Genomic DNA, 55,139 nt, shown 5'->3' with positions numbered 1-55,139 from the left:
CCGCATCGAGGATGTGCTGAAGCAGCAGAAGGTGATGGAAGGCAACATCGCCGACCTGATCATCGGTCTGGAGGACGCCACCAATGTCTTCGGCACCGAATTCGAAAGCATGAAGAACTACACCGGCTGGGAAAGCTTTGTCGGCGTCTTCTCCGCGCAGCGCAAGCAGCGCATGCGCACCGACCGCGTCCGCAACATGTCGCTGGCCGGCAATCTGCAGGAGCTTCTGGTCAAATCCGACACCATCGTCGGCATCCTGAAGGCGCAGAAAGAGGTCCTCGACCAGCGCTACAAGACCTCCGAAAACAGCCTGTCGCAGGTGATTGAGCGCCGCAAGGTGACCATGACCAACCTCGAAGCGGTGCAGAAACGCATCGAGGAGGTCAACCCGCTGCTGCTCGACATCGAGAACAAGATCGCGGCGTCGACCAGCCAGAAGGAGCGCACGCAGCTTGAGGGCGAGCGCTCGAAACTGGCCACCGAGTACAATGAAAAGCAGGCCAAGGAGCAGGAATTGCTGGCCGAGAGCCAGACCCTGGAGCGCTACACCTCGATGTTCCAGACCTTTGTCGATTCGCTTAACAACCAGATCGCCGCGCAGTCGACGCTGATCAACAAGCTGACCATCGATACCGAGCAGCGGATCGTGCTCTACAAGGCGCTGGAAGATTCGCTGAAGACCGCCGCCCAACAGGATGTCGCCCACAAGATCAACACGCTGGGCAGCCAGGTCGACAACACCGCCGAAGAGACCATGGCCGGCATCGGCGCCGCCTCGCAAAAGCACATTGGCGATCTCCTCGAAATGCACGAGAAGAACATGGTCGCCAGCTCCGACATCCAGCGCCGCAAGAAGCTCGCCGACGACGCCTTCGCCCGCCGTTTCGACGACGTGATGAAGAAGCACAATTCGGCCAACTACGTGCAGTCGTAAGGAGCGGCTGCACGCGAGCACACCCGGCATGACTCCCGAAAACGAAGCGGCGGCGCGCTATTTTTCCGCCATCACGGCCGCACTCAGCGGCCTTGAAGTGTTCATGCGCGACGACCGCTCGCCGCTCTACCGGCACGGCATCGTCGCCAAGATCGTGGCCGAATACATTGCCCGGCTGGACAAGTCGTTCTCCTGCTGGCGCAACCGGCTCGGCTTCATGGACACGTTTCGCATTTCGCGCGCCGACAGCGGTTATCCCGTCTTCCAGAACCTGCTCGAACTGGAAAACGATCGCCGCCAGGCCGACGCGCGGCTGGCCAACATCCCGCTGGCCGGAGAATTGCGTGAGGAAATGGCCGACTTCATCCTGCGCCACAAGGAATTCCCCGAGGCGCTGCAGAAGTCGATGGCCGAGCGGCTCTATCTCGAAGACGTCAAGAGCGAGCAGACTTTTGGCCCGTTCTCGCTGGCGCAGACGGCCAAAGTCTCGGTCAATCCCAAGACCTTTCGCCCTTATTACCTCGTGCACTGGGCGACATTCGACGGCAGCGCCAACCTGCCGCTGGTCTACATGGTGACGGTGGAGGATTCCTCCGAAGCCATGATCCGCCAGCTTGTCGACAGCAACGGCAAACTCAACGAACAGGTCGACATCCCGTTGCCCGTCGATGGCCTGCTCAACCCAGAGCTTGCCCACCGCTTCGACGATTTCACCGAAAAGAATTCCGCCTACACGCTGTCGCCGGCGACGATTGCGGTCAATCTCGACAAGGATTTCGAGCCGCTGCACCCCAAGCAGTTGCGCCGCGTCGTGCTTGGCCCCTTCTATTCCGCGGGCATTACCGACAACAATTCGACGGTGACCGAAGTGCTGGCCAAGGTTCGCAAGCCTGAAAATGCCTGGCTGCTCACCTGGACCATCCAGGAGGTTTACTCCAAAGGCGAGAAACCCGGCCGCAAGGGCCTGTTTTCCAGCGAGAAGACGACGCAGGAATTCTTCATCAACACCGACGATCTCGAGGCCGCGCGCCAGGGCGTGTCGAGCTACGAGAACCACGCCCTGATCCCGCACGAGGCCTACCAGGCACTCTACGCCGCCGGCGAGGCACAGAAGATCTTTTCCGGCTACAAGGTCCACATCCTGTCCAACGGGCAGGTCATCTCAGACGTCTGACCGTAACACCACGGAGCATCCTTCATGGACACCGGCCTGACCACCATCCCGGAAGCGGCGATCGAAAAGCACCGCGCCACCGCGCAGAGCTTCATCACCCGCGTCGTCGTTCTCGAAGACCCTTCGCGCGAATCCGGTACCGCACTTGCCGGCACCAACCGCCGCTTCGTCTCGACCGTCTCGGTCGGCTCGGTGCGCCGCACGCGCGAGGTCGAGCTGACCAAGACCGTCGCCGCCATCCATCCCGACGACCAGCTGATGAGCATCCCGCAGCACACGCTGTTGTTTCGCGCCCGCCGCGGCTTGGCGATTGCGCTCGCCATTTCCGACGTCTTCGCCGAGGGCTCCGACCTCGAAAGCCTGCAGGCCAAGAACACCCGCGCGCCGCTTGAAGGCGACGAAGCCGCCACCTTCAAGAAGCTTCTGTCAGCCTCGGCTTACGTTTCAGCCTTCAGCCTTGCCTCCTATCTGTTCCAGCTGATCGACAGCGACGGCGAGGCGCCCAACGATATTCCCGAGCCGGACTTCCTGTTCGACACGCCGCAGGATGCCGTGAAGTCGATCGTCGCCGGTCTCGACAAGGCGATTGCAGGATCGAAGGATGATGGCGACCTGACAACCCGGGCGCGTGCCTTCGCGCGCGTCGCGATCGACGGGCTGCTGGCGCGCAAAGGCCGGTTCGACGGCATCGGCCCGTTCGAGAACGCCCATATCCGCATCGACGCAGACGATTTTACACTCGACGGCTTCGACGTCGCGCCCGGCAAGCGCTCGAAACCGCTGGTGATGACCTTCAAGAAGCCGGAAGAGGTCGTCGGCAACCACATCGCCAAATACCAGTCGGTCAAGCTCGCCAAGATGCTGATGGCCTATGATTTCGAGCGCGAGCTGAACCCGTTCGTCGAGCTCGGCGGTTTCCTCTTCACCTTCATCGGCGATGGCGCGCCCGGCACCGGCAAGACGACGCTGATCCAGATGATCGCCGGCCTCGTCAACGGCTATTGCCAGGTCGCCGGCTATCCCTTCGCCTATGAGAATTTCGGCGTCGACCAGATTTCGTCCTACCAGGGCAAATCGGGTCAGAACTGCCGTCAGTTCATCAACAATGTCTTGAACCCGCGCGTCATCGGCTTCGGCACCGTCGACGATATCGATCAGGTGGCTGCACGCCGCTCCGACGACCGCGCTTCGGCCGGCCAGCAGGAAATCACCGGTGTCTTGATGGATGCCTTTGCCGGCGCCGGCACGGTGGTGCGCGGCAACTGCTCGTTCGGCATGTTCTCCAACTATCCAGAAAATGTCGACGACGCGCTGCGCCAGCGCGCCGGCGCCCGCTGGCTGGTCGATGGTCCGCAGAGCCGCGACGACTATATCGACATCTTCGTGCTGCTCGCCGGCAAGAACCACAAGATCCCGCTCGGCGACCACAAGCTTTACGCCGCGCAGGAAATCGAGCGCGCCGTGACCGAGGCCTATGAGGAGCATGAGAAGCCGCAGGAAGACGGGCTGATGAAGGTCTATGAGCGCTACATGAAGGAGAATGGCGCGCCGAAATCGATGGCCGACATCGGCACCTATCTGCACCTGATCAAGGACGCCGAACCGCGCTTCACCGGCCGCGCCATCAAGAACGTCACCGACGCCATCAAGATGCGCGCCATGGACATCGAGCTTCCCGACGACTGGTTCGAGAAACCGGAAGCCTTCATGCACAAGGGCTACGACGAGAAGAAAGCCATGATCGAGGAACTGCGCGGACCGTTCTCGATGGACATGGTCATGCAGGAGATCAACCGCTACGCCGACAGCGAATTCCGCTATTCCGACAAATCCGACGACGCCGCGGTGGAGAAACTGCTGCGCGACGCCCGGCTGCGTGAACGCGCGGGTCGTGAGATGGAGGAGATGAAGAAGAAGGGGCTTTGGAATGCGTGAAGCACGCCGACGCCCCCTTCTCCCCTTGTGGGAGAAGGTGTCGCCGAAGGCGACGGATGAGGGGTGTTCCAGCTTGGCAAGGACGGCGATCCTTCCAACACCCCTCAACCGTCTCGGCGCTGCGCGCCGATCCACCTTCTCCCACAAGGGGAGAAGGAAGGCTCGCGCCCCTCATCCGCCCTTCGGGCACCTTCTCCCCGTGAACGGGGAGAAGGCAGGATGAGCGCCCATAAAAAACCCGACCTTCTGCGCGACAACGAGCTCATCTACGGCCGGCTGCTCACTGTCGACGAGTCGCATCTCATCCAGCGCTACAACAAGGCGCTTGTTGCCTTCGGCCTCAAGCCGACCAAGCTGAAGAGCTTCCAGATCGACCGCACCGGCTTCTCGCCTGAAGTGGCCGAGGAATGCGGCGATTACGACTATCTCGATCCCAATGAGGTCAACCGCCGCTTCATCATCCTGACGCCGTCGCAGATCGAGCTGCCGGTGGTGCACACCGCCTTTTCCAACACCTCGCAGCTGATGTTCGAGTTCATGTCCAAGAACCAGCGCGCTATCGATGCGCTGACCATCAAGGACGTCATCTACGGCGAGATCGAGGATTCCGTTCCGCTGGTCAACGACATCGAGGACCTGCTGTCTATCAGCCAGGTCGAGTTCAAGGTGCTGTCGGCCGAGGACGTGCTGGGCAAGGCCGCCGAGCTCGGCAAGCTGGTCGACCGGCTGAAGCAGGAGCCGCACGCCTGGCGCGACAACGCCATGCTGACCCGCATGGTGGAGCTGGCGAAGGTGTGCGGCGACATCCGCGAGAACGCGCTGGTGCCCGACCAGGTGATCTTCCGCCACAACGCCTATTGGACCAGCCATTTCGGCGGGCTCTACGTCTTCGTCGACCCCGACATGACGACGGTCATCAGCGATCCGGCCGCACCAGGCTTTCGCCGTTCGCGTCCCTGGCAGGTCAGCTATCTCTCGATCAACGATGCCGACAAGGTGTTCAAGTTCCTCGCCAGCACCGGCCGTATCGAACTGCCGCGGGCGTCATGGGTCGAAAGCTCGGGTTATCTCGAGCATCGCGCCGAGATGGTCGTGCGCTCCCTCATCCGCGACACCGAGCCGAACCGCAATCTGACCGACGTCGACAAGGTTTGGCTGCAGACCTGGATCCACGGCCATGCCGACCTGATCACCAGCGACGGCAATTTTCCTTTCCTCAACGCCGCCAAGCGCGAGATCGCCCAGCTCGGCCATCTCAAAATCGAGGATGTCCCGCCGCGCCAGCGCTTCCTCGTCGTGCGCGGCAAGCCCGACCATCCCGACGCCTGGCTGACCAACCAGCTGATCTCGGATTTCGTGCCGCAGGACTTCGTCTCGCGCTACGTCTTCAACAAGCCCGGCTTCTACAAGGACTATGACGGCTTCAGCGACGCCTGGCGATCGCATGTTGTGGACGTTCTGAAAACCACATATTTGAAGGACAAGGTGGCGTTTCGCACGCGCCTTTACGGCCTGACTGACTAGAACGAAATGAGCCGTCATTTCGTTCTAACTTATTGTTTTGGCGCATGATGTTGTCCAAAAAGTCTGCAACTTTTTGGCATCATGCTGAGGGGTGACGTGAGCCATGCTTGATCCGATCGTGAATTTCTTCACCCGCATCTTCCAGTGGATAGGCCGCGGCATCGGCCTGGTCATCGGCGTGATCCTGTGGCCGTTCATGTGGGCCGGGCGCTGGTACACGCAGCGCGGCTGGATCCTGAAGGCGGTGGTCGGCCTGGCTCTGCTGGTGCTGATCGGCCTCTACGCCAACTTCTTCTACGCCACCCAGTGGTGGAACAAGTTCGACCCCAACTACGTCGACAAATACACCTTCGAGAACCGCAACATTTCGGCCGGCGAACAGGTCGCGGCAGGCGCCGGCACCGAGACCGCCAAAACCTGCGGCAATTCGGGCATCGCCCAGGTAGCGGCCGACCTGACCGACTTCAACGTCAACCAGAATGCCTGGATCTCGTCGATGATCCTCTACAAGCTCGGCCTGTTCGGCGTCGACTGGGATCATACGCCGTTCATGGACAACAAGGCCTCGTTCCAGCGCGGTATCAACCAGGCGGTGCGCCGCACCGCGACCGAGCTTGCCGACAATCTCGGCCGTGTGCGCACGACCTCGCAGATCGACGCCGACCTGCAGGACGCGCGCGGCAATCTGCAGTTCGACGAATACACTTGGTATTTCGGCCTGAACCCGTTCGGGCCCAAGACGCCGACGCCGAGCTATTATCGCGATGCCGTCAACAAGCTGCGCTCCTTCAACGCCCGCCTTGCCACCTGCCAGGCGACGTTCGACGCCCGCGCCGACAATCTGAAGCAGTATATCGACCGCATCTCCTCCGACATCGGCTCGACCTCGGCCATCCTCAAGGAGCGGGCCGAGAACCACAACGATGGCTGGTTCGACTTCCGCGCCGATGACCGTTTCTGGTTCGCCTATGGCCAGCTCTACGCCTATTACGGCCTGATGAAGGGCGCCCAGGCCGATTTCGAGGACGTCATCAAGGAAAAGCATCTCGGCAATCTATGGGACACGATGGATGCGCAATTCGTCTCGGCGCTGCGCATCCAGCCCTTCATCATCGCCAATGGCCGCGAGGACGGCTGGATCATGCCGACCCACCTGACGACGATGGGTTTCTATGTGCTTCGGGTGCGCTCCAACATGGTCGAGATCAGCAACGTCCTGACGCAGTAACGTCAGTCGCTCGATGCATGTCGCCCAAAGTGGTCCCGGTTTTGGGATAACGACATGCACAAGAATAATTGCCTAAAGCGCATTGCGCTTTAGGCATAGCGATGGCGAATTTGCGCCGTCGCCTCTGTCGCATTCCGTGCATTGCGCGGCTGTTTTGAGACGGCGCAATGTCGCATCCTCTGGCTTCTATACGGCGCGGCAACGGAGCCAGGAAGAACCGACGGCAGGTCGGCCCGGCCGCGGAGACACTTTCTTCATAGGAAACATAGTTGCATGCAAGTTGACGCCGCGGCAGCGACAGGGTTAGAACATGCCCGCGCGCCTAACGGCCGTTTCGAATTGCCTGCGACGACCACAGTCATCAACCCCGTCCCGTCCACCGTCCAATCCGAAGGAAAGCCGTCATGGCCGAAGTGAAGTCCGACATCGAGATCGCGCGCGGCGCCAAGAAAAAGCAGATTCAGGAGATCGGCGCCAAGATCGGCATCCCGACCGAGCACCTTCTGCCTTATGGCCACGACAAGGCGAAAATATCTGCCGAGTTCATCAAGTCGGTGAAGGGCAACAAGGACGGCAAGCTGATCCTCGTCACCGCAATCAACCCGACGCCGGCAGGCGAAGGCAAGACGACGACGACGGTTGGCCTCGGCGACGGTCTCAACCGCATCGGCAAGAAGGCGATCGTCTGCATCCGCGAAGCTTCGCTCGGCCCGAATTTCGGCGTCAAGGGCGGTGCCGCCGGCGGCGGCTATGCGCAGGTCGTGCCGATGGAGGACATGAACCTCCACTTCACCGGCGACTTCCACGCCATCACCACGGCGCATAATCTGCTTTCGGCGCTGATCGACAACCACATCTACTGGGGCAACGAGCTCGGCATCGACACCCGCCGCGTCGTCTGGCGCCGTGTCATGGACATGAACGACCGGGCGCTGCGCGAGATGATCTGCTCGCTCGGCGGCGTCGCCAACGGTTTCCCGCGCGAAGGCGGCTTCGACATCACCGTCGCCTCGGAAGTCATGGCGATCCTGTGCCTTTCCACCGACCTGAAGGACCTGGAAAAGCGCCTCGGCGACATCATCGTCGCTTATCGCCGCGACAAGTCGGCCGTCTATGCCCGCGACCTCAAGGCCGACGGCGCCATGGCCGTGCTGCTGAAGGACGCCATGCAGCCCAATTTGGTGCAAACGCTGGAAAACAACCCGGCCTTCGTCCATGGCGGCCCGTTCGCCAACATCGCCCATGGCTGCAACTCGGTCGTCGCCACCACGACGGCGCTGAAGCTCGCCGACTATGTCGTCACCGAAGCCGGTTTCGGCGCTGATCTCGGCGCCGAAAAATTCTTCGACATCAAGTGCCGCAAGGCGGGCCTGAAGCCAGCGGCCGCGGTCATCGTCGCCACCGTGCGCGCCATGAAGATGAATGGCGGCGTCAAGAAGGAAGACCTCGGCAAGGAAAACATCGAGGCGGTGAAGAAGGGCTGCGCCAATCTTGGCCGTCACATCGAGAACATCCGCCAGTTCGGCGTGCCGGCGGTGGTTGCCATCAACCACTTCTATTCCGACACCGACGCTGAAATCCAGACGATGAAGGACTACGTCGCCTCGATGGGCGAAGAAGCGATCCTGTGCAAGCATTGGGCCAAGGGATCGGCCGGCATCGAGGACCTCGCCAACAAGGTGGTGGCGCTGGCCGAATCCGGGGCGTCACAGTTTGCGCCGCTCTATCCCGACGCCATGCCGCTGTTCGAGAAGATCAACACCATCGTCCAGCGCATCTATCGCGGCTCCGAGGCGATCGCCGACAAGTCGGTGCGCGACCAGTTGCACGCCTGGGAACAGGCCGGCTACGGCAAGCTGCCGGTCTGCATGGCCAAGACCCAGTATTCCTTCTCGACCGACCCGAACCTGCGCGGCGCGCCGACCGGCCACACCGTGCCGGTGCGCGAGGTCCGGCTGTCGGCGGGCGCCGGCTTCGTCGTCGTGATCTGCGGCGAGGTCATGACCATGCCGGGCCTGCCCAAGGCGCCGTCCTCGGAAAAGATCTTCCTCAACGAAGCAGGTCAGATCGAAGGCCTGTTCTAGGACCTTACAGTCTCAACGAAAAAAGGCGCCGCAGCGATGCGGCGCCTTTTTTTGTTTCCAGGGCGTTACGCCGCGTTGCGCGCCAGCGCCTGCTGGTTGGAGGCATAGATCGTGTCGCGCTTGGGCAGGGCGCCCGTCTTCAGGCCATCGATCCATTCGGCGGTGTCGAGCACGGCTGCAAAGCGCGACTGCAGGATGACCGTCACCACCCGGTGGATCTCCTCGGCCGAGGCGTAACCGGCGCTGTTGGCGTAAGGCAGCGAGCCGGTGGCGTCGGACAGGAATTCGACCGCAAAGCCGACATGCGCGGCGTGGATGATGGTCGACAGATCGCAATTATGCGTCATGTAGCCGATCACCGTGATCGTATCGATGGCGTTGGCGCGCAGCCATTCCTCAAGATCGGTGCCGGCGAAGGCGCTAGGTAGCGACTTTTCGACATAGTGGTCGCGCTCTCGCCTGGCGATCTCGGGATGCAGTTCTCCGCCATGGCTGCCCTTGGCGAAGATCGGCGACGTCTCCGGCGCCATCTGCTTGACGACAACCACCTTCACGCCTTCGGCAGCGGCGGCATCCATGGCGCGCGCCACATTGACCACGCTGTCGCGGAACGGCGGATGCTGGATGGCGAGGTTGCCGCCGTCATAATCATTCTGGACATCGATGACGATAAGTGCGCGGCGCGGCGTGGTGTTGGCGGACATGGAGTTTCCTTTCGGGCTTGAATGGGACGGGCTGAAAATAGGCGGATCGCCCGGTTGCCAAAAGTGGCCCGATTGACATCGTTCGAAAGAATTGGGACAATCCGCTCTCTTGCTGGAACCGACCATGACCGACCCCATCATCGCCGTCCTCGCTTTTGACGGCATCAGCCCGTTCCACCTCTCGGTCCCATGCGTGGTGTTCGGCACCGACCGCACCAAGCTCGGTCTGCCGCGTTTCGACTTTCGCGTCTGCGCGCTCGACGATGGACCCATCCACACCGATGCCGGGCTGACGATCGCTGTTCCGCATGGGCTCTCGGCGTTCGACGCTGCCGACATCATCATCATTCCCAGCTGGAAAGATCTCGACGCCCCGCTTCCCACCTCGCTCCTCGAAGCGCTTTCGCGCGCGCACCGGCGCGGCGCGCTGATCGTCGGCCTCTGCCTCGGCACATTTGCCATTGCCGCCGCCGGGCTGCTTGCCGGCCGGCGGGCGGCCACGCATTGGTCCTCCACCGACCGGTTACAGGCGCTGCATCCCGACATCGAAGTCGACGCCGACGTGCTCTATGTCGATGATGGCGACATCGTCACCTCGGCCGGTGTCGCCGCTGGGCTCGACTGCTGCCTGCACATCGTGCGCGCCCGCTATGGCGCCGAAGTAGCGTTGCGGCTGGCCAGGCACATTGTGCTCTCGCCGCACCGCCAAGGCGGCCAAGCGCAATTCATCGAGCGCCCGCTGGCGAAAACCCCGGCAACCGACCGCTTCACCCAGGCGCTCGACACGGTGCGGGCAACATTAGGTGAAACGCACAGCCTCGACCGCGTGGCCGAGGCCGCCGGCCTGACCCGGCGCACCTTCACCCGCCGTTTCCAAAAATCGATCGGCACCAGCTTTGGCGAATGGCTGGCCGGCCAGCGCATCGAGTTCGCGCAACGTCTGCTGGAGGCGACCGAGAAATCGATGGACATGGTGGCCTTCGAAGCCGGCTTCGGCAGCGCCACCTCGCTGCGCCAGCATTTCGCCGCACGACTCAGAACCTCGCCGGCCCAATACCGGCGCGAATTCTCCAGGCGGACCGGCGAGCAGGCGATGTCCGCCCTGTCTCATTGATCATCGGCGGACGCGCATTCAGCCGCGCTTGACCGCTCGGGCAGGATTGCCGACCACCGTCGTGTTGTCAGGCACGTCGCGCGTCACCACCGCGCCGGCGCCGACGATGGCGCCATCGCCGATGCTGATGCCGCCGAGGATGATGGCGCTGCCGCCGATCCAGGCGCTGTCGCCGATGGTGACCGCCCTGGCGATCTCCAACCCCGCCTGGCGACCTGCGGCCTCCTTATGGTGCTCGGCGCAGTAGATCTGCACATTGGGACCAAGCAACGTCCGCTGGCCGATGCGCACCGGAGCGGTGTCGAGGATGGTGCAGCCGGCATTGAGGAAGGCGCCCTCGCCGAGATGGATGTTGAAACCGTAGGCGCAATGGAACGGCGCCTCGATGCGGGCACGCTCGCCAGCGCTGCCGAGCAGCGCCGATAACGCCGGACCGATATTGCCGCGCTGCCGGGGCGACAGCGTATTGTGCTCGAACACCGCATCGCGCGCGATCACCCGCAGCGCTTCCAGATCGTTGTCGATGCAGGTGTACCACTCGCCTGCAATCATTTTCGTGCGTTCGCTTGCGGACATGGCCACGCCTCCAATCTGATCTCCTGCCAAAGCATAATCCTCCGCCGGGGAAAACCCCGCTGGCCAAATGCCCGGCCTATGCTAGCTTGCCGCGCGGGCCGTCCGAGGTTCTGAGGGGATCTACATGCTTTACCTGCTTGCACTTCTGATCGGCATCATCGCCGGTCTTCGCGCCATGACCGCGCCGGCCGCGGTCGCCTGGGGCGCTTATCTCGGCTGGCTGCCTGTCGCCGGCACCTGGGCAAGTTTCATGGGCCATTGGGCCGCCGTCGGCATCTTCACCATCCTGGCCATCGTTGAACTCATCACCGACCAGCTGCCCTCGACGCCGAGCCGCAAGGTGCCGCAGCAGTTCGGCGCTCGCATCCTCATGGGCGCCTTCAGCGGTGCGGTGATCGGCGCCACCGCCGGTTCCACCATTGGCAGCCTGATCGCCGGCGCCATCGGCGCGGTCATCGGCACGTATGGCGGCGCCGAAGCGCGCGGCCGGCTGGCAGCCGCCTTCGGCAAGGATTTGCCTGCCGCTCTCATCGAGGACGCGGTAGCGATCATCGGCGGCCTGCTGATCGTGGCGGCGGTGGCATGACGGCAAGGACATTCGACGCCATCGTCATCGGCGCCGGACAGGCCGGCCCATCGCTCGCCGGTCGGCTGACCTCAGCCGGCATGAGCGTGGCGCTGATCGAGCGCAAGCTGATCGGCGGCACCTGCGTCAACACCGGCTGCATGCCGACCAAGACCATGGTTGCCAGCGCCTATGCCGCGCATCTGGCGCGGCGCGCGGCGGACTATGGGGTGACGCTCTCCGGCCCTGTCGGGGTTGACTACAAGGTGATCAAGGCGCGCAAGGACAAGGTCACGAATGACTCCCGCACCAATCTGGAGACCTGGATCGCCGGCATGAAGGGCTGCACCCTCTATCGCGGCCATGCGCGCTTCGAATCCGCCAACACGGTCCGCGTCGGCGACGACCTTTTGACCGCTGAAAAAATCTTCCTCAACACCGGCGGCCGCGCTTCGGTGCCCGACCTGCCCGGCATCCACGACATCGACTACCTCACCAATTCCTCGATGATGGATCTCGAAATTTTGCCGCGCCATCTCATCGTCGTCGGCGGCAGCTACATCTCACTCGAATTCGCCCAGATGTTCCGCCGCTTCGGTAGCGAAGTCACCGTCATCGAGAAGAGCCCGCGGCTGACCGGCCGCGAGGACGAGGACGTTTCGGCTGCCATCCTGTCGATCCTCGAAAACGAAGACATAGCGGTCCATGTCGGCGCCGACGACATCCGCTTTGCCAAGCAGGGCAACGACATCGACGTGAGCTTCTCAGCCGGCAAGCCTCCGGTGGTCGGCTCGCATGTGCTTCTGGCGCTCGGCCGCACCCCCAACACCGACGATCTCGGCCTCGACAAGGCTGGCGTCGCGGTCGATCTGCGCGGCTTCGTCACCGTCGACGATCAGCTGCGCACCAGCGTGCCTGGCATCTGGGCGATGGGCGACTGCAACGGCAAGGGCGCCTTCACCCACACCTCGTATAATGACTTTGAGATCGTCGCTGCCAACCTGCTCGACAACGATCCACGCAAGGTCAGTGACCGCATCGAGGCCTATGCGCTCTATATCGATCCGCCGCTCGGCCGCTGCGGCATGACCGAGGCGGCGGTGAGAAAGTCCGGGCGCAAGGCGCTGGTCGGCCAGCGGCCGATGACCCGCGTCGGCCGCGCCGTCGAAAAAGGCGAGACGCAAGGTTTCATGAAGATCCTGGTCGATGCCGACACCAGGGAGATCCTCGGCTGTTCCGTGCTCGGCCCTGGTGGCGACGAAGCCGTGCACTGCGTGCTCGACCTGATGTACGCCAAGGCGCCGGTCGACACGCTGGCGCGCGCTGTGCATATCCATCCCAACGTCTCGGAACTGCTGCCGACCATCGCGCAGGAGCTGAAGCCGCTCGCCTGACGTAACTCTACGTCAAGCTCCGCGCTTTCTGCATTGGTGCATTGCAGCAATGTGCATTGCGCGCGGCACGGCTTCTCGTTCAGTCTGAATTGAACCGATTCAGTCTGGACTTTCCATGCCTTTGCCGATCCTTGCGCTTGCCATTGCATCCTTCTGTATCGGCACCACCGAATTCGTCATTATGGGCCTGCTGCCGGAGGTTGCCGCCGATCTCGGCGTGTCGATCCCCTCGGCCGGTCTGCTGGTCACCGGCTATGCGCTGGGCGTCGTCTTCGGCGCGCCGATCGTCGCCATGGCCACCGCGCATTTGCCGCGCAAGCCGGTGCTGGTCGCGCTGACGGCGATGTTCGTCGTCGGCAATCTCCTCTGCGCCATCGCGCCCAACTACTGGCTCCTGATGGCGGCACGTGTCTTCACCGCTTTCGGCCACGGCGCCTTCTTCGGCATCGGTTCTGTGGTTGCCGCGAGCCTTGTGCCGCGCAACAAGCGCGCCAGCGCCATGGCGATGATGTTCGCGGGATTGACGCTCTCCAACATTCTCGGCGTTCCGGCCGGCACCGCGCTTGGCGAGGCGTTCGGCTGGCGCTCCACCTTCTTCGCAGTGGTCGGCATCGGCCTGATCTCGGTCGCCGCCATCGCCTGGCTGGTGCCCTCCAACGTCGCTGAACCGAGCGGTGGCGGCCTGCGCGGCGAACTGCGCGTGTTGGGCAAGCTGCAGGTCTGGCTCGCCATGCTGATCGCCTCGCTGGCCTCGGCCAGCCTGTTTGCCGTCTTCACCTACATCAAGCCCTATCTCACCGAGGTCTCCGGCTTGTCGACCTCCGCGGTCACCTGGGTGCTGCTGCTGTTCGGCGCGGGCATGACCATAGGCAACATCATCGGCGGCCGGCTGGCCGACTGGAAATTGATGCCGACGGTGATCGGCACGCTGCTTTTGATGGCGGTGCTGTTTGTCGGCTTCATGCAGTTCGGCGCCATCGCCAGCGTCGCCATCGGCGTCGTCTTCCTGTGGGGTCTGCTGATCTTCGTCGTCGTGCCGCCGCTGCAGATCCGTGTCGTCGAGGCGGCGTCCGAAGGACCGAACCTTGCCGCCACGCTCAACCAGGGCGCCTTCAATGTCGGCAATGCCAGCGGCGCCTGGATCGGCGGCGTGGCCCTTTCCGCTGGCGTCTCCTATGCCCATCTGCCGTTGGTAGGCGCGGTACTCGCGCTGCTGGCCGTTAGCGTGGCCGTTGTCTCGCAGGCGCTCGAACGATCAGCGCCGGTGGCTGTTCAGGCTGCCGCCGAATAATTCCATTGCGCCCATGGCGGCGCGAACTGGACCAATCGACAGCCCTACGGCAAACGTGCATGTGTTCTGCCTCTTTTCCTGGAGGCATCCCATGCAGAAATCGATCGAACGCATTGCCGGCGACAGCGAAGGCGTTTTCTACGAATTCCCGGCATTCCACTTCACCGGCGCCGACAAGGCAGCGCCCTCTGCCTATCTGCAGTCGGCACTCCATGCCGGCGAATTGCCGGGCGTCGTCGCCATCGACGCATTGATGCCGGCGTTGAACAGGGCCGAGGCCGAGGGGCGCATCAGGGGCAACATCACGGTCGTGCCCTGGGCCAACCCGATCGGCCGCGCGCAATATCATTTCGGCGAACATCAGGGCCGCTTTCATCTCGGCACCCGCACCAACTTCAACCGTGCCTTTCCGCTGCTTGCCGCGCCTGATGCCGCACTGTTGCCGGACACCACGTTCGGCACCGCCGACCAGCAGTTGAAGACGCGGCTGCTGCAACTTTCCATCGGCCACGACATCGTGCTTGATCTGCATTGTGACGATGAAGGGCTGGCCTATCTCTACGTCCACACCAGCCTGTGGCCGGCAATGGCCGATTGCGCCGCCGCCATGGGCATCGATGCGGTGGTGCTGTGGAGCGAAGACAGCGCCGGCACCTTCGAGGGCGCCACGATCATGCCCTACCAGAACGTCCCCGCCGACGTGGCGAAGTTCGAGCGGCGCGTCGCCACCACGGTCGAATATCGCGGCATGCTCGATGTCGACGGCGAGCTGGCCGCATCCGATGCCGAAGGGCTCTACCGGCTTTTGGTGGCGCGCGGCGTGATCGCCGACCCGGCCCTGGCCGCACCCGGTCCTTTCACTGGTTTCGTCGCGCCGTTGGAAAACATCGACATGATGCCGGCACCCCGGGCGGGTGCCGTGCTCTACGACGTGAAGCCCAGCGACCGCGTTTCCAAAGGCGCACGCCTCGCCACAATCGTCCATACACCTGGCGAGGCCGGCGGCCGTACGGAGGTAATGGCGCCGCAGGACGGCGTCATCCTGACCCGCCGCTCGCGCCGCATCATCCGCGCCGGCGAGGACCTCTTGAAGCTGGTCGGCGACAAGAAAAGCGCCGACGCGAGGTCAGGCACGCTGGAGGACTAAGGAAACTTCGTCATTCTAGGGCTGAGCAAGGAGCGAAGCGACGCAGCGCAGACCCTGGAATCCATGCCGTTACATCTGAGCCCCGCAGCGGTACGGAATTCTGCTTCGCTGCACTCCACGGCTAAAGTCCCGGCATGGATCCCAGGGTCTCCGCGACGGAGCTGCGCTCCTGCTTCGCCCTGGGATGACGAAGTCGGGGCTTCCGCCCTATCCCCAAACGGCTGCCCTATGCAGCACCACTATCCCGAAATGGCCAACCGCGCCTTGGCCTCCAGCCATTCGGCCATCTGCCGGTAAGGCACAGGCCCGTGGCTGATGCGTGAGACGCCGAGTTCGGCCAGCCGCTGGCGTGGCGGCACATGCGCCAGCGCGATGATGTTGACCGGTAGCGCAGTCGCGCTGCAGAGTGCCTCGATCAGCCCCTCGTCGCCAAGACCCGGCGCAAAGAAGCCGCTCGCGCCGGCCTTTTCATAGGCCTTCGCGCGCTCGATCGTCTGGTCGAGCAGCGCCTTGTCATGCGCATCCGGCTTGGCCTTGAGGAAGATGTCGGTGCGGGCGTTGAGATAAGCGGGAATGCCGGAAGCCTTCATCGCCGCCGCTGCCGCCTCGATCCGCTTCACCTGTACGGCGATGTCGTGCAGGCCGGCGCCGCCGACGATCTGGTCCTCGAAATTGAAGCCGATGGCGCCGGCCTGCAAGGCACGCGTCACTGTCTGAGCGACGACCTCTGGTTCGACGCCGTAGCCGCCTTCGAGGTCCATGGTCACCGGCAGGTCGACCGCCGCGACGACGCGCCTGATGTTGTCCAGCGCCAATTCCAGAGGAATCTTCTCGCCATCGGCATAGCCGAAGGCGGCTGCCACCGGCCAGCTTCCAGTGGCGATGGCCTTGGCCCCCGCTTTCTCGACGATCTTGGCCGAGCCCGGATCCCAGGCATTGTAGAGAACGATCGGGTTGCCCTTGACGTGAAGGGCGTGGAATGTGCGTGCGCGCTCGATCTGGTCGGTCATTTGCTATCTTTCCCGTCTTTCTCGGTGTTGGACGGGTAGTCTAGGCACGCCCTCCGGCCTTGGCGATGTGCCATGGGCCGCGGAAGCGGCGGCCACAAACAGGCCTTTCAAACCTGTTGCGCATCCGGCTTTTCGCCGCTATGGATTTCGCCCATGAACATGCGTTCGATCAAGACCATTTGGTGGTGGGCTCGCTGACAGCGGCCTGTTCGAACGCGTGCGCGTGAAAATAGAAGGTGGCCGCAACGGAATGTCCGGGCGGCCATTTGTTTTTTCAAAGCCAGTCCCGGGTCCGTTGCCCAACAAGCCAGATGGAGACGGCAATGACGACGATAAAGGTTCTGGAAAACGGCGCGGAACGCTTCGTGACCGCGGGTGGCGTCACCATCACCCGCGATCGTCACGACAAGCCCTATGCCGGAGCCATCGACGCCTATGTCGACGGGCTGAATTCGCGCCGGGGTGCGGTGTTTTCCTCGAATTATGAATATCCCGGCCGCTACACGCGCTGGGATACGGCCATCATCGATCCGCCGCTGGTGATTTCCGCGCGCGGCCGCGCCATGCGCATCGAGGCTCTGAACGGGCGCGGCGAGGTGCTGCTGTCGGTTATCGGTAAGACGCTTGCCGGCCTTGCCGAGGTGACGATCACCGAGACCTCGAAGACCCTCATTCGCCTCGACGTCGCCAAGCCCGGCCGCGTCTTCACCGAGGAAGAGCGCAGCCGCGTTCCCTCTGTCTTCACTGTGCTGCGCGCCATCACCGCTTTGTTCAAGACCGAAGAAGACGCCAATCTCGGCCTGTACGGCGCCTTCGGCTACGACCTCGCGTTCCAGTTCGATCCGGTCGACTACACGCTCGAACGCAAGCAGAGCCAGCGCGACTTGGTGCTGTTCCTGCCCGACGAGATCCTGGTCGTCGACCATTACTCGACCAAGGCCTGGACCGACCGCTACGACTATTCCGGCGAAGGGTTTTCGACCGAGGGCCTGGCGCGCGACGAAATCGCCGAGCCGTTCAAGACCGCCGACCGCATCCCGCCGCGCGGCGACCATGAGCCGGGCGAATATGCCAATCTGGTGCGCAAGGCGATGGACTCCTTCAAGCGCGGCGACCTGTTTGAGGTCGTGCCCGGCCAGATGTTCTACGAGCGCTGCGAGACGCAACCTTCCGAAATCTCGCGCAAGCTGAAATCGATCAACCCCTCGCCCTATTCCTTCTTCATCAATCTCGGCGAAAACGAGTATCTGATCGGTGCCTCGCCGGAAATGTTCGTGCGCGTCAATGGCCGCCGGGTCGAGACCTGCCCGATCTCCGGCACCATCAAGCGCGGCGACGACGCCATTTCCGACTCCGAGCAGATCCTGAAGCTGCTCAACTCCAAGAAGGACGAATCCGAGCTGACCATGTGCTCGGATGTCGACCGCAACGACAAATCCAGGGTCTGTGATCCGGGTTCGGTGCGTGTCATCGGCCGCCGCCAGATCGAAATGTATTCGCGCCTGATCCACACTGTTGATCACATCGAAGGGCGCTTGCGCGAAGGCATGGATGCCTTCGACGCCTTCTTGTCCCATGCCTGGGCGGTCACCGTGACTGGCGCGCCGAAACTCTGGGCCATGCGCTTTATCGAACAGAACGAGAAGAGCCCGCGCGCCTGGTATGGCGGCGCCATCGGCATGGTCAATTTCAACGGCGACATAAACACCGGCCTGACCTTGCGCACCATCCGCATCAAGGACGGCATCGCCGAGGTGCGCGCCGGCGCCACGCTGCTCTTCGACAGCATCCCCGAGGAAGAAGAAGCCGAAACCGAACTGAAGGCATCCGCCATGCTCTCCGCCATTCGCGACGCCAAATTAGGCAACGCCGCCGGCACCGAACGCACCACCGCGCGCGTCGGCGACGGCGTCAACATCCTGCTCGTCGACCACGAGGACTCGTTCGTGCACACGCTGGCCAACTATTTCCGCCAGACCGGCGCCAATGTCTCGACCGTCCGCACGCCGGTGCCGGAGGAAGTGTTCGAACGGCTGAAACCTGACCTCGTCGTGCTGTCACCCGGACCGGGTACGCCAAAGGATTTCGACTGCGCCGCCACCATCAAGAAGGCCAGGGCTCGCGACCTGCCTATCTTCGGCGTTTGCCTTGGCCTGCAGGCGCTGGCCGAAGCCTATGGCGGTGAACTCCGGCAGTTGCACGTGCCGATGCACGGCAAGCCGTCGCGCATCCGCGTCTCCAAGCCCGGCATCATCTTCTCCGGCCTGCCCAAGGAAGTCACCGTCGGCCGCTACCACTCGATCTTTGCCGATCCGGTACGGCTGCCCGACGGCTTCATCGTCACCGCCGAGACCGAGGACGGCATCATCATGGCCTTCGAGCACCGCAAGGAGCCTATCGCCGCGGTGCAGTTCCATCCGGAATCGATCATGACGCTCGGCCACAATGCCGGCATGCGCATCATCGAGAACATCGTTGCGCATCTGCCGCGCAAGGCCAAGGAAAAGGCCGCTTAGCGACTATGGCGGCAACCGAGAACATGGCGGCGATCGCAGCAAAGGCAGCGGCCAGGCAAAGGATCGCCAGCCTTGCCTTCTGGTCGATCGTCGTTGCCTTCGTCGTGCTCGCGCTCAAGCTTGCCGCCTGGTACGTCACCGGCTCCGTCGCGCTCTATTCGGATGCGCTGGAATCGATCGTCAACGTCATCGCCTCGGCTGCCGCCTACTGGGCGATCCAGGTCAGCTACAAGCCGGCCGACCAGGATCATCCGTTCGGCCACCACAAGGCGGAGTACTTCTCGGCAGTGCTGGAAGGCGTGCTGATCGTACTCGCCGCGCTTTTGATCCTCAACGAGGTCTGGCGCTCATGGCAAACGCCGACGCCGCTCGAACAGCCCTGGGAAGGCCTCGCTGTCAACGGCGTCGCCACCGTCATCAACGCCTTCTGGGCCTGGACGCTGATCCGCGCCGGCCGCGCCGCGAAATCACCGGCGCTGGTTGCCGATGGCAATCACATCATGACCGATGTGGTGACCTCGATCGGCGTGTTTGGCGGCCTCGTCGGCGCGATCCTGACCGGCTGGCAGATCCTCGATCCGGCACTTGCCGTCATCGTTGCGCTCAACATCCTGTGGCAGGGCTGGCACGTCATCGGTTCGTCGATGAACGGCCTGATGGACCGCGCCGTCGACACGACCGAACACATGCACATCCGCGACATCATCTCGGCCAATTGCAAGGGCGCGCTGGAGGTTCACGACCTCAAGACCCGCATCGCCGGCCGCGCCACCTTTATCGAATTCCACCTGGTCGTCGACGCCGACATGACAGTCGGCGCCAGCCACGTGATCTGCGACCGCATCGAGGACGCGCTGAAAGCCGAAATCCCCTCCGTGCGCGTCACCATCCATGTCGAGCCTGACGACGAGGCAAAGCTGCCGAAAGGCACGACGGCGGTGCCGTTCGCCTGATGGTGCTAGCTTCGCGAATGTTGGAGATTAGCCGGCGCCTCCCTCCTTCGTCATTCTAGGGCGAAGCAGGAGCGAAGCTCCGTCGCGAAGACCCTAGAATCCATGCCGTTACCTCCGTCTAGGAATACAACGGAGCAGAATTCTGCACCGAAGCAACGCTTCGAAGTCGCGGCATGGATCCTCGGGTCTGCGCCGCGGCGCTTCGCTCCTTGCTCCGCCAGTGGATGACGAAGCGTTGGTGTTTACGGCGCACACGCAGACTGCGGCATCGCCTCCAACCGATAGACCTTGTCATCGGACGCCGTCTTGCCATCCGCCGCCTTCGAACACAGATCGACGATCGCCAGGCTGCTGTTGGGGTTGGCCAGCATCATGGTGCCGTTGGCGCCGCGCTTGAGGTAGATTTCCTTCTGCGCGATGTCGCAGGCAAAATTGCTCATCTTCGAACTGGCCGCGCAGCGCCACTGGTCCGCTTCGCCCTGGCAGGAATAGGTCTGCGTAATCTTGGCCCCGTTCTTCCGGATGGTCACCGAAACCGCGATGTCGGCGCCGTCGGGCCAGTTGGCGACATCGCCGCCTGAGGCAAAGGACGCGAGTTCGACCGGCCCGCGGAAGACGCGGATCGATTGTGTCACCTGGTCGGGATGCGAGGAGAGATGCGCGGCATCGTAGTCGCGCCCGAAACAGAAAGGCTGGTCCGGCTTCAGCCGTTCCCGCAAGGGAGCGCCGAGCGCCGGATCGATCGGATCGATCTTGGCGAATTCAGCCTTGCAGGTTGCGGCGGGCATCGGGTCGAGGCGGAAATTGTCGTCTTCCGAGCCCAGCGCCTGCCGGTCGTATTCGGCTTCGCCGAGTTCGTCTTCCGATCCGGCGTCGAGATAGAGGTCGGATGAGACATCGGTGAGGATCAGGCGTCCTTTGTCATCGAGCTTCAGCGAGGCCATGGTGCGGTCGCAGTCCATGCCGCAGCGGATCGGACCTGACTTGCCGTCCTCGGACTCGTGATTGCACCAGCCACCGGCCCATTGCGGCGTCTTGGCGCTACGCACGGTGGTGGTGAGAAAGCCATTATAGGAGGTATCGGCGTTTGCCATCGGTTCCTCGTTCGGACGGCTCACCGGATCATGGCCATAGAGGAAGAAAATCCGCGCCACCTTCTGCTTCGGATGCGCCTTGAGGTGGGCTGCGTCGTAGACACGGCCGAAACAGGCATCGGCGCCGTTCGGGCTGAGTTCGGGCAGTTTCAGCGCATCGTCGGCGACGGCCGAACCCGCAAGCGCGCCGAGCAGCATGGCGCCAAATCCAGCGCCAGCGAAATTCTTCCACTTCATGAACGTCATGTGCCCCTCCCTCGCATCGACAGGACGTAGCGTCAGTTTATGCTAGGATCATGGCCACAGCCACGCAATTTGCGGTGAGCGCCAGGAGGAGGATGCCATGCGCCGACGCGACATGTTCCGTGCCAGTCTTGCCGGCGCCGCCGGCCTGTTTGGACTGAGCCAGGCGGCCGCCGCCGAGGACAAGCCGAAGGTCGCCTATCACCTCAGCGACCTCGACAAGGTCAATTTCGTGCTCGGCAACATCAAGAACCACTATGAAGGCACTGGCGGCAAGGTCGAGATCGTGCTGGTCGTGCATGGTCCAGCCCTTGCCGGCTTCAAGTCGAAAGGCATATCGGCGGCGATTTCGGGACGCTTCGCCGGCCTTGTCCAGCAGGGCCTCGAGCCGCATGCTTGCGGCAACACTATGAAGGGCGTGGAGATCACCCTTGCCGACCTGCTCGAGGGCTTCCACGCCGCCGACAAGGGTGGTGTCGTCAAGCTCGCCGAACTGCAGCGCCAGGGCTACGCCTATCTCAGGCCGTGAGCCGCCACGGACTTGAACGCAAGGCCGGTGTGAGCCTACGAAGGGAGAGCAGAAATCCCGAAGGAAAAGTGCCCATGGCCGCGACCGCTCTTGTCATCCCAGATCTTGCCGGCAAGGCGGTGCTGGTCACCGGCGCCTCGACCGGCATAGGCGCTGCCCTTGCGCTGGCCTATGCCGCGCAAAAAAGCCGTGTCGCGCTGCACTACAATTCGAGCCGCGAGGCGGCCGAGAAGCTGGCCAAGACCATCCGCGACGGCGGCGGCGAGGTGTTCCTCACCCAGGGCGATTTCTCAGCTGCCGCCGATGTCGAGCGTGTTGTCGAGGAGAGCGCGCAACATTTCGGCCGGCTCGACGGGCTGGTCAACAATGCCGGCGGCATGCTTGGCCGTGTGCCTTATGCCGAGCAGACCGAGGCGCATTACGATGCGGTGATGGACCTCAACGCACGCTCGGTGCTGACGGCGTCACGTAAGGCGATGCCCTGGCTGAAGAAGCAGGGCGGCTTCATCGTCAACACCTCTTCGATCGCCGCGCGCAATGGCGCCGGCGGCGGTGCAGGGCTCTACGGCTCGGCCAAGGCCTTCGTCTCCAACGTCACCCGCGGCATGGCCAAGGAACTGATCGGCTTCGGCATCCGCGTAAACGCGGTGGCGCCGGGTACTGTCCTGACCCCATTCCACGAGCGCTATTCCACCGACGAGCAGATGAAGGGCATGGTCGCCACCATTCCTCAAGGGCGCGCCGGCACGGCGGAGGATTGCGTCGGAGCCTATCTGTTCCTCTCCTCGGACCTGCTGAGCGGCTACATCACCGGCCAGGTGATCGAGGTGAATGGTGGCCAGTTGATGCCTTGAGCGGTCAATTGCATACTGCGTCTCGCAACCATGCACGCCATGCGAGCGTTTGCTGAGGTTTGAAGGGGAGACGTAAGGCAATGTACGGACTGATCGGCAAGATGCGGGCGGCGCGCGGCCAGCGCGACGCGATCATGGACGTCCTGCTCGCCTCGACCGGCGCCATGCCCGGCTGCCTGAGTTATGTCATCGCCCGCGATCCGGCCGATGCCGACGCGATCTGGGTGACCGAAGTTTGGACCGACGCCGCGAGCCACAAGGCTTCGCTGCAGCTGCCGGAAGTCCAGGCGGCGATCGCCAAGGCGCGGCCGATCATCGCCGGCTTCGAATTCCAGGTCGAGACCCATCCGGCCGGCGGTTTCGGCCTGGCTGCTGTCAAGAACGAGTGACATCCGAGGGCGGGCTCGGGGTCGTGAATTTCTTCCGAGACAGGGTTCGCATTTTTCTCTTCCAGATCTAGGACCCGACATGGACTCCTCGCCAGATCAGCCGGCCGTCGAACGCATGGCGCGCATGCGCCCGGTTCGGCAGTGGCTGGTGCTGCTGATCTTCTCGCTGCTGTTCGCCGGCGCGCTGGAATATGCCGCACTGCCGGCCGCCCTGCTGATCGGCCCGATGCTGGCGGCGATCCTTGCCGGCACCAATGGCGCCACCGTGCGCGTGCCGCGGCCGCTGTTCGCCGCCGCGCAGGCCGTGGTCGGCTGTCTGGTCGCGGCGTCGATCTCGGCCGACATCTTCTCGGTTTTCTACAAGGAATGGCCGCTGTTCCTCGTCGTGGTGCTGGCGACGTTAGCGGCGTCCAGCCTGCTCGGCTGGCTGATCAGCCGCTGGCGCATTCTGCCCGGCACCACCGCAGTCTGGGGGTCGTCGCCGGGTGCCGCCACCGCCATGGTGCTGATGGCCGGTGCCTTCGGCGCCGACCAGCGCCTCGTCGCTTTCATGCAGTATCTGCGCGTCATCTTTGTCTCGATGACAGCAGCGCTCGTCGCCAAAATGTGGGTCGACACCTCAGGCGTTGAAATCCCAGCTATCGTCTGGTTCCCGCCGATCGATCCGGCTGCCTTTGCCGCCACGCTCGGCGTGGCGCTGATCGGCGGCCTGCTCGGTCGCCTTTGCCGGCTGCCCTCGCCCTTCTTCCTCGGCACCTTCATTTTCGGCACCATCGTCCATCTCGGCTTCGGCGTGGCAATACAATTGCCGCAATGGCTGCTGGCGCTCAGCTATGCGATGGTCGGCTGGTCGATCGGGCTGAATTTTACACGGGCAATCCTGCGCCACGCGACACGGGCGCTGCCGCAGATCGTCGGCTCGATCGTCGTGCTGATCGCCTTCTGCGGCGGTCTCGCCTGGCTGATCAGCCATGTCCTCGGCATCGATCCGTTGACCGCCTATCTCGCGACCAGCCCCGGCGGCATGGACAGCGTCGCCATCATCGCCGCCGCCGCGCAGAACGTCGACATATCCTTCGTCATGGCGCTGCAGTCGGCCCGCTTCCTGGTCGTGCTCATCGCCGGGCCGAGCATAGCGCGGCTGGTGGCGAGAGCCGTCAGGGACTGAGCAATAAAGACCCAGGGAAGAGGAAATTGCCCATGAACCGTCGCGTCAATGCCGTCGATCTCTCCAGCCGTGTCGCCGTGGTGACCGGAGGTGCGCAAGGCATCGGCCTTGCCGTGGCCCGGCGCGTGCTATCGTCGGGCGCCAGCGTTGCCATCTGGGATGTCGACCAGGCTGCGATGAAGAACGCCGTCGCCGAACTCGCCCCGCTCGGCCGGGTCGAGGCTTTGCACTGCGATCAATCGTTGATCGAGGCCGTCGACAGCGCCGCCACCGAGACCGAGCGCTCGCTCGGCCCGGTCGATCTGCTGGTCAACAATGCCGGCATCGCCGGACCGGCGGCGACCGTGGCGGTTTATGATCCTGCCGCCTGGCGCCAGATCATCGACATCGACCTCAACGGCGTTTTCTACTGCTGCAAGCGCCTGGTGCCCGGCATGATCGCGCGCGGCTACGGCCGCATCGTCAACATCGCCTCGGTCGCGGGCAAGGAGGGCAATCCCAATGCCGCCGCCTATTCCGCCGCCAAGGCCGGCGTGCTCGCGCTGACAAAATCGCTTGGCAAGGAACTGGCCGGCCACGACATCGCCGTCAACGCGCTGACGCCGTCACCGGCGCGCACCCGCATCCTCGAACAGCTGACCGAGGCCCAGGTCGCCTACATGCTGGGCAAGGTTCCGCGCGGCCGCTTCGTCGAGGTCGAAGAGGCGGCCGCGATGATCGCCTTCATGCTGTCGGACGAAAACTCCTTCACCACTGGCGCAACGTTCGATCTCTCCGGCGGCCGCGCGACTTACTGAAGGCAGCGCTATTCCTTGCTGTCGTCGTCATCGCCGTCGGCGCCGCGAAGGACTACGAACCGCTCAGCGTCGCGGCAAGCCGGTCAGGGAGGAAATCGACAAAAGCGCGAACCTTCGGCGACAAATGGCGGTTGGATGGCCACAGCAAGCGGAACTGGCCGCGGCCATCGACATGGTCGTCCAGCACCGTGCGCAGCTTGCCGTCGCGCAGCGCCTCGCGAACCAGGAAATCGGGCATGGAGCTGATGCCGAGACCGGCCATCGTGGCGCCCTTCAGCGCCTCGGTGTTGTTGCAGGTCAGCATCGAGCGGACCTGCGGCTCGGCGCTGCCGCCGATGAAGGGCCAGCCCTGGAGCTTGCCGCTGTTGGGAAAGCGGAAGCGTATGCCGTAGTGGTTCACGAGATCGTCCGGTCCGCTCGGGCTGCCGTGCCGCTCGATGTAGGAAGGTGCTGCACACAACAGCAGCCGGAAGGGCGCAAGCGGCCGCGCCACGAGGCGCGAATCCGGCAGGTCGCCGCTGCGGATCGCGATGTCGACGCCTTCGTCGATGAGGTCGACGATGCGATCGTTGAAATCAATGTCGAGTTCTATTTCCGGATAACGAGCCATGAACTCCGACAGCACCGGGAACAGCAGGTGATAGGTGACGATCGGGGTTGAAACGCGCAGCCGGCCATGCGGCGTTTCCCGCGTCCGCGACAACATCGCCTCGGCATCGTCGATGTCGTCGAGGATGCGCCGCACCCGCTCGTTGAACAGCTTGCCCTCTTCGGTCAGGCCGATGCGGCGCGTGCTGCGCTGAAGCAGCCGCACGCCGAGGTCCTGCTCGAGCCTGGCGACACTCTTGCCGACGGCCGAAGCCGAGATGCCGAGCGTTCGGCCGGCGGCGATGAAGCTGCCGAACTCAGCCGTGCGGGCAAAGGCCAGGAGGCCGTTGAGGCGATCCATCGCATCTCTCCATTCGAGCGTTTCAGTCCGCTATATCTGGAGATTTAATACCATTTTTCTGGAAATGTCGCCGGCCTATCTTCTCGTCAGACCGGCGCCGCGCTCCCAGCGGCAGGCCGGCGGATCCTGCTTCAGATAGGAAAATCCATGACCCCGAAGACCCCAAACGGCGCAGCCGCGCCATGGCTCGTCCTGCTGTCGGTATGCCTTGCCGCCATGACCATGCCCTTGACCTTCACCGGCCCGGCCGTCGCACTTTCCCGTATTGCTGCCGATCTCGGCGGCAGCCCGATCGCGCTCAACTGGGTGACCAATGCCTTCATGCTGACCTTCGCCGCCACCCTGATGGCATCAGGCGCGCTCGCCGACAATCATGGCCGCAAGCGGATATTCCTAGTTGGCCTCGGCCTTTATGTCCTGGCCACTCTGGGCGCGATGCTGGCGCCTGACATCCTCTGGTTTGATACACTTCGGGCTGCGCAAGGGCTCGGCAGTGCCGCCGCCTTCGCCGGCGGCGCCTCTGCGCTTGCCCAGGAGTTCGAGGGCCAATTGCGGCTGCGCGCCTTCTCTTTCCTCGGCACCAGCTTCGGCATCGGCCTCGCCTTCGGACCGATCGCGTCGGGCCTCATCATCGAAGCCTTCGGCTGGCGGTCGATCTTCGTTCTGGTGGCAGCGCTTGCGATTGCAGCCGCCCTGCTCGGCCTGCGCACCATCAAGGAATCGCGTGACCCGGATGCGACCGGTCTCGACTGGGCGGGCGCCGGCACTTTCACCGTCGCGCTGGCCACGCTTACCTATGGCGTGTTGCAGGCGCCGCAGAGCGGCTGGACCGATCCGCTCGTCATCGGGCTGCTCGCCATGGCTGCTCTCTTCTTTGCCGCCTTCGTCGTCGTCGAGCGGCGCGTGCGCCGGCCGATGCTCGATCTCTCGCTGTTCCGCTTTCCGCGCTTCGTCGGCGTCCAGTTTCTGGCGGCCGCCCCTGCCTATGGCTTCGTCGTTCTGCTGGTGCTGTTGCCGATCCGCTTCATCGGCATCGAGGGGATGAGCGAGATCGAGGCCGGGCAATTGATGATCTGCCTGTCCGGGCCGTTGCTGATCCTGCCTCTGCTTGCCGGCCAGGTCGCACGCTGGATCGCTCCGGCGACGATCTGCGGCGTCGGCCTGCTGGTCGCCGCCGCCGGTCTTGTCTGGCTGAGCCTGACACCGCCTGTCGCCATCGCCCTGGTGGCGCCGCTGGTGCTGATCGGCGTCGGCATCGCTTTGCCCTGGGGGCTGATGGACGGACTTGCCGTCAGCGTCGTGCCGAAGGAGCGCGCCGGCATGGCGGTCGGCATCTTCAACACCACCCGCGTCGCTTGCGAAGGCGTGGCGCTGGCCATCGTCATGGCGGTCCTGTCGGGTTTCACGACAGCGCAACTGGCGGTTCAGGGAACGGCGCCTTCCCTCAGAGCAACCGCCGCCGCGCAGCTGCTGGTGACCGGCAATGTCGGCGAAGCGGCAGCCCGCTTGCCGGGTGCCGGAGCCACGGTCCTGGTCCAGGCCTACGAGACGGCGTTCGACAGGCTGCTGATCGTACTGGCGGCAATCACGGTTCTGACCGCCGTCATCGTGTTTGTCGGCCTCCATCGCGGATCGACTGAAGATGACGGTGCAGACGCCCAGGCGGTGCCCCAGGAAGGGTGAGCATCCGGCACGTCGACGAGCGGTATCCAAGCTTCACCTCTGCGTGGAGGGGTTGACTCTCCACTTGTCATATACAAAAATAGTTTTTGCATATGCCTTGGAGGTGAGAGTGGTGAACGTAACGGTCGGGTCGAACACTGGACAGACAGAACTTGTCGAACAGGGCCGTTCCAGAATCAAATGGATCCGCTCGCGCATGGCTATGCTCGCCTCCACGCGATCGGAATTCGAGACCTCGCAACCCTTCGCCGGTCGGCGCATCGGCGTGTCGCTCCACATCGAACCGAAAACCGCGGTGTTGCTCGAAACGCTCCATGCCGGCGGCGCCGAAATCGTCGGCACCGGCAATCATGGTTCGACCCAGGACGACATCGTCGCCTTTCTGCAGAGCCAGGGCATTGCGATATTGGGCAGCCGTGCCGATACGCTTGCCGACCACCACGCCAATCTCGAACGGGTGCTCGACGCGAAACCCGATATCCTGCTCGACAACGGCGCCGATCTCGCCGCCGGCGTGCTGGCCAGGGGCATGGCAAGCGCGATCGTGGGCGGCACCGAAGAAACGACCTCGGGCGGCGATCGCCTGCGCGGCGAACTCGGCGGCAAACTTCCCTTCCCCTCGATCGTCATCAACGACAGCCCGCTCAAGCAGCTTGCGGAGAACAAGCATGCGGTCGGCCAGTCGGTGGTCGAAAGCTTCATGCGCATCACCAACCTGATGGTCCCCGGCCGTCGCTTCTGCGTCATCGGCTATGGCTGGTGCGGGCGCGGCATCGCGCAGTACCTGCGCGCGCTGGGCGGGCGCGTTGCGGTGGCCGAGGTTGATGAAATCAAGGCGCTGGAGGCGGCGCTCGACGGCTATCGCGTGGCGACGCTGGATGCGCTTGCCCCGTGGGCAGAGGTGTTCATCACAGCGACCGGTCGCGCCGGCGTGCTTCCCGCAGCGGCGGTCAGCACCATGGCAAGCGGTGCGGTGCTGGCCAATTCGGGACATTTCCCTTGGGAGATCGAAGTCGATCGGTTGCGTGACATGGCAACGAAGATCACCGATCTCGGCGGCGCGTTGCAACGTTTCGACTTCAGCGACGGCCGCCACGTCATCCTCGTTGCCGACGGCCGCATGTTCAATCTTGCCGGGCGCGAGCCGAAGGGCAATTCGATCGAGTCGATGGATCTGGGATTCATGCTTCAGGCACTGTCGCTCGAGCGGGTCGCCAAGGGATCGGGCCTCATCGCCGGCGCCCAACCCGTGCCCGACGACATAAACCGCCGCATCGCCCGCCTGATGGTGGCTACGATGCGCTCGGCCGCATGACTAAAGTGGCTGCGCAAACGTTGATTCGGTGATTTGGGTATGGCCAGGAAGAGCAGCGCCGATACGCCCGACTATTCAGTGCCGGCGCTGGAAAAGGCGCTTGATGTCATCGAGTTGCTGGCGAACCAGAAGGAAGGCCTGAGCCAGGGGCAAATATCCGAAGCCGTCGGGCGCTCGATCCATCAAATCTACCGCGTGTTGCAGGCACTCGAGGCACGCGGCTATATTTATCGCGACAGGCCTGCCGGGCTATATTTCCTGTCGATCATGATGTTCGAACTCGCGCATCGGCATGAGCCGCTGCGCGGCCTCGTCCAGGTCGCGCTTCCACAGATGCGCCGCCTGTCCGACGAAATCCAGCAATCGTGCAATCTCGGCATCCACAATGCCGGACGTATCCTCATTCTGGCCCAGGTTGAAAGTCCGGCACCATTCGGATTCCGTGTTCGCGTCGGCGCCGAATTCCCTTTGTTCGAGACCGCTACGGGCCACGCGCTGATGGCATTCCAGCCCAGCGAAACCATCGACCGGTGGCTCGCAACCCGAGCCCCTTCCACCCATGCGACCTTCAGAGCCACGCTTGCGGCGACGCGCCACAAGGGCTTCGAGGAGGTCGCCGATGGCATGCAGCCGGGGATTACCGACCTCGCATTTCCCATCCTGGGTCCGCACGGAGATTCCGTTGCCGTCCTGACCGTGCCCTATGTGGCGACGAGTTACAGCACCCGCGACCTGGTGACGGTGCGACAGCACGCGGCATCGGCCACTCGCGAGATCGCAAGACTGCTCGCTCCTCACGGCAACGAGGTCTGAGCCCCGGCGCCAGTGGTGCTCAGGCGATCACCAGGCTTGAGATGCGGTCGCCGTCCAGCACGAATGTCATGTCCCCTTCGCCGTTGAAGCCGTTGCCTTTGACGGCGATGCGGACGTGGTAGCTGCCATCGATCACCGCGATGCGAACAATGCGGAGATTGGACTTCACGCCCAGCGCGCGATCTGCTCGCGGCCATGGAAGGACCGTCCCCAGTCGGTCAAGGATGCATCGGCTGTGAACGTGTCGAGAAACGCCTCGGTGTCACCTTCATTGGTGGCTTCGACGAAACGGCGGATGGGTTCGGGTGTGGGCATCAGTCGAGCCGGTGCATCAGATCATCATCCAGCCAACGGCCAAAGAAATAGACCAGCTGCTTGTGCCACCACGGCCAGTCATGGCTGACGTCGCCGCCCCAATAGTCGACCCAGGCGGGAATGGATTTGTCGCGCAGGATCTGTTCCAGCCTGCGCGTCTCGACCAGCATGCGCTCTTCCCAGGCGCCCTGCCCGCAGCAGAAGATCATCCTCAGCGCCTTCAGCCGTGCCAGCAGCTTGGGGTCGACAATGCCGGGCAGATAGTCGAGCGGCGAGTTGTAGAAGATGTCGCCTTCCAGCGCCTTGCCGAAGAAATCGCGCGCCGAATAAACGCCCGACAGCGCGATGACGCCGCTGGCAAGCTCGGGAAAGCGGAAGACGAAGTTCGAGGAATGGTAGCCGCCCATGGAGCAGCCGGTGAACAGCGGCTTGAGCTTGCGCCCGCCATTGGCTTGCGTCGCCGTGGCGAGGAACTCCGGCAGCGCCTCCTCGCGCACATAACGGAAATAGGCCTCGTGGCGGCCGATGCGGTGGGCGGCGTCGGCATGCTTGTTGAAGAAGGATTCTGAATCGATGCCGTCGACCGCAAACAGCTGGATACGGCCGGTGTCGATGAATTCGGCCAGTGCGCCTACCCCGCCGGAATCCTCGAACTGGTAGAACCGCCCCTGCGAGGTCGGGAACACCACCACCGGCCGGCCGGCATGGCCGTAGCGCTTGTATTCCATGTCGCGACCGAGATTGCGGGCGAAATGCTTGTGATAGGAAATGTCCATCGCCTCACGCCCTTTCAGCGTGGATATAGGCGACGGCCGCGCGCAGCGCTGCTTCATCCTTCGAGCGCATCTGGTAGGCGTAATTTCCCATGGCGCGGCTGAAAACCTTTTCTATCGGCTGATGGTGGACGATCTTGTCGCGATGCGCGGCTAGCACGTCCTCATGGCTGTGCAAATAGTGGAGGTGCTGCTTGCGGCTGGCATAGGCGGTGAAATACTTCCCCTCATAGGGTCCGCCAGCGGCATCCTTCACCACCATGTCGGCCCAGGCCGCATAGACGTCGATGTCGAACGTGTAGTTGATCGCATCGGTCATCCAGGCGCCGGGCGGCCGCATGTTGACCTCCAGCGCGATAACGCGGTCGTCCTTGGTTTCGAACAGCTCGATGTGGAAGAAGCGCTCGCGCACGTCGAACGCCTTCAGGATTTTCCTGCCTGCCTCCTCCACCGCCGGCGAGATCCTGGGAAAGCAGGTGTAGCTCATGTGGCGGTCCTTGTTGACCACCTCCATGACGCTCTGGTCGTAACGGTGGCTGGCAGCAAGCACCACCTCGCCGTCACGGTTGACCAACCCGTCGAAGGTGACCACCAGGCCCTCGATGAACTGCTCCATGACGAAGGTCACGTCCTCGGGCTTGTCCCGGAAGAACTGATCGAGCTCCTTCGCGTTCGATATCTTGAAGGTATTGGACGCACCCGAGCCGGAATCGGGCTTCACCACCACGGGATAGCCGACGCGGCGGATAAAGGTCATGGCGCCTGCCCGGTCGGAGCATTTGCGCTGCGCGATAGTGTCGACGCCGCTCTTGCGGAAGAAGGCGCGCATGCGGCTCTTGCGCTTCAGATTCTTCACGAAATCGAGCTTGGTGCCGTAGATGTTGAAGTCGGTGCGGATGTTGGCCTCGAGCTCCAGCCAATGCTCGTTGAGCGACTCGAAGCGGTCGATGCGGCCCCATTTATGGATGAAATGGCCCATCGCCCGGAACACCGGATCGTAATCCTCCATATCGGCAATGCGGTAATACTCCGACATTGCCGCCTTCAGCTTGCTGTCCAGCGCATCGAAAGGCGCATCGCCAATGCCCAGCACCGTGGCGCCGGCCTTCTTCAGCCGGTCGCAGAAATCGGCGCCGTTGGCGGGAAAATGCGGCGAGAAGAAAACGAAATTCATAAGGTACCCCTCCCGATGGCGAAGCATTGCCGCCTCGGCCACACGCAAGTTTGGCGCATTTGCCGCGCATGGGGAAGAGTGCTCGGGAAGGCTGGAAATGGGAGCCCACTTGCCTGTCCATGGTCGCTCCTGTATGAAACCCGCCATGAACACGCGCGCCTCCTCCGTCGCTTCCCGTCCGACCGGCTTTGCCGGCGAGACCGTGCGCGCGCTGGCATCGACCCTGCTTCTTCTCGGCCTTATCGGCGATCGCCGGGTTCGCTGAAGGAGCGCCCGGCGGTCGAACCGCCGCTTACGCGCACGCTCCTTGGCCAGTTTAAAATTGGCACTTCACATCAAGCGAACGAAAATCTGGTAAGGCGCTGCTCGCCACCAATCCGTCTGAAGACTGATCCGTGAGCCGCCGGGAGAACAAGACGATGAACGCACGAGAAGAGATCCGATCCGGCGAAGCCGAAAGCGTGAAACGCGCGGCCGGCCACATGCCGGACGCCGCCCGCAAATACCAACCCTATCCGACCGTCGGCCTCACCGACCGCACCTGGCCCAACAAGGTCATCGACAAGGCGCCGATCTGGTGCTCGGTCGATTTGCGCGACGGCAACCAGGCGCTGATCGATCCGATGGGCCATGAGCGCAAGGCGCGCATGTTCGGCCTGCTGCTCGACATGGGCTTCAAGGAGATCGAGATCGGTTTCCCTTCGGCCTCGCAGACCGACTTCGATTTCGCCCGTTGGTGCATCGAACAAGGCAATGTGCCGGCCGATGTCTCGCTGCAGGTGCTGGTGCAGTGCCGTCCCGAACTCATCACCCGCACCTTCGAGGCGCTGAAGGGCGCCACCAATCCGATCGTGCATTTCTACAATTCGACCAGTGAGTTGCAGCGCCGCGTCGTCTTCGAGAAAGACGTCGGCGGCATCAAGCGCATCGCCACCGATGCGGCCAAGATGATCACCGACATGGCGGCTAAGGCCGGCGGCGGCTATCGCTTCGAATATTCGCCGGAGAGCTTTACCGGCACCGAACTCGAAGTGGCGCTGGAGATCTGCAACGCCGTCACCGAGATCGTGAAGCCGACGCCCGACAACAAGTTGATCATCAACCTGCCCTCGACCGTCGAGATGTCGACGCCCAACATCTACGCCGACCGCATCGAATGGATGTGCCGCAACCTCGACAACCGCGAGAACCTGTTGATATCGCTGCACCCGCACAATGATCGCGGCACCGGCGTCGCCACCACCGAGCTCGGCCTGATGGCGGGCGCGGACCGCGTCGAAGGCACGCTGTTCGGCAATGGCGAGCGCACCGGCAATGTCGACATCGTCACCCTGGCGCTCAACATGTACACCCAAGGCGTCGATCCGCATCTGGATTGCTCCGACATCAACCGGATGAAGGACGTCTACGAATATTCCAACCAGCTGAAGATCCCCGAGCGCCACCCCTATGTCGGCGAGCTCGTCTACACCGCCTTTTCCGGCTCGCACCAGGACGCCATCAACAAGGGCATGAAGGCCTTGAAGAAGGCCAACACGCCGGTGTGGGAAGTGCCCTATCTGCCGATCGACCCGGCCGATGTCGGGCGCAGCTACGAGGCGATCATCCGCATCAACTCGCAGTCCGGCAAAGGCGGCATCGCCTACGTGCTGCAGGCCGATTACGGCCTCAATCTGCCGCGCAATCTGCAGATCGAGTTCAGCCAGGAGATCCAGGCCATCACCGACGCGGAAGGCAAGGAAGTGCCGGCAAAGCGCATCCACGACCGCTTCCTCGATACCTATGTCGACCAGCCCGACGGTCGGCTCAAGTTCCTTGACCACCACACCTATCCCGATACCGAGATAAAGGGCCGGCGCGTGGTCGAGGCGGTGATCCTCGACAACGGCAAGGAGACGACCATTACCGGCTCCGGCACCGGCCCGATCGACGGCTTCGTCGATGCGCTGTCGCGCCATGTCGGCGTCGACATGTCGGTGCTTGATTATTCCGAACATTCGCTCCAGCGCGGCTCGAACGCCTCGGCGATCTCCTATGTCGAGATGGAATATCTCGGCGGCAAGCTGTTCGGCGCCGGCATCAACACCAACATCGTCGCCGCCTCGCTGGAAGCCGTGGTTTCGGCCGCCAACCGGATAATCGGCCGCAAGACCAGCTGATCTCTTCCCGGGCGTCGTATCTCAGCGGCGCCCGGAAATCCCCCATTTGCCGGGGGAAATTCCGATTTTTTCGTGTTAACCATCCGCAATTATCCGGTGCGGTACGCGATCGCATAACATAAGCATGCTTGTATGGAAGTGCAGGCGCTATATTATCGCGCCTTAACCTGTGCCGACTTCGAGAGGATCGACACTTGCAGCATGCCACGCCTGCCGCCCCCGCAGTGCGCGAGACACTGGAGCGACTGCTCGCCAGCGAAACGTTCGGACGTTCCGAGCGTGCACGCAAGTTGCTGCGCTACCTTGTGGAGCGCGAGCAAGCCGGCGAAGCTGACAGACTCAAGGGTTTCTCCATCGCCATGGACGTCTTCGGCAAGGACGGCGATTTCGATTCGTCGACCGACGCCGTGGTCAGGGTGCAGGCAGGCCGGCTGCGCGAACTTCTCCAGCATTATTTCGCCAATGAAGGCGTAGCCGAACCGGTCCGCATCGCCATTCCGCGCGGCGGCTATGTGCCGTCCTATGAACTCAACGCCATACGCCTGCCGGTGGGGCAGGAGCCGGTGGCGCTGGCGCAGGCGGTAGCCGCCTTGCCCGGATCGCCTGACCAGGCGGCTCCTGCCGCGCTCCCCGCGACAGCTTCGGTGGTTACAGAACCAGGACCTTCGCTGGCGCGCCATCTCCAGTTCTTCTGGGTCGCCATGACGCTGGTCATCCTCATGCTGGGCGTGCTCATTCTGCGCCAGGGCAGCGGCGCACTGCTTGCCAGCAGCGATCCGGCGGCGGCGGTCGAGACCGCGGGCGCGACGAGCAGCATCGCATCGCCGACGATGGAGGCCCTGCCCCTCGTGTACATCGCCGTGAAGGCCACCGGCCCCGAGGCAGGCCGCGTCGCCGCCTCGCTGCGCGCCGGTCTTGCCGGTTTCGACACCATCGACTTCATCGGCCGCGACGCCGACAGCAAGCGCGACCCGAGCACCGACCCGACCAGCTTCGTTTTCGATGTCCTGCCGGGACCCATGGCAGGTGACGTGACGCTCGAGCTGCAGAGCGTGGCGACCGGCCGCGTGCTTTTGTCGCGCAATCTGACGGCCGGCGACACCGCGCCTGGTGCCGTCGAGGATCGTATTGCCACCATCCTCAGTTCGACCATTCCCGCCGCCGGCCCGCTCTACAGCTACATTGAACAGAACGGCATTCAGACCGGGCTGACGAGGTGCCTGATCCTCAACGACAGATATTATCTTGACCAGAGCACCAAGACCCACGAGGCCGCCTATCGTTGTCTGGAAAACCTTGCCAGCCAAGGCGCAAAATCGTCGCTCGTTTATTCGGAACTGGCATCGCTCCATCTCGAGGCTGCGACCGATCACTACGCCTATCCGCCTGACGCGACGGTCGAACAAGCGATGTCTTTTGCCCATCGCGCCATCCAGATGGGGCCGACCAGCCCCTACGCGCACCGCGCATACGGTTACCTGTACTCGCGCCTCGGCAACACCGAGGAAGCGATCCGCTGGATGCGCAAGGCCTATGAGCTCAACCCCTACGACCTCAGCATGGCTGCCGCTTACGGCTATGGCCTGATCTTCGCCGGCAAGTATGCCGAGGGAACACCGATCCTGACTCATGCCGTCGAGACGTTCAGCGGCCACCCGACTTGGTGGGATTACGGGCTCTTCGCCGGACAGTTCATGCTGGGCGATATGAACAAGGCCGCGATCGCCAGCGAGTCGCTGCGCACGACGGCAATGAAATCGCATTATCTGGCGGCACGGCTGATCGGCGCCAAGGCTGCCGGCCGCGAGCAGCTGGCGGCCAAGCTTCTGGATGAGCTGACCACCAAATTCCCGAAATTCGCCGCTGACCCGCGTGCGGCTTACGCCGAGCGTAAATATCCGCCGGATCTGACGGACCGGCTGGTCGAGGCGCTGCGCGCCGCGGGCCTCGGCAACGCGAGCTGATCTTTCCAGATCGCGAAAATTTTACTGGCCATCGGTCTGGACTGGGCGCAATCCAGCCTCAATTCAAAATTTCCTGTCCGATCTTGCAATAATCATACATTTTTTCATGGTCTCATCCCTCTATGTTGCCGAGCGGGGCGTCGGGCCGAAGACGGTCGTCCTGCTGCATGGCTTCGGCGGTTGCCACGACATCTGGCGCGAGGTGACCTCGGCACTGGCGCCTGACATCAGGACATTGGCCTACGATCTGCCGGGACACGGACTGTCTCTCGATTTTCCGGGCGGCGGTCCCGCCAGGACGGCGGCTCGAGCGGTCCTCGCCGATCTGGCCGCGCGCGGCATAGCAAGGGCGCATGTCGCCGGCCATTCGATGGGCGGTGCGGTCGCTGCTCTGATGGCATTGGCCGAGCCCGAAACAATAGCCTCGCTGACGCTTCTGGCGCCGGGCGGTTTTGGCCCTGAGATCAACGGACCGCTGTTGCGCCGCTGCGCCGCAGCGGCCGACAGACGAGAAATTCGCGCCTGCCTTGCCGCCATGTCGGGGCCGCAAAGCCCGCCGCCCGAACGCATCGTTGGCGTGCTGGCGGAAGTGCGCCGTCGCCCCGGCCAGCTGCGCAAGCTGATCGAGATATCAGCCGTCATGACCAAGGATGAGCGGCAGGGCGTCATCCCGCGCGAACAACTCGACACGCTCGACATGCCGGTAATGGTGGTTTGGGGAACCGACGATCCGGTGCTGCCCGTTACCCAGGCTGATGGCCTGCCGGCGCATTTTCATATCCATCACGTGCTGGATGCCGGCCATATGCTGGTCGAAGAAGTGCCTGAGGTGGTCGCCCAGGCCGTCCGCCGGAACATGGCACGCCGCGGCAGGCGCCTGCGTCCGACACTCGACGCCGCGGCGAGCTGAACCTCACTAGGCATCTCGCCAGTGCATTTTGCGGGCGGCTGTGTTAACTCGCTATTAACCATATTAGCGAGGGATAATGAAGGACCCTGACGAGCAGTTCACCTCTTTAACCCCGTCGCGCAAACTGTCCGATGCCGTTCGCGACGTAAAGAACGCCTTCGCCGATCGCGACGATGTCGTGGTCGACATGCGCGAGGCGCACCGGATGCGGCTTGATCTGCTTGCCGCCGAACTCACCCCAGTCTTTGCCGACGTGCCCGCCGACATGGACAATTTCGACTTCGTACTCTCGTCGGGCCTGCAGCCGCGGCTGTGGATCGACGCCGTCAGCCATGTCGCCATGGGGCGCGACCGCCGCACCTACCGCTTCCTCAGGGATACCCGCATCGGCCGCGTGGTGTTGGCCGAATCGACCGATATGAAACCGGTTGCCGATCAGGTCACGCGCTATGTGGCGGAGCGCATCGTCGAGCGTCAGCGTATGATGGAGGGCGGCGTCGAGCCGGCCGTTGCCGGCCTGAACCGCGCCACCGTGCGGGAAGCCGAACCACCCTTGCAAGCAACCGCGCCCGGCAAGCGCTGGTCGACCTTCCTGTCCGGCCTCGGCCTGATCGCCGCTGGCGCGCTGGTGGGGCTGGCGGTGGCGGCCGCGCTGTTCTGGGATCGCTTGATGACGATGAAAATCAGCTTTTGACCAGCGGTTTGGATGCCTCGGCATCCACGCCGAGTTCCACCACCTGGAGGTCGGAGGGCGGTATGGCCGGTCCGGTCAGGCCGCGACGCGTCAGCCGGATCCGCCAGCTGCCCTTTTCGCCGTCCATGTCGAGCAGATTATACTGTGCCGCCGGGTTCTTGCCGCCGGGCGACTGGCCGGCAGCAGCGACGCCGACAACCGGAATCCTGGTGCCGCGCCCGCCGATGAAGAACAGCGACGGCAGGTGTGAATGGCCGTGCAGCACAAGCTCAGCGCCGTGCCGGTGAACGGTCTTGTGGAAGCGGGAGATACCGAAGAGGCGCTTTTGCTGGGTGACCGCGCCACGCACCGGCGGATGATGGATCATGATCACCCGCAACAGGCCGCGTTTGGCGGTGGCGTCGAGCACCGAGGCCAGCCGTTGCGCCTGGCCTTCGAGGAAGAAGCCGTTGGCCATGAACGGCGCCGTGGCACGCGCCGTCGAGACGCCGATCAGCGCGACGTTGCCGCGCACGCGCAGATAGGGAAAGGTGTTGCGGTCGATCGGCGCAGTCACGCCGTCGCCGCTCATCCACGCCGCCCACGAACGGCAGACCTTGTCGAAGGCGCCTGGCACATAGGCATCGTGATTGCCCGGCACCACCGAGACATCCTCCGGAGGGCCTAGCGTCTCCAGCCAGTGCTTTGCCATCTCGATCTCACCATCCAGCGCCAGATTGACCAGATCGCCGGTGACGGCGAGATGGTCGGGACCGCTCGCTTTCATGTCGGCGACGATGGTGTCGATGACGGCGTCGTGCATATGGCGGCGGCGGTTGCGCTGCCAGTTGACGTAGCCGACCACGCGCTTGGACGCGAGTTCGCGATAGGTTACACCGGGAAGCGGCCCCAGATGGACATCGGAAATATGTGCGAGCCTGAACATCCTTCCTTCATAGGCGACGCGCCCCCCGCTTTCCACTCACTGTTTCCTGTCCACTCGCGGTTTCGCTAGCGATGGCGATATCGGACCCGGAGCAGGCGTTTCGCCAGACCGGCTGGGCGGGCCTCAGGGCAAGGCTGTTCCATCTCTATTTCCTGCTGCGGCGGCCAATGACGCTTGGCGTGCGCGGCCTGATCCACCACCGCGCGTCGAACTCCGTCTTGCTCATCCACCATACCTACGTTCCCGGCTGGCAATTGCCGGGCGGTGGCGTCGAGGTGGGCGAAACGCTTGGCGAAGCGCTGGTGCGGGAATTGGCGGAGGAAGGCAACATCGCGCTCACCGCCGCGCCGGTCTTGAGATCGATGCATTTCAACCGCCGCTCCAGCCGCCGCGACCACGTTGCCTTCTACGTGATCGAGGCCTTCAGTCAGACGGCGCCGAAACTGCCGGACCACGAGATCGCCGAAGCCGGCTTCTTCCCGCTCGACCGTCTGCCGGAAGGCACGACGCCGGCAACGCTGCGGCGGATCAATGAGGTTTTTGGAGGCGAACAACCTTCGCCCTATTGGTGAGCAGCGATTTGTCTTGTCGTGAGGGGTCAAGCCGCTATTGTCACCTGAGGTCTGGGGAAAACTGAATGCCATCCGATAGGACCGAAGCCGTAAATCTGTGGCCCTATGTTGGGATTTATATTTTAACACAGGTGATACTTTACTTGGCATGGCTTGGTTTTGGCTTCCTGGTACCTGCTCCGAACAGTGTTAACTCAGCCGCCAGCTTCGTCATTATATTTGCTTCAACATTTTTCGCCTACTCAGTGTTCATTCGGCGAAACGGAAGACTTTTTAACCGAGGTGAGTATTGGAGAATGGTGCTCTTTTCAACAGCAGCAGCGTTGATGTTTTCAGCGGTATGTTTGCTGGTTTCAATTACAATCGGCATCGCGCCCGATGTCGCCGGCATCCCTGCTCTCGCCTGGATTATAGTGTTTGTCGTGTTGGCGGCTTTTGGCTTTTGCCTCAATGCAGTCGGCTTCTCCAAATGGTTCGGCAAGGTCATGCTGAAGACATTCAGTGCCAGACAGATCCAACTCGATACAGAACCCTTCAAATAGACAGATTGCCACCGGACAGATTCACGCCGCCTTCCTGAACCGCGCCCGGTCATGCGGCGCGCCGTAGTCCAGTTCCGGCCCGACCGGCACGATGCGTGTCGGGTTGATGCTTTCGTGACTGCCGTAATAATGCGTCTTGATGTGATGCAGGTTCACCGTGCCGGCGACGCCGGGCACCTGGTAGAGATCGCGCAGATAGTTCGACAGGTTCGGATAGTCGGCGATGCGGCGCAGATTGCATTTGAAATGGCCGACATAGACCGGGTCGAATCGCACCAGCGTCGTGAACAACCGCCAATCCGCCTCGGTGATGCGCTCGCCGGTGAGATAGCGCTGTTTTGACAGCCTCTCCTCCAGCGTGTCGAGTGCCGAGAACAGCTCTCCAAACGCTTCCTCATAGGCCACTTGCGTGGTGGCAAAGCCGGCGCGGTAGACGCCATTGTTGATAGCCGGATAGACCAGCGCATTGACCTTGTCGATCTCGCCGCGCAGGGCCGGCGGATAGAAATCGATGCTGGCATCGCCCCATTCGTCGAAGGCGGAATTGAGCATGCGGATGATCTCGGCGGATTCGTTGGAGACGATGGTCTGTTCCTTTTTGTCCCACAGCACCGGCACCGAAACTCGGCCCGAATAGGCGGGATCGGCTTTGGTGTAGATCTGATGCAGGAAATCGAGACCGTAGAGCGTATCGCCGGTGGCTCCGTCCTCGGCCAGAAACGTCCAGCCGTCAGCGCCGAGGAAATGGTGCACGACCGAAACCGAGATGACATCTTCGAGCTTCTTCAGTGCGCGAAAGATCAGCGTGCGGTGCGCCCACGGACAGGCGAGCGAGATATAAAGATGATAGCGGCCGGGCTCAGCCTTGAAGCCGCGCGTGCGGCCTTGCGCCGGCGCGCCGTCACGCGTGATCCAGTCGCGCCACTGCGTCTCGGCGCGGATGAACCTGCCGCCGCTATCGACCTTGGCCGAGCGATCCTGCCATTTGCCTTCGACCAGCAATCCCATGCGAAATCTCCTTGCGTCCGTTTCGCCAATGTAGGCGTAACGCGGCAATGTCGAAGGCGTCATCTGCTGAACAGAGCGTCACTCGTCCGAAACGCCGGATGAAAACGGGCGATTGCAGCGGCCGAAAAATGATGCTAGCGGACACTCCGCATGTTCAATTTTGGCTTGATCCGGTTCGACCGACGACGAAAGGGCGCCCGCGCTTGATGCGCTGACTGGCGAACGCTGCCGCTTGCAGCAACCTTCCTCGTATATCGGACCGCGAAGACCATGAGCCTTGCCGACGTGAAATACCTGCCGGAAACCCCGGCGCATGATCCCGAAATCGAAGCCATCAACGACGAAGCCTTCGGCCCTGGCCGTTTCGTGCTGGCCGCCTACAAGATCCGCGAGGCCGGCGGCCACGAGCGCTCGCTGTCTTTTGTCGCCGTCGACGGTGACATCGTCGTTGCCTCGGTGCGGATGACCCGCATTGCCGCCGGCGCCGGCCGCGCGCTGATGCTTGGACCGCTTGCCGTGCGGCCCACTTTCAAGAATCTCGGCATCGGCCGCCGGCTGGTCGCGATCGCGCTGGAAGCGGCCGCCAAGGCCGGCGCGTCGGCGGTGATCCTTGTCGGCGACGAGCCTTATTACGGTCCGCTCGGCTTCAGGAAGATCCCGCGCGGCCAGATCTCGATGCCGCGCCCGGTCGACCTCGACCGGCTGCTGTCGCATGAGATCGTGCCCGGTGCGGTGGCGCGGCTCTCTGGCGAGGTCGGCCATGCCAGCCTTGCCAGGATTGCCGAGCACGCGCCGGTGATGGCCTGACCTCCAGGATCCGTCCCGGCACCTGTCGCGATTGACCCCCACGGTCAGGTTGCACCATGGCGGCGACCTCCGTAGCATGATCCGGAACAGCAGGGAGGACGCGGCATGAACCCGAACGGCCAGATTGCGATCGTAACCGGCGGCGGCTCCGGCCTCGGAGAGGCAACCGCCCGCGCGCTGGCCGACAAGGGCGCCCGTGTCGCCATTTTCGACATCGGCATCGACCGGGCGGCGAAGGTGGCGGGCGACATTGGCGGCACCGCCATCCAGTGCGATGTGAGCAGCGCCGACAGCGGTGCGGCGGCGGTCGCCGAGGTGGAAAAAAGGCTTGGACCCGCACGCATCCTGGTCAATTGCGCCGGCATCGCCATCGGCGTGAAGACCATCGGCAAGGATGGCCCGCATCCGCTCGACCAGTATCGCAAGGTGATCGAGATCAATTTGATCGGTACCTTCAACATGATCCGCCTCGTCGCCGACCGCACCGCCAAGCTCGAACCATTGCAGGGCGGCGAGCGCGGCGTCATCGTCAACACCGCTTCGGTCGCCGCCTATGACGGGCAGATTGGCCAGGCCGCCTACGCCGCATCCAAGGGCGGCGTCGTCGGCATGACGCTGCCGGTCGCCCGCGATCTCGCGCGCTCCGGCATTCGCGTCTGCACCATCGCGCCCGGCATCTTCAAGACGCCGATGATGGCCGGCATGCCGCAGGAGGTGCAGGATTCGCTTGGCGCGGCTGTGCCCTTCCCGTCCCGCCTGGGCGAGCCGTCGGAATATGCCGCACTGGCGCTGCATATCGTCGAAAACCAGATGCTCAACGGCGAGACCATCCGCCTCGACGGGGCGATCCGCATGGCGCCGAAATAGACGGCCATGGCGGCCGACGCAGCCGCAGTGAAAACCGGTCCGCTAGCCGGCCTGAAAGTCATCGAGATGGCCGGGCTTGGCCCGGTGCCGCTGGCCGGGCTGATGCTATCGGAGATGGGCGCCCAGGTGCTGCGCATCGAGCGCACCGGCTCGGACCAGCCACTGCTGCCACTCTCCGATGAGCACAATCTCGACCGGCACGGCCGCTCCATCCTGCGTGTCGACCTCAAGCAAGCACAAGGCACCGAGCTGGTATTGCGCCTCGTCGAGAGAGCCGATCTGCTGGTCGAGGGCTTTCGCCCCGGTGTCATGGAGCGGCTCGGCATCGGTCCGGATGCTGCACTGGCGCGCAACCCGGCGCTGATCTACGGCCGCATGACCGGCTTCGGCCAGGACGGGCCGCTCGCAGACCGCTCCGGCCACGACATCACCTACCTCGCCTATTCCGGTGTGCTGCATGCCATCGGTCGGGAGGAAAGCCGGCCGGTGCCGCCACTGAACCTGATCGCCGACAATGGCGGCGGCGCCATGATGCTGATCGCCGGCGTGCTCGCGGCGCTGTTTGAGCGCTCGCGCTCCGGCAAGGGCCAGGTGGTCGACGCGGCGATGGTCGAGGGCGCCTCGATGCTGGCGGCGCCCATTCACACCTTCATGGCGGCCGGCCTGTGGAGCGACCGGCGCGGTGCGAACCTGCTCGATTCCGGCGCGCCCTTCTACGACACCTATGAGACCGAGGACGGACGCCACGTCGCGGTCGGTTGCCTCGAACCGCGCTTTTTCGCCGAATTCGCCAACCTGCTGCCGCTCGGCGAGCATTTTATCCGCGGCCAATACGACAAGGCGCTATGGCCGGACATGCGCGCCGCCATTGCCGGCCGCTTCAGGCAGAAGACGCGAGACGGTTGGGATGCATTGTTTGCCGGAAGCGACGCTTGCGTCGCACCGGTCCTGTCACTGACCGAAGCCAGGGATCATCCACACAACCGCGCCCGTCACGCATTTGTGAGGACAGGCACGCTCGAACGCCCGGCGCCTGCGCCGCGCTTTTCCGCCTCGCAACCGGCGCTTGCCACCATGCCGGACGATGATGACCAGCGGCCACAAATCGTGCTGGCGCGCTTCGGCTTTTCGGCGGATGAGATCAAAGCGCTTGTCAAATCCGGCATGATTGGCCAATAACTGGATGAAGAAAATCAACTTAACCCGGTGAGCATCTTGGACGAGCCGAAGAAGGACGTCATTCGCGCGACGGACGCCGAGGCGGTCAGGCTGGCTGACACTTTGATCCGCAGCGCCCGTTTCGGCGCCCTGGCGGTGATCGAACCCAAAACTGGCTCGCCGCTGGCCTCCAGGGTCGGCGTCGCCACCGATACCGACGGCGCGCCCCTGATCCTGATCTCGGCACTGTCGGCCCACACCGGTGCGATGCTTGCCGATCCGCGCTGCTCGCTACTGGTCGGTGAACCCGGCAAGGGCGATCCGCTGGCGCACCCCAGGATAACGCTGGTTTGCCGGGCCCAGCCGCTTGAGCGCGGCTCGAGCGCGCATGCCCGTGCCGAGCGGCGCTATCTCAACCGCAATCCCAAGGCAACGCTCTATTCGAGCCTCGGCGATTTCTCGATCTTTCGCCTCGAGCCCGAGCGCGCCAGCCTCAATGGCGGTTTCGGCAAGGCCTATCTGCTCGACCGTGCCGATCTCATCACCGATGGGCCGATCGTCGACGAGCTGGCCGCCAGCGAACAGTCCGCTCTCGACCACATGAATGCCGACCATCTCGACGCAATCGCCGTCTATGCCCATCATTTCGCCAAGGCCGAAGGTGATGGCTGGATCATGACCGGCTTCGACGCCGAGGGCATGGACCTGGCATCGGGCGACACCGTTTGCCGGGTCTATTTTCCGCAACCATTAAAGACCGCGCGCGACCTGCGACCCGTCCTCGTCGACATGGCCAAGGCCGGACGTGCGCCGGCTACGCAGGGTTAGCAAGGATAATCGTCATGAATCAAAAGCATGTCTTGAGATTTGGGCGAAATCATCTACGATTCACACGACGCTGAATCAGCAGCGCGATCCATCGCTGAATTATAGCACCTAACGCTATTTGCCCCCATAGCGTTCGGATGAGCAGGGAAACATGGGGCATGGTCTCGACCAAATTAATCGCCAATGCCGAATCGGCGGCGACATTTCTGACCCTTATGGGCAACGAAAAGCGGCTTTTGATCATGAGCTATCTGACCGACGGTGAAATGTCGGTCGGTGCCATCGCCGAAAAGGTGGTGCTCAGTCAGTCCGCTTTGTCGCAACATCTGGCCAAGCTCAGGGCGCTCGATCTTGTCGAGACCCGCCGCGATCGGCAGATGATCTACTATTCCTGCAAGTCGGAAGCCGTGCGCGAACTGTTGCGTATGCTGGACGGCGTTTTCGGGATAGGCGACTTGTCCCAGATGGCAACGCGTCTGCGCCGCGCCGGGACTTGACCTGCGGCTCCGATCGCTCCTTACCTCGCTGACGATTTTTCGCCGGCCGAGGTATTGATGGATCCGATCCAGATCGACGACGCGCGCGATCCGCGGGTCGCCGCCTATTTCGACATCCGCGAACGCGATCTCACCGGCCGCCATGGCCGGTTCGTCGCCGAAGGCAAGGTGGTGCTGGACGTCCTGCTGTCGGCTGGACGCTTTACCGCGGAGTCGATCCTGGTTCTCGAAAACCGGCTGGCCGGGCTCGACGACATCCTGCGCAAGGCCCCTGCCGACCTGCCGGTTTACGTGGCGGCAAGCAACATCATGGACAGGATCGCCGGCTTCCACATGCACCGCGGCATATTGGCGATCGGCAGCAAGGGCACGCCGCAGCCCGCCGAGGCTTTGCTGGGAACGTTGCCTGTGGACGCGTTGATCGTCGTGCTTGTCGGCATCGCCAACCACGACAATATGGGATCGATCTTCCGCAACGCCGCCGCCTTCGGCGCCGATGCCGTGTTTGTTGACAGCACCTGTTGCGACCCGCTGTATCGCAAGGCGATCCGCGTCTCCGTTGGCGCCGCGCTGAAGGTTCCCTTTGCGTCCTTCGGCGACACGGAAGCTTTCATCACCAAGCTTGACGAGCTGGGCTTCGGCCAGGTCGCTTTGTCGCCGCGCGGTGAGGCCGACATTCGCGATGCCGCGAGACCGAAACGACTGGCGCTCTATCTCGGCACTGAAGGCGAAGGCCTGCCCGAGAGCCTGCTTGCGCGCCTGCGGACCGTGCGGATCGCAATGTCTGAAGGCTTCGACAGCCTGAATGTTGCTGCCGCCTCAGCCATCGCGCTGCATCATTTTTCACGCTAATGCGTCTCGGCTGGCGGTCAGAGCCAGTCTGATCGAAGGTTGAACGGGTTTTGGAACAACGCGCGTGGTGCCGATCTCACTCGGCGCCGCCTCCATCCTGAAGGTCTCCATATCGTCGGCCAGCGGCACAGGGGCGCCGGTGGCCTCGCGATCTCTTGCCGTCGCATCGAACAGCTGCGCCACAGCGTCCAACAGCTCAAAAAGCGTCGGATGAAAGAGCCAGAGCATGAGCGACGAGATTACAAGCACGCCATAGACGATCATGACGCTAAACATGGGAATGGCCTGCAATAGGCGCAAGCGCCGGCAGCGCCCTCCACTTTCAGCCCGCCGAATCTGCCTTTTGCAGCGCCCGTACGCGATCGGCGAGGCTGGTGGTGCCCGATCGCGTTTCCTGCGGCGCCGCCAACGCCTTGGTGATCGGCGAATCGGGTCCTTCGAGCTTGGCGGTCAGGCTGACGACCTCTGCCGCCAGCGTGTTCATCTGTTCGCGCAACGCATCACCGGCGCTGCGCCTGTCGTCGCCATTTCTCGTGGTTTCGGGGCCGCCAAGCTCCGTCTTCAGTCGCTTGTTCTCGCCGGCCAGTGTCGTCAGCCTGGCTTCCAGCCGCTCGCGATCGCCTTCGAGCTTGGCGAGCACCTTGTCCATGTCGTTGTTCCTGGCGGCGGAATTGTCCTGGGCAGCGACCGGATCAACGGTGGCCGCAGCGCTTCCCGCGGCCTCGCCCTTGACCCGTTCACGAAGCCGGGTCACTTCTTTTTCACGGCGATCGAGCTTGTCCTCGCGATCGGCAAGCGTGGCGAGCAGGCGCTCGAGCTTCTTCTCGAGATCGGCGGTTCTTTTCTTCTCGGCTTTCAGAGAATCGCGCGTGGCCTTGCTTTCGGCGACGACCTCTTGATGGCGCTTGTCGGCTTCCTTGCGCTGGCCGCGCAGCACCGAAATGTCGTTGGCGAGCTTCTCCAGCTCGGATTCGCGCGCCACCAGTTCGATCTGACGATTGCTGGAGGAGAAGGAGGCGTCGTCATACATGTGCTCGATCTTTTCCAGCTCGAGCGCGCGCCTTTCCATCATGCGCTCGGCCTGCACCAGCTTGTCCGTCAGCTGTTGCAGTTGCTGCTCGCGATGCAGGAGCAATTCGTTTTTTTCACCCAGTTCGGTAAGCGCCTGCTTCTTGTCCTTGCGCTCAACCGCCAGGCCTTTCAGCGCCTCGTGCCCTCGGCTGATTTCGACGAGTTGCTCATTCGCCTGCTCGCGCAGCGTCTTGACGCTGATTTCGAGCCGACGTGTCGTCATGGCGTACTCGGCCCGCAAGCTGTCCTTGTCGGCCTGGATCTCGGCCAGCGTTCGCGGCACCGACGCCTCGACACGCTTGCGTGTCAGCGCGACCGCCCGCCGCCAGATGGCCGGCGCAACCAGCAGCGCCAGAAAGCCGGCGCACAGAAAGCCGAGGGCGAAGAACAGGATCGACTGAACCAAGGTGACTACCCGTTACGGGCGGGCCGCTATCCGGCAACCGCCAAGTCTGGACTTTGCCATGTTCGCATGACGCAAATCCAGCGCTGCGGCAAGAGTATGCCGCAGTCAGGTTTAGCTTGTGACCTCACAAAATGCGCTCGATGGCATGATCGCGGGCTGAGGCCATGTTGAGATTCAGGTCAGGCCGAGCCGAGAATGGTTGATGCCGAGAACCGGAACGGAGCGGACATTGGTCCGTGAGTACCGGAAGCGCAGGTATCAGCCATTCGCAGGCCGGCATCACCTGAATATCAATATGCCCACTCAGAAGGGATTCCAGGTCGGCCGTTGCGTCAGCTTCAGATAGCCGAGATTGACGCCAAGCCGCGCGCCGACGCCGGTGCGGATCGGCACCAGCAGGACCCTGTTGTTCTGCAGCACGTTGAAGCCAACGCCGGCCACGACATAGGCCGAACCGGCAACGCCGCCGAACCGGTTGTAGAGATTGCTGACGTCGTCAAGATTGTAGACGAGCATCATCACCCGCGATCCCTCGCCGCCGAAATCCCAGCCGAGCGACGGACCTTGCCAGAACACCTTATGGTCGCCGGCATTCTTGGTGTAGAGCGTGCCTTCACCGTAGGTCAGGCCGCCGATCACCGCGCCGGAACCCTCTTCGCCGAGCAGATAGCCATTGGGCAGGCCGTAGGAGGCAAAAATCTTCTCGACGACGGTGGCGAGACCGCCCGACGTCGCGCCGAAGAACTTGTGACCGGAATCGACGATCTCCTGAGCGGTGTATTCCTGCGCCCGCGACGCAGAGGTTGAGAAGGCGAGAGCGCCCATGAGGGCAATCGCCATGAAGAAAACACGGACAAAGGTCCGGTCGTAGAATCGGGAAACCATGCTTCCAATCTCCGTCAGGGAGCACTTTCGCCGACGCCTCGCACCCCGTCCGGCTCTTTAGGCGGCCGTTAAGGATGACTGTTACGGGCAAACTATGCCGTAATCCTTTTTCAACCATTAACCTTCCACATGAACATGGCGGTTCGAAGGCTGTCTGACCGTCTGCGCGGGCTCCCATCCTGTGCAAACACGCCATTTTTGCTAACGAGAATTGTGGATTTGTTGCTGCACGCTCAGGCGCTGTGTATTCAGAAGCGCTGGGGAAAGAGCGTGATTCGGGTGGGTGAGGCGCGACGGCCGGTCGCGTGGCCGCCCGGATGTGAATTTTTAGCAGGGATTTTCGCCGATGGCCGAGCTTTTCTCTCTCTCCGCACCCGATCTCGCAGCCCTGTTGTGCAGCCGCGTCTGCCACGACATCATTTCGCCGGTTGGGGCCATCAACAACGGCCTTGAACTCCTCGACGAGGGCGGCGCCGACGAAGACGCCATGAAGCTGATTCGCCAGAGCGCCAGAAACGCTTCCGCCCGCCTGCAATTCGCCCGCATCGCCTTTGGCGCCGCCGGTTCGGCCGGCATGATGATCGACACCGGCGACGCCGAGTCCGTCGCCATCGCCTTCCTGAAGAACGAGAAGCCGGACCTGGTCTGGAACGGGGTTCGTGCCCTCCTGCCGAAAAACAAGGTCAAGCTGCTGCTCAATTTGCTGCTCGTCGCCAACGCCGCCATCCCGCGCGGCGGTAAGCTTGTGGTTACGCTGGAAAACCTCGATACCGAACCGCGCTTTGCGCTTGCCGCCAGTGGCCCGATGCTGCGCGTGCCGCCGAAATTCCTCGAACTCCATTCCGGCAACAAGCCCGAGGAGCCGATCGACGCCCATTCGGTCCAGCCTTATTACACGCTGCTCTTGGCGCGTGAGGCCAATATGACGATTTCGATCCACGCGACCGCCGAAGAGATCGTGCTGTCCGCGGTCTGACGATCCGCAGCTCTTTGCCGGCTCGGCCGACGGCAAAGAACAAATAAAGTATCTTTTGCCACTGATATTTGCGGCCTTGGCCGAAATTCAGAACAGCCAAGTTTCATCGTCGGTGGCGCGTCCGCCGGGACCGCGCACAAACGACATTTTTGCAAAAACTTTACCTAACGGCTTTTCGGCTTCTTTACCGGATCGGCCTAAGGTGTATCCCGATACCCGGATGCCGCCGGCTCGCCCCAAGGCAAAGAGGACCCGGAAATGAAGCGCTGCATGTTTGTCGACGATTCAAGTGTGATCAGGAAGGTCGCAAAACGGATTCTTGGCGGCTCCGACATGGTGGTGATCGAAGCGGCCACCGGACTGGACGCGGTCGAGATGTGCGCTGCCGAGATGCCCGATGTGATTGTCGTCGACGGCGCCCTGCCCGACATGCAGGCGGTCGACCTCATCCGCCAGGTCCGCGCCATGGAAAGCGCCATCAAGCCACAGATCCTGATTTCGCTGGTCGAGGTCGATGTCGCCTCGATCATGAAGGCAAAGCGCGCCGGCGCCCAGGGCTATCTCTTGAAGCCGTTCAACCGGCCGCAACTGCTCGAGCGCTTTCGTACTCTGAAGATCGCCGCCTGATTCGGGTCGGCTCGCCCAAAAAGGACAGCAAAAAACCCGGCCTGAGCCGGGTTTTTTGCATTGAATTCAATCAGATGATGTTCGCTCAGGCGCTGACGCGGATGTCTTCCGGCTCGCGCAGCACATAGCCGCGACCCCAGACCGTCTCGATGTAGTTCTGGCCACCGGACGCAGCGTCGAGCTTCTTGCGTAGTTTGCAGATGAAGACGTCGATGATCTTCAATTCCGGTTCGTCCATGCCGCCATAGAGGTGGTTGAGGAACATTTCCTTGGTCAGCGTGGTGCCCTTGCGCAGCGAGAGCAGCTCCAGCATCTGGTATTCCTTGCCGGTCAGATGCACGCGCTGGCCGCCGACTTCGACGGTCTTGGCATCGAGATTGACCACCAGGTCGCCGGTGGTGATGACCGACTGGGCATGGCCCTTGGAGCGGCGCACGATGGCGTGGATGCGGGCGACCAGCTCGTCCTTGTGGAACGGCTTGGTCATATAGTCGTCGGCGCCGAAGCCGAGGCCGCGCACCTTGTCCTCGATGCCAGCCATGCCGGACAGGATCAGGATTGGCGTCTTCACCTTGGAGAGGCGAAGTGTCCGCAAAACTTCGTAGCCGGACATGTCGGGAAGGTTGAGATCGAGAAGAATGATATCGTAATCGTAAAGTTTACCGAGATCGACGCCTTCTTCGCCGAGGTCGGTCGTATAAACATTAAAACTTTCGGATTTGAGCATCAGCTCGATGCTCTGAGCGGTTGCACTGTCGTCTTCTATCAGCAGAACGCGCATTTCATTCCCCTTTTCTGCCGCCGGACCATGTCACGACCCATCCGGGACCGGAGCAGTGATTGCCTGAACAGAGGCTGCCATCGAATGGTTAACAAAACCTAATTCCGCACCCAGGACGGTACCAGATTTTTTAACCCCTTTCTACACCCTCTTGAATCTAATGATGAATCACAGAACCAAATCGCTAATGCAACACATTAATAAGTTGGACTAAGTGACTCAAGGGACTCGCTGGCCGGCTTCCGTATCGGGAGCCGGAATTTTTACCCGGCCTTAAGTCCTCGCCCTTATGATTAACAATGCCCGTAAACGAATGGTTACCAACGGCGAAAAACTTTAGGAATTTGTTTCCCATAGTTCGGGGAATGCCGGTGGATACGGGTGGCGCCAGGCCCTGGCGGACGGATTGGACGATATGTGCAGGTGTGCGTTTCCGGGAGTACCGAATCATGAAGTCACGTGAAAACCTCGTTCGGCTGAAACAATTTCAGGTGAATGAGAAGCGGCGGCAGCTGCTGCAGCTCGACATGATGATCGCCGAGTTCGAGCGCATGGCCGTTGAACTGGAGCTTCAGATCTCCGCCGAGGAGAAGAAGGCCGGCATCACCGACATCAACCATTTTGCCTATCCGACCTTCGCCAAGGCGGCGCGTCTGCGCCGCGACAACCTCAGAAACTCGCAAAGCGACCTCGCCCAGCAGCGAAGCGCTGCCGAATCATTACTCGGCGAAGCTGAAGCGGAGCTTTCCAAGGCCGAGATGCTGGAATCGCGCGACACCAAGATCCGTGACGCGGAACTGGGCGGCCGCAGCGCGATGATCGGCTGAATACCGGATCTGATCCAACCGGCGGCGCCTGACGCCGCGCTTTGCTTTGAGTGTTGCCGGACCAAAGGTTCCGGCGCTGCTGATCTGGCCGCGAGGCGGCCGCAGCTTCAGGCCTGTGGCTGCAACTCCGCTTCCTGGTTCGCCGCTGCCCTTGCCCGCGCCTCCTTGATGTCGGGCACATGCTCTTCCGACCATGACCGTATCTGTGTGAGCAGCTCGGCCAGGTTCTGGCCAAGTTCGGTCAATTCATATTCCACCCGCGGCGGGATCACCGGAAAGATTTCGCGCCGCACCAGCCCGTCGCGCTCCAGAATGCGCAGCGTCTGCGTCAGCATTTTGGGCGTGATGCCTTCCAGCTTGCGGGCCAGTTCGCCATTGCGAAGCCGGCCGCGGCGCAATGCGCAAACCACCAGATAGACCCATTTGCTGGCCAGCATTTCGAGCACGGCATGCGAAGGGCACGTCCGCCTGAAGGCATCGTAGCCGAAGCCGCAATCATTATCCCTATCCATGAGGTGCCTATATATAGAAAAGGTACATACTAGACAAGGGGATATTACTATCCAAATGATAGTGGCATCAACAGAGCAGGAGAGACTCCCATGCGTGCCGTTATCCAGAATTCCGTCGGCGGACCCGACGTCCTCGTCATCGCCGATCGTCCCGCCCCCTCGCCCAAATCAGGCGAAGTGCTCGTCCGCGTGCACGCAGCCGGCATCAATCCGGTCGATGGCTCGGTGCGCGCCGGCTATTATCCATTGCTGGGCGAACCGCCCTTCACCCTCGGCTGGGATATTTCAGGCACCGTTGAGGCGGTGGGCCCAGGCGTCAACGGCGGCCTCAAGGTCGGTGACGCAGTGTTCGGCATGCCGCGTTTTCCCAAACAGGCCGCTGCCTATGCGGAACTCGCCGTCACCCCGGCCGATGAAATAGCGCCGAAGCCGCAAGGCATCGATCACAACCACGCCGGCGCGCTGCCACTGGCCGGCCTGACCGCCTGGCAAGGCCTTGTCCGCCATGGTGGCCTGAAGCCCGGCCAGCGTGTGCTGATCCATGCCGCGGGCGGCGGCGTTGGGCATCTTGCGGTGCAGATCGCCAAGGCGCGCGGCGCCTATGTCATCGCCACCGCCAGCCCGGGAAAACTCGATTTCGTCCGCTTGCTCGGCGCCGACGAGGTTGTCGACTACACCAAGGGCGACTTCACCGCTGCGGTCCGCGACCTCGATTTGGTGCTGGACCCGATGGGCGGCGACCATGCCGACCAATCGCTGACAGTCCTGAAGGACGGTGGCGTCCTGGTGTCGCTGCTCAACGTCCACGATACCACCCGGGCCAAGGCCGCGGCGCGAAACATCCGCGTCGAGCGCATGTCTGTGGTGCCCGACCGCGAAGGCCTGGTTGAGCTTGGCAAACTGGTCGATGCGGGAAAGCTCGCCGTCCACGTGGCAAAGAGCTTTCCGCTCGAACAGGCGGGCGCGGCGCACGCCTTTCTCGCCACCAGGCCGATCGGCAAGGTGGTGCTGACGGCCTGAAGCAGGATTACGACAGGCAAAAGGGCGCGGTTACCGCGCCCTTTTTTGTTGAGATCCTGGCTCTAATGCCGGTATTGCTGGATGCGCGTCGTGCGCAGCCCGGCAAGGCCGTATTCGTCGATCGACGCTTGCCAGGACAGGAATTCCTCGGTGGTCAGCTTGTAGCGCTGGCATGCCTCGTCGAGGCTCAAAAGCCCGCCGCGCACCGCAGCAACCACTTCCGCCTTACGCCGGATAACCCAGCGACGTGTATTCGTCGGCGGCAGATCGGCAATCGTAAGAGGGCTGCCGTCAGGCCCGATAACATATTTGACTCGCGGTCTAACAAGATCGGTCATCGTACTCTCTACAAAAAACTCAAAGACCCAATCCCCACCACATTACCGCCACAGCTTTAAAAATTGCCTAAGCGAACCCTAATGACTAGGTAAGGATCATGAACGCCGCGTTAGTCTTTTCGTCGGCATTTGAGTGAACGGCCGGCAGGCGCGCAATTTTCCCGCCAAATCGGCGCAGCCGCAAAGCTGGCGCCGCCGATGTGGTTGACCTATATTCGCGCCACTGCCATTGAAGCGCCGCGCAGAACGAAAGAACCATGAACAGCCTCGATCTTCCCGCCAGCCCGCAAAACACCCGCGTCGTCGTCGCCATGTCGGGCGGTGTCGATTCGTCCGTCGTCGCCGGCCTTTTGAAGCGCGAAGGCTATGATGTCGTCGGCGTCACGCTGCAGCTCTACGACCACGGCGCGGCAACGCATCGGGCCGGCTCGTGCTGCGCCGGCCAGGACATTGACGATGCCCGCCGCGTTTCCGAGACATTGGGCATCCCGCACTATGTGCTCGACTATGAGGAGCGCTTCCGCAAGGCGGTCATCGACCCGTTCGCCGAGAGCTATGTCGCCGGCGAAACGCCGATCCCCTGCGTCTCGTGCAACCAGACGGTGAAGTTCGCCGATCTGCTGGCCACCGCCAAGGACCTTGGCGCCGATGCGCTCGCCACCGGCCATTATATCCGCTCCGGCGCCAATGGCGCCCACCGCGCGCTGTTCCGACCGGTCGATGCCGACCGCGACCAGAGCTATTTCCTGTTTGCCACCACCCAGGCGCAGATCGACTATCTGCGCTTTCCGCTCGGCGGCCTGTCGAAGCCTGCGGTGCGGGCCATCGCCGAAGAGATGGGGTTGACCGTCGCCGCCAAGCAGGACAGTCAGGACATCTGCTTCGTGCCGCAGGGCAAGTATTCCGACATCATCGCCAAGCTGAAGCCGGCTGCCGCCAATCCGGGCGACATCGTCCATATCGACGGCCGCGTGCTTGGCCGCCATGACGGCATATTGCGCTATACGATCGGCCAGCGCCGCGGCATCGGCATCGCTTCGGGCGAGCCGCTCTACGTCGTCCATCTCGACGCCGACCGGGCCCGCGTCATCGTCGGCCCGCGCGAGGCGCTGGAGACGCACAAGATCTATCTGCGCAACATGAACTGGCTGGGCGATCGCGCGCTGTCCGACATTCCGGCCGCCGGCATGGAGCTGTTCGCCAAGGTCCGCTCAACGCGGCCGCCGCGGCCGGCCGTGCTGCATCACCGTGCCGGCAGCACCTTTGTCGAACTGGTCGACGGCGAGTCCGGCATCGCGCCGGGACAGGCCTGCGTGCTCTATTCCGACGACGGCAACGAAGCCCGCGTCTTCGGCGGCGGCTTCATCGAACGTTCCGAGCGCGGCGCCGAGGCCGAGGCCATGCTGACGCGGCTTGCCGCTAGGCCGGCGCAGGTTCCCGCGGAATAGGTCAGGCAGCTACCACCCTCCTCAGAGACCGTTTCAAAATTCGCTCTGGCGAGTCATTGGTGGTGTTTTCGAGAACCGGAGCGGAGCGTACTCAAGTACGTGTTGGGGTGGACGGCCCCCGACGGCATCGCAATGTGCCAGAATGAGGTCGTTGCAAATCTCAATCAAGGAGACCGTCCGTGGATAAGATTATTCGCATTGGCATGGATACGTCAAAGAG

The 55,139-nt window shown here is 62.9% G+C and carries 56 protein-coding genes (1 of these 56 running past the window's edge); 38 read left to right on the top strand and 18 right to left on the bottom strand.

The genetic code is table 11. From position 1 onward, the window contains the following. From H0241_RS29600 to H0241_RS29575, 6 genes are all read left to right on the top strand, one after another. Window positions 1–934, top strand: the 3' portion of a protein-coding gene (locus tag H0241_RS29600) for a hypothetical protein (RefSeq protein WP_181061310.1). 155 nt of this gene lie to the left of the window's left edge; 934 of the gene's 1,089 nt are visible here — the last part of the coding sequence; its start codon lies beyond the left edge, outside the window; its stop codon occupies window positions 932–934. A gap of 28 nt (window positions 935–962) precedes the next feature. Beyond that, window positions 963–2,108 carry a hypothetical protein gene (locus H0241_RS29595; protein WP_181061309.1) on the top strand — a complete coding sequence of 382 codons (1,146 nt, stop codon included), beginning with the start codon at window positions 963–965 and terminating at the stop codon, window positions 2,106–2,108. Window positions 2,109–2,132: 24 nt separating this feature from the next. Next, window positions 2,133–4,043, top strand: coding sequence for an ATP-binding protein (locus H0241_RS29590; RefSeq protein ID WP_181061308.1), 1,911 nt, complete (start codon window positions 2,133–2,135; stop codon window positions 4,041–4,043). Window positions 4,044–4,262: 219 nt separating this feature from the next. Further along, entirely contained in the window at window positions 4,263–5,567 is a 1,305-nt protein-coding gene (locus H0241_RS29585) for a DUF6638 family protein (protein WP_181061307.1), read from the top strand. A gap of 103 nt (window positions 5,568–5,670) precedes the next feature. Continuing rightward, window positions 5,671–6,795, top strand: a complete 1,125-nt coding sequence (locus H0241_RS29580) for a DUF2333 family protein (RefSeq protein ID WP_181061306.1) — start codon at window positions 5,671–5,673, stop codon at window positions 6,793–6,795. 404 nt (window positions 6,796–7,199) lie between these two features. Then, the gene (locus H0241_RS29575) at window positions 7,200–8,879 is read left to right on the top strand and encodes a formate--tetrahydrofolate ligase (protein WP_181061305.1); all 1,680 of its coding nucleotides are present in this window, start codon (window positions 7,200–7,202) and stop codon (window positions 8,877–8,879) included. Window positions 8,880–8,944: 65 nt separating this feature from the next. Here H0241_RS29575 and H0241_RS29570 read toward each other — a convergent pair whose 3' ends face one another. Next, window positions 8,945–9,583 (bottom strand): cysteine hydrolase family protein, encoded by a 639-nt coding sequence (locus H0241_RS29570; protein WP_181061304.1) that lies wholly within the window; start codon window positions 9,581–9,583, stop codon window positions 8,945–8,947. Window positions 9,584–9,707: 124 nt separating this feature from the next. Between H0241_RS29570 and H0241_RS29565 the strand changes: the two genes are divergently transcribed. After that, window positions 9,708–10,697 carry a helix-turn-helix domain-containing protein gene (locus tag H0241_RS29565; protein WP_181061303.1) on the top strand — a complete coding sequence of 330 codons (990 nt, stop codon included), beginning with the start codon at window positions 9,708–9,710 and terminating at the stop codon, window positions 10,695–10,697. Between the two features lie 18 nt (window positions 10,698–10,715). Here the strand turns inward: H0241_RS29565 and H0241_RS29560 are convergent, their stop codons facing one another. Further along, window positions 10,716–11,273, bottom strand: coding sequence for a sugar O-acetyltransferase (locus H0241_RS29560; RefSeq protein ID WP_181061302.1), 558 nt, complete (start codon window positions 11,271–11,273; stop codon window positions 10,716–10,718). Window positions 11,274–11,397: 124 nt separating this feature from the next. On the opposite strand from H0241_RS29560, the gene H0241_RS29555 reads away from it, so the two are divergent. The 4 genes from H0241_RS29555 to H0241_RS29540 all read left to right on the top strand — a co-directional run bounded on the left by H0241_RS29555 (window position 11,398) and on the right by H0241_RS29540 (window position 15,670). Further along, window positions 11,398–11,859: a DUF4126 domain-containing protein gene (locus H0241_RS29555; RefSeq protein WP_181061301.1), complete on the top strand. Its 462-nt coding sequence runs from the start codon at window positions 11,398–11,400 to the stop codon at window positions 11,857–11,859. Beyond that, window positions 11,856–13,232 (top strand): FAD-containing oxidoreductase, encoded by a 1,377-nt coding sequence (locus H0241_RS29550; protein WP_181061300.1) that lies wholly within the window; start codon window positions 11,856–11,858, stop codon window positions 13,230–13,232. Before H0241_RS29555 ends, H0241_RS29550 begins: the two co-directional genes overlap by 4 nt. A 115-nt stretch (window positions 13,233–13,347) precedes the next feature. Continuing rightward, entirely contained in the window at window positions 13,348–14,523 is a 1,176-nt protein-coding gene (locus tag H0241_RS29545; protein WP_181061299.1) for an MFS transporter, read from the top strand. 91 nt (window positions 14,524–14,614) lie between these two features. Then, window positions 14,615–15,670 carry a M14 family metallopeptidase gene (locus H0241_RS29540; protein WP_181061298.1) on the top strand — a complete coding sequence of 352 codons (1,056 nt, stop codon included), beginning with the start codon at window positions 14,615–14,617 and terminating at the stop codon, window positions 15,668–15,670. A 239-nt stretch (window positions 15,671–15,909) separates the two neighbouring features. Here the strand turns inward: H0241_RS29540 and H0241_RS29535 are convergent, their stop codons facing one another. After that, window positions 15,910–16,680: an isocitrate lyase/PEP mutase family protein gene (locus H0241_RS29535; protein WP_181061297.1), complete on the bottom strand. Its 771-nt coding sequence runs from the start codon at window positions 16,678–16,680 to the stop codon at window positions 15,910–15,912. Window positions 16,681–16,991: 311 nt separating this feature from the next. On the opposite strand from H0241_RS29535, the gene H0241_RS29530 reads away from it, so the two are divergent. After that, complete coding sequence (locus H0241_RS29530) at window positions 16,992–19,196, top strand: anthranilate synthase (RefSeq protein WP_407941786.1); 2,205 nt, start codon at window positions 16,992–16,994, stop codon at window positions 19,194–19,196. 5 nt (window positions 19,197–19,201) lie between these two features. After that, window positions 19,202–20,149 (top strand): cation diffusion facilitator family transporter, encoded by a 948-nt coding sequence (locus H0241_RS29525; protein ID WP_328824890.1) that lies wholly within the window; start codon window positions 19,202–19,204, stop codon window positions 20,147–20,149. A 242-nt stretch (window positions 20,150–20,391) separates the two neighbouring features. Here H0241_RS29525 and H0241_RS29520 read toward each other — a convergent pair whose 3' ends face one another. Continuing rightward, window positions 20,392–21,489, bottom strand: a complete 1,098-nt coding sequence (locus H0241_RS29520) for a hypothetical protein (RefSeq protein WP_181061295.1) — start codon at window positions 21,487–21,489, stop codon at window positions 20,392–20,394. Window positions 21,490–21,586: 97 nt separating this feature from the next. Between H0241_RS29520 and H0241_RS29515 the strand changes: the two genes are divergently transcribed. The 5 genes from H0241_RS29515 to H0241_RS29495 all read left to right on the top strand — a co-directional run bounded on the left by H0241_RS29515 (window position 21,587) and on the right by H0241_RS29495 (window position 25,223). After that, window positions 21,587–22,015, top strand: coding sequence for a DsrE family protein (locus H0241_RS29515; protein WP_181061294.1), 429 nt, complete (start codon window positions 21,587–21,589; stop codon window positions 22,013–22,015). 74 nt (window positions 22,016–22,089) lie between these two features. After that, window positions 22,090–22,869, top strand: coding sequence for an SDR family NAD(P)-dependent oxidoreductase (locus H0241_RS29510; RefSeq protein ID WP_181061293.1), 780 nt, complete (start codon window positions 22,090–22,092; stop codon window positions 22,867–22,869). An 80-nt stretch (window positions 22,870–22,949) separates the two neighbouring features. Beyond that, window positions 22,950–23,258 (top strand): putative quinol monooxygenase, encoded by a 309-nt coding sequence (locus H0241_RS29505; RefSeq protein ID WP_181061292.1) that lies wholly within the window; start codon window positions 22,950–22,952, stop codon window positions 23,256–23,258. A 79-nt stretch (window positions 23,259–23,337) separates the two neighbouring features. Then, window positions 23,338–24,426, top strand: a complete 1,089-nt coding sequence (locus H0241_RS29500; protein ID WP_181061291.1) for an AbrB family transcriptional regulator — start codon at window positions 23,338–23,340, stop codon at window positions 24,424–24,426. Window positions 24,427–24,458: 32 nt separating this feature from the next. Beyond that, window positions 24,459–25,223, top strand: coding sequence for an SDR family NAD(P)-dependent oxidoreductase (locus H0241_RS29495; protein WP_181061290.1), 765 nt, complete (start codon window positions 24,459–24,461; stop codon window positions 25,221–25,223). A gap of 52 nt (window positions 25,224–25,275) precedes the next feature. Here the strand turns inward: H0241_RS29495 and H0241_RS29490 are convergent, their stop codons facing one another. Then, window positions 25,276–26,172, bottom strand: a complete 897-nt coding sequence (locus tag H0241_RS29490) for a LysR family transcriptional regulator (RefSeq protein WP_181061289.1) — start codon at window positions 26,170–26,172, stop codon at window positions 25,276–25,278. Between the two features lie 147 nt (window positions 26,173–26,319). On the opposite strand from H0241_RS29490, the gene H0241_RS29485 reads away from it, so the two are divergent. The 3 genes from H0241_RS29485 (at window position 26,320) to H0241_RS29475 (ending at window position 29,983) form a co-directional block, all read left to right on the top strand. Beyond that, window positions 26,320–27,855, top strand: coding sequence for an MFS transporter (locus tag H0241_RS29485; RefSeq protein ID WP_181061288.1), 1,536 nt, complete (start codon window positions 26,320–26,322; stop codon window positions 27,853–27,855). Window positions 27,856–27,958: 103 nt separating this feature from the next. Next, window positions 27,959–29,170: an adenosylhomocysteinase gene (locus tag H0241_RS29480; protein WP_328824888.1), complete on the top strand. Its 1,212-nt coding sequence runs from the start codon at window positions 27,959–27,961 to the stop codon at window positions 29,168–29,170. 78 nt (window positions 29,171–29,248) lie between these two features. Further along, window positions 29,249–29,983, top strand: coding sequence for an IclR family transcriptional regulator (locus H0241_RS29475; protein ID WP_210285125.1), 735 nt, complete (start codon window positions 29,249–29,251; stop codon window positions 29,981–29,983). A 19-nt stretch (window positions 29,984–30,002) separates the two neighbouring features. Here the strand turns inward: H0241_RS29475 and H0241_RS35865 are convergent, their stop codons facing one another. From H0241_RS35865 to H0241_RS29460, 4 genes are read right to left on the bottom strand one after another with little or no spacing between them, the layout of a single operon-like run. After that, window positions 30,003–30,152, bottom strand: a complete 150-nt coding sequence (locus H0241_RS35865; protein WP_235984545.1) for a hypothetical protein — start codon at window positions 30,150–30,152, stop codon at window positions 30,003–30,005. Next, window positions 30,149–30,298 carry a nuclear transport factor 2 family protein gene (locus tag H0241_RS35860; protein WP_235984544.1) on the bottom strand — a complete coding sequence of 50 codons (150 nt, stop codon included), beginning with the start codon at window positions 30,296–30,298 and terminating at the stop codon, window positions 30,149–30,151. The genes H0241_RS35865 and H0241_RS35860 overlap by 4 nt, the downstream gene beginning before the upstream one ends. After that, a complete protein-coding gene (locus H0241_RS29465; protein ID WP_181061285.1) occupies window positions 30,298–31,074 on the bottom strand; it encodes an esterase family protein in 777 nt (258 codons plus the stop codon). The genes H0241_RS35860 and H0241_RS29465 overlap by 1 nt, the downstream gene beginning before the upstream one ends. Window positions 31,075–31,078: 4 nt before the next feature. Next, on the bottom strand, window positions 31,079–32,245 hold the full coding sequence (locus H0241_RS29460; RefSeq protein WP_181061284.1) for an ATP-grasp domain-containing protein: 1,167 nt from the start codon (window positions 32,243–32,245) through the stop codon (window positions 31,079–31,081). A 419-nt stretch (window positions 32,246–32,664) separates the two neighbouring features. On the opposite strand from H0241_RS29460, the gene leuA reads away from it, so the two are divergent. The 4 genes from leuA to H0241_RS29440 all read left to right on the top strand — a co-directional run bounded on the left by leuA (window position 32,665) and on the right by H0241_RS29440 (window position 37,972). Next, complete coding sequence (gene leuA, locus H0241_RS29455; protein ID WP_181061283.1) at window positions 32,665–34,404, top strand: 2-isopropylmalate synthase; 1,740 nt, start codon at window positions 32,665–32,667, stop codon at window positions 34,402–34,404. A 194-nt stretch (window positions 34,405–34,598) separates the two neighbouring features. Further along, entirely contained in the window at window positions 34,599–36,368 is a 1,770-nt protein-coding gene (locus tag H0241_RS29450; protein WP_181061282.1) for a tetratricopeptide repeat protein, read from the top strand. 106 nt (window positions 36,369–36,474) lie between these two features. Further along, the gene (locus H0241_RS29445) at window positions 36,475–37,278 is read left to right on the top strand and encodes an alpha/beta fold hydrolase (RefSeq protein ID WP_181061281.1); all 804 of its coding nucleotides are present in this window, start codon (window positions 36,475–36,477) and stop codon (window positions 37,276–37,278) included. A 76-nt stretch (window positions 37,279–37,354) separates the two neighbouring features. Continuing rightward, window positions 37,355–37,972, top strand: a complete 618-nt coding sequence (locus H0241_RS29440) for a hypothetical protein (protein WP_181061280.1) — start codon at window positions 37,355–37,357, stop codon at window positions 37,970–37,972. On the opposite strand, the gene H0241_RS29435 is transcribed toward H0241_RS29440, so the two are convergent. After that, a complete protein-coding gene (locus H0241_RS29435) occupies window positions 37,962–38,897 on the bottom strand; it encodes a metallophosphoesterase family protein (RefSeq protein WP_181061279.1) in 936 nt (311 codons plus the stop codon). The two genes, H0241_RS29440 and H0241_RS29435, sit on opposite strands and share 11 nt — an antisense overlap. 71 nt (window positions 38,898–38,968) lie before the next feature. On the opposite strand from H0241_RS29435, the gene H0241_RS29430 reads away from it, so the two are divergent. Both H0241_RS29430 and H0241_RS29425 read left to right on the top strand, forming a co-directional pair. Further along, the gene (locus H0241_RS29430; RefSeq protein WP_181061278.1) at window positions 38,969–39,469 is read left to right on the top strand and encodes an NUDIX domain-containing protein; all 501 of its coding nucleotides are present in this window, start codon (window positions 38,969–38,971) and stop codon (window positions 39,467–39,469) included. A gap of 65 nt (window positions 39,470–39,534) precedes the next feature. Further along, window positions 39,535–40,011 carry an ABZJ_00895 family protein gene (locus tag H0241_RS29425; RefSeq protein WP_181061277.1) on the top strand — a complete coding sequence of 159 codons (477 nt, stop codon included), beginning with the start codon at window positions 39,535–39,537 and terminating at the stop codon, window positions 40,009–40,011. Between the two features lie 21 nt (window positions 40,012–40,032). Here the strand turns inward: H0241_RS29425 and H0241_RS29420 are convergent, their stop codons facing one another. Next, on the bottom strand, window positions 40,033–41,019 hold the full coding sequence (locus tag H0241_RS29420; RefSeq protein ID WP_181061276.1) for a glutathione S-transferase family protein: 987 nt from the start codon (window positions 41,017–41,019) through the stop codon (window positions 40,033–40,035). 270 nt (window positions 41,020–41,289) lie between these two features. On the opposite strand from H0241_RS29420, the gene H0241_RS29415 reads away from it, so the two are divergent. From H0241_RS29415 to H0241_RS29390, 6 genes are all read left to right on the top strand, one after another. Continuing rightward, entirely contained in the window at window positions 41,290–41,826 is a 537-nt protein-coding gene (locus H0241_RS29415; RefSeq protein WP_181061275.1) for a GNAT family N-acetyltransferase, read from the top strand. A 105-nt stretch (window positions 41,827–41,931) separates the two neighbouring features. Next, window positions 41,932–42,693, top strand: coding sequence for a 3-hydroxyacyl-CoA dehydrogenase (locus H0241_RS29410; protein ID WP_181061274.1), 762 nt, complete (start codon window positions 41,932–41,934; stop codon window positions 42,691–42,693). Window positions 42,694–42,699: 6 nt separating this feature from the next. Then, window positions 42,700–43,872, top strand: a complete 1,173-nt coding sequence (locus H0241_RS29405) for a CaiB/BaiF CoA transferase family protein (RefSeq protein WP_181061273.1) — start codon at window positions 42,700–42,702, stop codon at window positions 43,870–43,872. A gap of 36 nt (window positions 43,873–43,908) precedes the next feature. Then, window positions 43,909–44,679, top strand: a complete 771-nt coding sequence (locus H0241_RS29400) for a HugZ family pyridoxamine 5'-phosphate oxidase (protein WP_181061272.1) — start codon at window positions 43,909–43,911, stop codon at window positions 44,677–44,679. A gap of 158 nt (window positions 44,680–44,837) precedes the next feature. Beyond that, window positions 44,838–45,176: an ArsR/SmtB family transcription factor gene (locus H0241_RS29395; protein ID WP_181061271.1), complete on the top strand. Its 339-nt coding sequence runs from the start codon at window positions 44,838–44,840 to the stop codon at window positions 45,174–45,176. Window positions 45,177–45,233: 57 nt separating this feature from the next. Continuing rightward, window positions 45,234–46,028, top strand: coding sequence for a TrmH family RNA methyltransferase (locus tag H0241_RS29390; protein ID WP_181061270.1), 795 nt, complete (start codon window positions 45,234–45,236; stop codon window positions 46,026–46,028). Here H0241_RS29390 and H0241_RS29385 read toward each other — a convergent pair. From H0241_RS29385 to H0241_RS29375, 3 genes are all read right to left on the bottom strand, one after another. Next, complete coding sequence (locus H0241_RS29385; RefSeq protein ID WP_181061269.1) at window positions 46,020–46,292, bottom strand: hypothetical protein; 273 nt, start codon at window positions 46,290–46,292, stop codon at window positions 46,020–46,022. The two genes, H0241_RS29390 and H0241_RS29385, sit on opposite strands and share 9 nt — an antisense overlap. 58 nt (window positions 46,293–46,350) lie before the next feature. Next, window positions 46,351–47,505: a coiled-coil domain-containing protein gene (locus tag H0241_RS29380; protein ID WP_181061268.1), complete on the bottom strand. Its 1,155-nt coding sequence runs from the start codon at window positions 47,503–47,505 to the stop codon at window positions 46,351–46,353. A gap of 303 nt (window positions 47,506–47,808) precedes the next feature. Next, window positions 47,809–48,345, bottom strand: coding sequence for a DUF1134 domain-containing protein (locus H0241_RS29375; RefSeq protein ID WP_235984549.1), 537 nt, complete (start codon window positions 48,343–48,345; stop codon window positions 47,809–47,811). A gap of 391 nt (window positions 48,346–48,736) precedes the next feature. Between H0241_RS29375 and chpT the strand changes: the two genes are divergently transcribed. Together chpT and H0241_RS29365 are read left to right on the top strand one after the other, a co-directional pair. Beyond that, the gene (chpT, locus tag H0241_RS29370) at window positions 48,737–49,366 is read left to right on the top strand and encodes a histidine phosphotransferase ChpT (RefSeq protein WP_181061266.1); all 630 of its coding nucleotides are present in this window, start codon (window positions 48,737–48,739) and stop codon (window positions 49,364–49,366) included. 258 nt (window positions 49,367–49,624) lie between these two features. Beyond that, a complete protein-coding gene (locus H0241_RS29365; protein ID WP_181061265.1) occupies window positions 49,625–49,993 on the top strand; it encodes a response regulator transcription factor in 369 nt (122 codons plus the stop codon). Between the two features lie 85 nt (window positions 49,994–50,078). Here the strand turns inward: H0241_RS29365 and ctrA are convergent, their stop codons facing one another. Beyond that, window positions 50,079–50,774, bottom strand: coding sequence for a response regulator transcription factor CtrA (gene ctrA / locus H0241_RS29360; RefSeq protein ID WP_006203583.1), 696 nt, complete (start codon window positions 50,772–50,774; stop codon window positions 50,079–50,081). A gap of 449 nt (window positions 50,775–51,223) precedes the next feature. On the opposite strand from ctrA, the gene H0241_RS29355 reads away from it, so the two are divergent. After that, window positions 51,224–51,601 (top strand): flagellar export protein FliJ, encoded by a 378-nt coding sequence (locus H0241_RS29355; protein ID WP_181061346.1) that lies wholly within the window; start codon window positions 51,224–51,226, stop codon window positions 51,599–51,601. A 107-nt stretch (window positions 51,602–51,708) separates the two neighbouring features. Here the strand turns inward: H0241_RS29355 and H0241_RS29350 are convergent, their stop codons facing one another. Beyond that, window positions 51,709–52,113: a winged helix-turn-helix transcriptional regulator gene (locus tag H0241_RS29350; RefSeq protein ID WP_181061264.1), complete on the bottom strand. Its 405-nt coding sequence runs from the start codon at window positions 52,111–52,113 to the stop codon at window positions 51,709–51,711. 90 nt (window positions 52,114–52,203) lie between these two features. On the opposite strand from H0241_RS29350, the gene H0241_RS29345 reads away from it, so the two are divergent. Beyond that, the gene (locus H0241_RS29345) at window positions 52,204–53,133 is read left to right on the top strand and encodes an NADP-dependent oxidoreductase (RefSeq protein WP_181061263.1); all 930 of its coding nucleotides are present in this window, start codon (window positions 52,204–52,206) and stop codon (window positions 53,131–53,133) included. 62 nt (window positions 53,134–53,195) lie between these two features. On the opposite strand, the gene sciP is transcribed toward H0241_RS29345, so the two are convergent. Both sciP and H0241_RS29335 read right to left on the bottom strand, forming a co-directional pair. Next, window positions 53,196–53,471, bottom strand: coding sequence for a CtrA inhibitor SciP (gene sciP / locus H0241_RS29340; protein ID WP_013529904.1), 276 nt, complete (start codon window positions 53,469–53,471; stop codon window positions 53,196–53,198). 85 nt (window positions 53,472–53,556) lie between these two features. Beyond that, window positions 53,557–53,730, bottom strand: coding sequence for a hypothetical protein (locus tag H0241_RS29335; protein ID WP_181061262.1), 174 nt, complete (start codon window positions 53,728–53,730; stop codon window positions 53,557–53,559). Between H0241_RS29335 and mnmA the strand changes: the two genes are divergently transcribed. Continuing rightward, on the top strand, window positions 53,729–54,919 hold the full coding sequence (mnmA, locus tag H0241_RS29330) for a tRNA 2-thiouridine(34) synthase MnmA (RefSeq protein WP_181061261.1): 1,191 nt from the start codon (window positions 53,729–53,731) through the stop codon (window positions 54,917–54,919). The two genes, H0241_RS29335 and mnmA, sit on opposite strands and share 2 nt — an antisense overlap. Window positions 54,920–55,139 lie beyond the last annotated feature (220 nt).

It is taken from the genome of Mesorhizobium neociceri, assembly GCF_013520985.1.
In the GTDB taxonomy this organism is placed as follows: domain Bacteria; phylum Pseudomonadota; class Alphaproteobacteria; order Rhizobiales; family Rhizobiaceae; genus Mesorhizobium; species Mesorhizobium neociceri.
This window is presented reverse-complemented; position numbering and strand designations above follow the sequence as displayed.

What these genes read in the sequence shown, in the direction of transcription:
- H0241_RS29580 (WP_181061306.1), top strand. Translation starts at nt 5,671, where the DNA reads ATGCTTGATCCGATCGTGAATTTCTTCACCCGCATCTTCCAGTGGATA.
- H0241_RS29565 (WP_181061303.1), top strand. Translation starts at nt 9,708, where the DNA reads ATGACCGACCCCATCATCGCCGTCCTCGCTTTTGACGGCATCAGCCCG.
- H0241_RS29440 (WP_181061280.1), top strand. Translation starts at nt 37,355, where the DNA reads ATGAAGGACCCTGACGAGCAGTTCACCTCTTTAACCCCGTCGCGCAAA.
- leuA (WP_181061283.1), top strand. Translation starts at nt 32,665, where the DNA reads ATGAACGCACGAGAAGAGATCCGATCCGGCGAAGCCGAAAGCGTGAAA.
- H0241_RS29405 (WP_181061273.1), top strand. Translation starts at nt 42,700, where the DNA reads ATGGCGGCCGACGCAGCCGCAGTGAAAACCGGTCCGCTAGCCGGCCTG.
- H0241_RS29555 (WP_181061301.1), top strand. Translation starts at nt 11,398, where the DNA reads ATGCTTTACCTGCTTGCACTTCTGATCGGCATCATCGCCGGTCTTCGC.
- H0241_RS29510 (WP_181061293.1), top strand. Translation starts at nt 22,090, where the DNA reads ATGGCCGCGACCGCTCTTGTCATCCCAGATCTTGCCGGCAAGGCGGTG.
- H0241_RS29530 (WP_407941786.1), top strand. Translation starts at nt 16,992, where the DNA reads ATGGAGACGGCAATGACGACGATAAAGGTTCTGGAAAACGGCGCGGAA.
- H0241_RS29460 (WP_181061284.1), bottom strand. Translation starts at nt 32,245, where the DNA reads ATGAATTTCGTTTTCTTCTCGCCGCATTTTCCCGCCAACGGCGCCGAT.
- H0241_RS29430 (WP_181061278.1), top strand. Translation starts at nt 38,969, where the DNA reads ATGGCGATATCGGACCCGGAGCAGGCGTTTCGCCAGACCGGCTGGGCG.
- H0241_RS29385 (WP_181061269.1), bottom strand. Translation starts at nt 46,292, where the DNA reads ATGATCGTCTATGGCGTGCTTGTAATCTCGTCGCTCATGCTCTGGCTC.
- H0241_RS29490 (WP_181061289.1), bottom strand. Translation starts at nt 26,172, where the DNA reads ATGGATCGCCTCAACGGCCTCCTGGCCTTTGCCCGCACGGCTGAGTTC.
- ctrA (WP_006203583.1), bottom strand. Translation starts at nt 50,774, where the DNA reads ATGCGCGTTCTGCTGATAGAAGACGACAGTGCAACCGCTCAGAGCATC.
- H0241_RS29570 (WP_181061304.1), bottom strand. Translation starts at nt 9,583, where the DNA reads ATGTCCGCCAACACCACGCCGCGCCGCGCACTTATCGTCATCGATGTC.
- H0241_RS29550 (WP_181061300.1), top strand. Translation starts at nt 11,856, where the DNA reads ATGACGGCAAGGACATTCGACGCCATCGTCATCGGCGCCGGACAGGCC.
- H0241_RS29355 (WP_181061346.1), top strand. Translation starts at nt 51,224, where the DNA reads ATGAAGTCACGTGAAAACCTCGTTCGGCTGAAACAATTTCAGGTGAAT.
- sciP (WP_013529904.1), bottom strand. Translation starts at nt 53,471, where the DNA reads ATGACCGATCTTGTTAGACCGCGAGTCAAATATGTTATCGGGCCTGAC.
- H0241_RS29515 (WP_181061294.1), top strand. Translation starts at nt 21,587, where the DNA reads ATGCGCCGACGCGACATGTTCCGTGCCAGTCTTGCCGGCGCCGCCGGC.
- H0241_RS29505 (WP_181061292.1), top strand. Translation starts at nt 22,950, where the DNA reads ATGTACGGACTGATCGGCAAGATGCGGGCGGCGCGCGGCCAGCGCGAC.
- H0241_RS29545 (WP_181061299.1), top strand. Translation starts at nt 13,348, where the DNA reads ATGCCTTTGCCGATCCTTGCGCTTGCCATTGCATCCTTCTGTATCGGC.
- H0241_RS29395 (WP_181061271.1), top strand. Translation starts at nt 44,838, where the DNA reads ATGGTCTCGACCAAATTAATCGCCAATGCCGAATCGGCGGCGACATTT.
- H0241_RS29410 (WP_181061274.1), top strand. Translation starts at nt 41,932, where the DNA reads ATGAACCCGAACGGCCAGATTGCGATCGTAACCGGCGGCGGCTCCGGC.
- chpT (WP_181061266.1), top strand. Translation starts at nt 48,737, where the DNA reads ATGGCCGAGCTTTTCTCTCTCTCCGCACCCGATCTCGCAGCCCTGTTG.
- H0241_RS29495 (WP_181061290.1), top strand. Translation starts at nt 24,459, where the DNA reads ATGAACCGTCGCGTCAATGCCGTCGATCTCTCCAGCCGTGTCGCCGTG.
- H0241_RS29425 (WP_181061277.1), top strand. Translation starts at nt 39,535, where the DNA reads ATGCCATCCGATAGGACCGAAGCCGTAAATCTGTGGCCCTATGTTGGG.
- H0241_RS29595 (WP_181061309.1), top strand. Translation starts at nt 963, where the DNA reads ATGACTCCCGAAAACGAAGCGGCGGCGCGCTATTTTTCCGCCATCACG.
- H0241_RS29590 (WP_181061308.1), top strand. Translation starts at nt 2,133, where the DNA reads ATGGACACCGGCCTGACCACCATCCCGGAAGCGGCGATCGAAAAGCAC.
- H0241_RS35860 (WP_235984544.1), bottom strand. Translation starts at nt 30,298, where the DNA reads ATGCCCACACCCGAACCCATCCGCCGTTTCGTCGAAGCCACCAATGAA.
- H0241_RS29345 (WP_181061263.1), top strand. Translation starts at nt 52,204, where the DNA reads ATGCGTGCCGTTATCCAGAATTCCGTCGGCGGACCCGACGTCCTCGTC.
- H0241_RS29485 (WP_181061288.1), top strand. Translation starts at nt 26,320, where the DNA reads ATGACCCCGAAGACCCCAAACGGCGCAGCCGCGCCATGGCTCGTCCTG.
- H0241_RS29415 (WP_181061275.1), top strand. Translation starts at nt 41,290, where the DNA reads ATGAGCCTTGCCGACGTGAAATACCTGCCGGAAACCCCGGCGCATGAT.
- mnmA (WP_181061261.1), top strand. Translation starts at nt 53,729, where the DNA reads ATGAACAGCCTCGATCTTCCCGCCAGCCCGCAAAACACCCGCGTCGTC.
- H0241_RS29540 (WP_181061298.1), top strand. Translation starts at nt 14,615, where the DNA reads ATGCAGAAATCGATCGAACGCATTGCCGGCGACAGCGAAGGCGTTTTC.
- H0241_RS29560 (WP_181061302.1), bottom strand. Translation starts at nt 11,273, where the DNA reads ATGTCCGCAAGCGAACGCACGAAAATGATTGCAGGCGAGTGGTACACC.
- H0241_RS29335 (WP_181061262.1), bottom strand. Translation starts at nt 53,730, where the DNA reads ATGGTTCTTTCGTTCTGCGCGGCGCTTCAATGGCAGTGGCGCGAATAT.
- H0241_RS29525 (WP_328824890.1), top strand. Translation starts at nt 19,202, where the DNA reads ATGGCGGCAACCGAGAACATGGCGGCGATCGCAGCAAAGGCAGCGGCC.
- H0241_RS29435 (WP_181061279.1), bottom strand. Translation starts at nt 38,897, where the DNA reads ATGTTCAGGCTCGCACATATTTCCGATGTCCATCTGGGGCCGCTTCCC.
- H0241_RS29375 (WP_235984549.1), bottom strand. Translation starts at nt 48,345, where the DNA reads ATGGCGATTGCCCTCATGGGCGCTCTCGCCTTCTCAACCTCTGCGTCG.
- H0241_RS29365 (WP_181061265.1), top strand. Translation starts at nt 49,625, where the DNA reads ATGAAGCGCTGCATGTTTGTCGACGATTCAAGTGTGATCAGGAAGGTC.
- H0241_RS29445 (WP_181061281.1), top strand. Translation starts at nt 36,475, where the DNA reads ATGGTCTCATCCCTCTATGTTGCCGAGCGGGGCGTCGGGCCGAAGACG.
- H0241_RS29585 (WP_181061307.1), top strand. Translation starts at nt 4,263, where the DNA reads ATGAGCGCCCATAAAAAACCCGACCTTCTGCGCGACAACGAGCTCATC.
- H0241_RS29350 (WP_181061264.1), bottom strand. Translation starts at nt 52,113, where the DNA reads ATGGATAGGGATAATGATTGCGGCTTCGGCTACGATGCCTTCAGGCGG.
- H0241_RS29575 (WP_181061305.1), top strand. Translation starts at nt 7,200, where the DNA reads ATGGCCGAAGTGAAGTCCGACATCGAGATCGCGCGCGGCGCCAAGAAA.
- H0241_RS29465 (WP_181061285.1), bottom strand. Translation starts at nt 31,074, where the DNA reads ATGGACATTTCCTATCACAAGCATTTCGCCCGCAATCTCGGTCGCGAC.
- H0241_RS29420 (WP_181061276.1), bottom strand. Translation starts at nt 41,019, where the DNA reads ATGGGATTGCTGGTCGAAGGCAAATGGCAGGATCGCTCGGCCAAGGTC.
- H0241_RS29500 (WP_181061291.1), top strand. Translation starts at nt 23,338, where the DNA reads ATGGACTCCTCGCCAGATCAGCCGGCCGTCGAACGCATGGCGCGCATG.
- H0241_RS29520 (WP_181061295.1), bottom strand. Translation starts at nt 21,489, where the DNA reads ATGACGTTCATGAAGTGGAAGAATTTCGCTGGCGCTGGATTTGGCGCC.
- H0241_RS29390 (WP_181061270.1), top strand. Translation starts at nt 45,234, where the DNA reads ATGGATCCGATCCAGATCGACGACGCGCGCGATCCGCGGGTCGCCGCC.
- H0241_RS29535 (WP_181061297.1), bottom strand. Translation starts at nt 16,680, where the DNA reads ATGACCGACCAGATCGAGCGCGCACGCACATTCCACGCCCTTCACGTC.